32 protein-coding genes, 1 tRNA gene, 2 rRNA genes and 2 pseudogenes (2 of these 37 only partly in view) are annotated in these 45089 nt (G+C 69.5%); 14 read left to right on the forward strand and 23 right to left on the reverse strand.

What is annotated here, in order from left to right; translation table 11 throughout:
• From OG538_RS08805 to OG538_RS08840, 8 genes are all read left to right on the forward strand, one after another.
• Positions 1-516 carry the 3' portion of an amino acid ABC transporter ATP-binding protein gene (locus OG538_RS08805; RefSeq protein WP_359084837.1) on the forward strand. The gene continues 273 nt to the left of window position 1, outside the view, so the window shows 516 of its 789 coding nt (coding positions 274-789); its start codon lies off the left edge, out of view; its stop codon occupies positions 514-516.
• A 69-nt stretch (positions 517-585) separates the two neighbouring features.
• The gene (locus OG538_RS08810; protein ID WP_406091820.1) at positions 586-1428 is read left to right on the forward strand and encodes a glutamate ABC transporter substrate-binding protein; all 843 of its coding nucleotides are present in this window, start codon (positions 586-588) and stop codon (positions 1426-1428) included.
• Between the two features lie 74 nt (positions 1429-1502).
• Positions 1503-2168: an amino acid ABC transporter permease gene (locus OG538_RS08815; protein WP_406091822.1), complete on the forward strand. Its 666-nt coding sequence runs from the start codon at positions 1503-1505 to the stop codon at positions 2166-2168.
• Positions 2165-3055: an amino acid ABC transporter permease gene (locus OG538_RS08820; RefSeq protein ID WP_406091824.1), complete on the forward strand. Its 891-nt coding sequence runs from the start codon at positions 2165-2167 to the stop codon at positions 3053-3055. The genes OG538_RS08815 and OG538_RS08820 overlap by 4 nt, the downstream gene beginning before the upstream one ends.
• A 241-nt stretch (positions 3056-3296) precedes the next feature.
• The gene (locus OG538_RS08825; RefSeq protein WP_406091826.1) at positions 3297-4910 is read left to right on the forward strand and encodes an FAD-dependent monooxygenase; all 1614 of its coding nucleotides are present in this window, start codon (positions 3297-3299) and stop codon (positions 4908-4910) included.
• Between the two features lie 71 nt (positions 4911-4981).
• Positions 4982-5029 (forward strand): hypothetical protein, encoded by a 48-nt coding sequence (locus OG538_RS08830; RefSeq protein WP_311314449.1) that lies wholly within the window; start codon positions 4982-4984, stop codon positions 5027-5029.
• A 94-nt stretch (positions 5030-5123) separates the two neighbouring features.
• Complete coding sequence (locus OG538_RS08835; RefSeq protein ID WP_406091828.1) at positions 5124-5636, forward strand: cysteine dioxygenase; 513 nt, start codon at positions 5124-5126, stop codon at positions 5634-5636.
• Positions 5633-6043 carry a rhodanese-like domain-containing protein gene (locus tag OG538_RS08840; protein ID WP_406091830.1) on the forward strand — a complete coding sequence of 137 codons (411 nt, stop codon included), beginning with the start codon at positions 5633-5635 and terminating at the stop codon, positions 6041-6043. The genes OG538_RS08835 and OG538_RS08840 overlap by 4 nt, the downstream gene beginning before the upstream one ends.
• Before the next feature lie 30 nt (positions 6044-6073).
• On the opposite strand, the gene OG538_RS08845 is transcribed toward OG538_RS08840, so the two are convergent.
• Both OG538_RS08845 and OG538_RS08850 read right to left on the reverse strand, forming a co-directional pair.
• Complete coding sequence (locus OG538_RS08845) at positions 6074-8632, reverse strand: FtsX-like permease family protein (protein ID WP_406091832.1); 2559 nt, start codon at positions 8630-8632, stop codon at positions 6074-6076.
• Positions 8629-9294 (reverse strand): ArsR/SmtB family transcription factor, encoded by a 666-nt coding sequence (locus OG538_RS08850; protein ID WP_406091834.1) that lies wholly within the window; start codon positions 9292-9294, stop codon positions 8629-8631. The genes OG538_RS08845 and OG538_RS08850 overlap by 4 nt, the downstream gene beginning before the upstream one ends.
• Positions 9295-9604: 310 nt before the next feature.
• Here OG538_RS08850 and OG538_RS08855 point away from each other — a divergent pair, with 310 nt between their 5' ends.
• Entirely contained in the window at positions 9605-10345 is a 741-nt protein-coding gene (locus OG538_RS08855) for a hypothetical protein (RefSeq protein ID WP_406091836.1), read from the forward strand.
• A 95-nt stretch (positions 10346-10440) separates the two neighbouring features.
• On the opposite strand, the gene recX is transcribed toward OG538_RS08855, so the two are convergent.
• The 4 genes from recX to OG538_RS08875 form a co-directional block, all read right to left on the reverse strand.
• A complete protein-coding gene (gene recX / locus OG538_RS08860; protein ID WP_406091838.1) occupies positions 10441-11190 on the reverse strand; it encodes a recombination regulator RecX in 750 nt (249 codons plus the stop codon).
• Between the two features lie 3 nt (positions 11191-11193).
• On the reverse strand, positions 11194-12324 hold the full coding sequence (recA, locus tag OG538_RS08865) for a recombinase RecA (RefSeq protein WP_406091840.1): 1131 nt from the start codon (positions 12322-12324) through the stop codon (positions 11194-11196).
• A gap of 457 nt (positions 12325-12781) precedes the next feature.
• Positions 12782-13951 (reverse strand): AI-2E family transporter, encoded by a 1170-nt coding sequence (locus OG538_RS08870; RefSeq protein WP_406100032.1) that lies wholly within the window; start codon positions 13949-13951, stop codon positions 12782-12784.
• Positions 13952-14123: 172 nt separating this feature from the next.
• Complete coding sequence (locus OG538_RS08875) at positions 14124-14318, reverse strand: DUF3046 domain-containing protein (protein WP_406091842.1); 195 nt, start codon at positions 14316-14318, stop codon at positions 14124-14126.
• A 79-nt stretch (positions 14319-14397) separates the two neighbouring features.
• Here OG538_RS08875 and OG538_RS08880 point away from each other — a divergent pair, with 79 nt between their 5' ends.
• A complete protein-coding gene (locus tag OG538_RS08880) occupies positions 14398-15312 on the forward strand; it encodes a hypothetical protein (protein WP_406091844.1) in 915 nt (304 codons plus the stop codon).
• A gap of 32 nt (positions 15313-15344) precedes the next feature.
• Here the strand turns inward: OG538_RS08880 and OG538_RS08885 are convergent.
• The 3 genes and pseudogenes from OG538_RS08885 to OG538_RS08895 all read right to left on the reverse strand — a co-directional run bounded on the left by OG538_RS08885 (position 15345) and on the right by OG538_RS08895 (position 17319).
• Positions 15345-15651, reverse strand: a pseudogene (locus tag OG538_RS08885) (AzlD domain-containing protein).
• Positions 15648-16445 carry an AzlC family ABC transporter permease gene (locus OG538_RS08890; protein ID WP_406091846.1) on the reverse strand — a complete coding sequence of 266 codons (798 nt, stop codon included), beginning with the start codon at positions 16443-16445 and terminating at the stop codon, positions 15648-15650. Before OG538_RS08890 ends, OG538_RS08885 begins: the two are co-directional and overlap by 4 nt.
• A 10-nt stretch (positions 16446-16455) precedes the next feature.
• A complete protein-coding gene (locus tag OG538_RS08895; RefSeq protein WP_406091848.1) occupies positions 16456-17319 on the reverse strand; it encodes an AraC family ligand binding domain-containing protein in 864 nt (287 codons plus the stop codon).
• Between the two features lie 152 nt (positions 17320-17471).
• Between OG538_RS08895 and OG538_RS08900 the strand changes: the two genes are divergently transcribed.
• From OG538_RS08900 to OG538_RS08910, 3 genes are all read left to right on the forward strand, one after another.
• The gene (locus OG538_RS08900) at positions 17472-22136 is read left to right on the forward strand and encodes a DEAD/DEAH box helicase (protein ID WP_406091850.1); all 4665 of its coding nucleotides are present in this window, start codon (positions 17472-17474) and stop codon (positions 22134-22136) included.
• A 144-nt stretch (positions 22137-22280) separates the two neighbouring features.
• Entirely contained in the window at positions 22281-23108 is an 828-nt protein-coding gene (locus OG538_RS08905) for a DNA-formamidopyrimidine glycosylase family protein (protein WP_406091852.1), read from the forward strand.
• Between the two features lie 60 nt (positions 23109-23168).
• The gene (locus OG538_RS08910; RefSeq protein ID WP_406091854.1) at positions 23169-23933 is read left to right on the forward strand and encodes an SDR family NAD(P)-dependent oxidoreductase; all 765 of its coding nucleotides are present in this window, start codon (positions 23169-23171) and stop codon (positions 23931-23933) included.
• A gap of 163 nt (positions 23934-24096) precedes the next feature.
• Here the strand turns inward: OG538_RS08910 and OG538_RS08915 are convergent.
• From OG538_RS08915 to OG538_RS08965, 11 genes and pseudogenes are all read right to left on the reverse strand, one after another.
• A pseudogene (locus OG538_RS08915) lies at positions 24097-24351 on the reverse strand (hypothetical protein); the annotation flags it as partial.
• Between the two features lie 253 nt (positions 24352-24604).
• Positions 24605-24799, reverse strand: a complete 195-nt coding sequence (locus OG538_RS08920; RefSeq protein WP_406091855.1) for a CsbD family protein — start codon at positions 24797-24799, stop codon at positions 24605-24607.
• A 106-nt stretch (positions 24800-24905) separates the two neighbouring features.
• On the reverse strand, positions 24906-25376 hold the full coding sequence (locus OG538_RS08925; protein WP_406091857.1) for a Dps family protein: 471 nt from the start codon (positions 25374-25376) through the stop codon (positions 24906-24908).
• Positions 25377-25660: 284 nt separating this feature from the next.
• On the reverse strand, positions 25661-26044 hold the full coding sequence (locus OG538_RS08930) for a helix-turn-helix domain-containing protein (RefSeq protein WP_148021270.1): 384 nt from the start codon (positions 26042-26044) through the stop codon (positions 25661-25663).
• A gap of 109 nt (positions 26045-26153) precedes the next feature.
• Positions 26154-26663, reverse strand: coding sequence for a CinA family protein (locus OG538_RS08935; protein WP_406091859.1), 510 nt, complete (start codon positions 26661-26663; stop codon positions 26154-26156).
• On the reverse strand, positions 26660-27502 hold the full coding sequence (gene pgsA / locus OG538_RS08940; RefSeq protein WP_406091861.1) for a CDP-diacylglycerol--glycerol-3-phosphate 3-phosphatidyltransferase: 843 nt from the start codon (positions 27500-27502) through the stop codon (positions 26660-26662). The genes OG538_RS08935 and pgsA overlap by 4 nt, the downstream gene beginning before the upstream one ends.
• Complete coding sequence (gene rimO, locus OG538_RS08945) at positions 27499-28977, reverse strand: 30S ribosomal protein S12 methylthiotransferase RimO (protein ID WP_406091863.1); 1479 nt, start codon at positions 28975-28977, stop codon at positions 27499-27501. Before rimO ends, pgsA begins: the two co-directional genes overlap by 4 nt.
• A gap of 134 nt (positions 28978-29111) precedes the next feature.
• Positions 29112-29912 (reverse strand): helix-turn-helix domain-containing protein, encoded by an 801-nt coding sequence (locus tag OG538_RS08950; protein ID WP_406091865.1) that lies wholly within the window; start codon positions 29910-29912, stop codon positions 29112-29114.
• A 204-nt stretch (positions 29913-30116) separates the two neighbouring features.
• Positions 30117-32888, reverse strand: a complete 2772-nt coding sequence (locus OG538_RS08955; protein WP_406091867.1) for a DNA translocase FtsK — start codon at positions 32886-32888, stop codon at positions 30117-30119.
• Between the two features lie 239 nt (positions 32889-33127).
• Positions 33128-33805, reverse strand: coding sequence for a two-component system response regulator (locus tag OG538_RS08960; protein WP_406091869.1), 678 nt, complete (start codon positions 33803-33805; stop codon positions 33128-33130).
• 245 nt (positions 33806-34050) lie between these two features.
• Entirely contained in the window at positions 34051-39534 is a 5484-nt protein-coding gene (locus OG538_RS08965; protein WP_406091871.1) for a HAMP domain-containing protein, read from the reverse strand.
• A 412-nt stretch (positions 39535-39946) separates the two neighbouring features.
• Here OG538_RS08965 and OG538_RS08970 point away from each other — a divergent pair, with 412 nt between their 5' ends.
• The gene (locus OG538_RS08970; protein ID WP_406091873.1) at positions 39947-42565 is read left to right on the forward strand and encodes a SpoIIE family protein phosphatase; all 2619 of its coding nucleotides are present in this window, start codon (positions 39947-39949) and stop codon (positions 42563-42565) included.
• A gap of 88 nt (positions 42566-42653) precedes the next feature.
• Here the strand turns inward: OG538_RS08970 and OG538_RS08975 are convergent.
• The 3 genes from OG538_RS08975 to OG538_RS08985 all read right to left on the reverse strand — a co-directional run.
• Positions 42654-42726: transfer RNA gene (locus OG538_RS08975), tRNA-Thr, on the reverse strand.
• 216 nt (positions 42727-42942) lie between these two features.
• Positions 42943-43059: ribosomal RNA gene (gene rrf / locus OG538_RS08980) — 5S ribosomal RNA — on the reverse strand.
• Between the two features lie 79 nt (positions 43060-43138).
• Positions 43139-45089: ribosomal RNA gene (locus OG538_RS08985) — 23S ribosomal RNA — on the reverse strand (it continues 1174 nt past the right edge of the window).

Here is a 45089-nt window from a genome sequence, read left to right on the forward strand (position 1 = left end):
CTGGCGAGGCTGCGTGCCGATGTCGGCATGGTCTTCCAGTCGTTCAATCTCTTCGCCCACAAGACGGTGCTCGAGAACGTGACGCTCGGCCAGCTCAAGGTCCGCAAGGCGGACAAGAAGGCTGCCGAGGACAAGGCGCGTTCGCTGCTCGACCGGGTGGGCGTCGGGACCCAGGCCGACAAGTACCCCTCCCAGCTCTCCGGCGGCCAGCAGCAACGTGTGGCGATCGCCCGGGCGTTGGCGATGGACCCGAAGGTCATGCTCTTCGACGAGCCGACCTCCGCGCTCGACCCGGAGATGATCAACGAGGTGCTGGAGGTCATGCAGCAGCTCGCCCGCGACGGCATGACCATGGTCGTCGTCACCCACGAGATGGGCTTCGCCCGTTCCGCGGCGAACCGGGTGGTCTTCATGGCGGACGGAAAGATCGTCGAAGAGGCCACGCCCGACCAGTTCTTCAGCAACCCGCGCAGTGACCGGGCCAAGGACTTCCTGTCGAAGATCCTTCACCACTGACGGAGCCCTTCGGCGCCGGTCCCGGACCGGCCGATCACTCACATCGCGTCAACTCTAGGGAATTTCACCATGCAGCTTCGTAAGGTCACCGCCGCCTCGGCCGCCGTGCTCGCCCTCGCCCTGACCGCCACCGCCTGTGGTTCCGACGACAAGGACGACGCGTCCGGGTCGGGCGGCGGCAAGAAGATCACGATCGGCATCAAGATCGACCAGCCGGGTATCGGTCTGAAGACGCCGGACGGCAAGTACACCGGTTTCGACGTCGATGTCGCCACGTACGTCGCCAAGGAACTGGGCTACGACGCCAAGGACATCACGTTCAAGGAGACCAAGAGCGCCGACCGTGAGACGTCGATCGAGCGCGGTGACGTGAAGTTCATCGCCGCCTCCTACTCGATCAACGACGAGCGGCTGCAGAAGGTCGACTTCGCGGGCCCGTACCTCCTCGCCCACCAGGACATCCTGGTTCGCGCGGACGACACCTCCATCAAGTCGCCCGAGGACCTGAACAACAAGAAGCTCTGCTCGGTCGCCGGCTCGACCTCGGCGAAGAACGTCCACGACACGCTGGCCCCGAAGGCCCAGCTCCAGGAGTTCGGCGGCTACTCGGAGTGCCTGACCGGCCTGGAGAACAAGGTCGTCGACGCACTGACCACCGATGACAGCATCCTGGCCGGCTACGCCTCGCAGGATGCCAACAAGGGCAAGTTCAAGCTGGCCGGTTTCAAGATGACCAACGAGAACTACGGCATCGGCCTGAAGAAGGGCGACGCCGACCTCAAGAAGAAGATCAATGACGCGCTGACCAAGATGGTCTCGGACGGTTCGTGGGAGAAGGCCGTGAAGGCCAACTTCGGTCCGGCGGGCTACAAGAACGAAGAAGCCCCGAAGATCGGCAACGTCGTCAAGTGAAGCAGGGCTGACCGGGCGCGCCGCCACTGACGGCGGCGCGCCGTGCCCTCCTACACGCGGAAGCGCGGGAGATCGTGTTCGACTTTCTTGATGGTTACGACCTGCTTGGGGCGTTCTGGGTGACGGTGCAACTCACCGTCTACTCCGCCCTCGGCTCCCTCATATGGGGAACGCTGCTGGCCGGCATGAAGGTCAGCCCGGTCCCCCTGATGCGAGGCTTCGCCACGGGCTACGTGAACGTGGTCCGGAACATTCCGCTGACTGTGATCATTATCTTCGCGTCGCTGGGTCTGTTCCAGACGCTCGACGTCAAGCTCGGTGCCAGTGACTTCACCGACATCAACTTCAGGCTCGCGGTTCTCGGTCTGAGCGCGTACACCGCAGCGTTCGTCTGCGAAGCACTGCGATCCGGGATCAATACGGTGCCGGTCGGCCAGGCCGAAGCGGCGCGCGCTCTCGGCCTCAGTTTCACTCAGGTCCTGCGGCTGATCATCCTCCCGCAGGCCTTCCGTTCGGTCGTCAATCCGCTCTCCAACGTACTGATCGCGCTGACGAAGAACACCACGGTCGCTTCCGCGATCGGTGTGGCGGAGGCCTCGTACCTGATGAAGGGCATGATCGAGGCAGAGGCCCAACTGCTGCTGATCGCGGCCATCTTCGCGTTCGGATTCATCGTTCTGACCCTCCCCACCGGCCTCCTTCTCGGCTGGGTGAGCAAGAAGGTGGCGGTGAAGCGATGAGCTCCGTCCTCTATGACGCCCAGGGACCGCGCGCCAAACGGCGCAACATCCTCTACACGGTCCTGTTCGTTCTCGTCGCCGCGGTCGTGGTGTGGTGGGTGTACGACGGCCTCGCCTCCAAGAACCAGCTCGACTGGATCAAGTGGAAGCCCTTCTTCACCAGCCCCCAGCCGTGGGAGACGTACATCTGGCCGGGGCTCTGGAACACGCTCAAGGCCGCCTTCTTCGCGCTGATCATCGCGCTGCCGTTGGGCGCCCTGTTCGGTATCGGACGGCTTTCGGACCACCGGTGGTTGCGCGTGCCGTCCGGTGTGGTGGTGGAGTTCTTCAGGGCCATTCCGGTGCTGATCCTGATGATCATCGCTAACTCCGTGTACTCCGAGTACACGAACATCAGCACCGACACCCGTCCGCTGTACGCCGTGATCACCGGACTGGTGCTCTACAACGCGTCGGTGCTCGCCGAGATCGTGCGGGCGGGCATCCTGACCCTCCCCTCGGGACAGACGGATGCCGCCAAGGCGATCGGGATGCGCAAGGGCCAGACGATGGTCTTCGTCCTGCTGCCGCAGGCGGTGACCGCCATGCTGCCCGCGATCGTCAGTCAGCTCGTGGTGATCGTGAAGGACACCGCCCTGGGCGGCGCGATGATGACGTTCCCCGAACTATTGGCGTCCGTCCGGCCGATGTCGGCCAACTACGGCGCAAACACCATCGCGTGCTTCACCGTCATCGCCCTGATCTACATCGCGCTGAACTTCTCCCTCACCTCGTTCGCGAGCTGGCTGGAGCGGCGACTGCGGCAGCGGAAGAAGAGCGACGGCAAGAGGGGCGCACCGACAACGGTCGGTGAGCCGGTGCTCGTCATGGACTCAGCTTCCACCTGACGCATCATCGGCAGATCTCCGCGCGAGGGGCGGTGGCACCCATGCCACCGCCCCTCGCCGCGTTCCGGTGTCACTTGACGCACGCACCAGCAGTAGGTTGCATACGTTCTGTGATCGCGCCCCGAGCCTCCGCCGCCGCATCTCCGTCGACGCCGCCCTTCGTCTCAGGGGCCGCCCCGGCCTCCTTGCTCTGCTCGTGCGCCTTCGCGCGTCCGGCCCCAGGTGTTGCGGAGGGCGCGCCGTGGACCCGGTGATCATCGTCGGTGCCGGGCCCGTGGGCCTGGTGCTGTCGCTCGCCCTCGCCGCGCAGGGTGTGCCCTCCGTGCTCCTCGACGAGGACCCGGGCAAGGACGAGACGCGTCCGGCCCGCACGGTCGTGCTGCGCGAGGACACCGCCGACCTGGTGGAACGGCTCGGCTGCAAGACACTCCAGGACGAGGGTCTCCGCTGGGCCGGCTGGCGGTCCATGCGGCGCAGGCAGCTCGTACGCGTACTCCCGCTCGGCGAGGACTCCCCCGCCGGCGAACTGCCCGCGGCCCCCGTCCACGTACCGCAGCATGCGCTGGTGCGGGGGCTGCGGGACGCGGTCGCCGCGCAGGAACTCGTACAGACCGCACGGCTGAGCCGCATCGACACGCTGGAGCAGGACCCCGACGGCGTCACGGTGCACACGCGCGAGCCCGGTTCGACCTGGTGGCGCGGGAGTTACCTGGTCGGCTGCGACGGGGCGAGGTCCACCGTGCGCAAGCTCCTCGACATCCGTTTTCCCGGGCGTACGGCGGTGGAGCGGCATGCCGTCGCCGCGCTGCGCACCGAGCTGCCCTGGCCGGGCGAAGCCGTACTGCACCGGCTGCCGCCCTGGCGCACCGGTGGCGCCGAGGTCACCGCACGGCCGCTGCCGGACGGCGTATGGCGCCTGGACTGGCTGCTGCCGCCGCGCGGTGAGCTCGTCACGCCTGACGTGCTGGTCACACGGGTCCGGGACACCCTGGCGGGCTGGTGCGGCGAGACGCCCCCGTACGAGCTGCTGGACACCGGCGTCTACACGCTCCACCACCGGCTCGCCCGGCGGTGGCGGGTGAAGCGGGCCTTCCTGGCGGGGGACGCCGCCCATCTGCTCGGCGCCCTCGGCACCCAGGGGCTCGACGAGGGGCTGCGGGACGCCGAGAACCTGGCGTGGAAGCTGGCGCTGGCCTGGCATCACGGCGCGTCCGACGTGCTCCTCGACAGCTACCAGGCCGAGCGCCGGGCCGCGGTCGCCTCGCGACTGCGCGCCGCCGACCAGTCGCTGCCGATACTGCGGGGCGGCGGGGGTCTGCGGACCCTGGTCCCGGGGAGCGCACGGGGGCACGATTCGCTGCTGACCGACGGACATCTGGGCTGCGGCCCGCTCGGTGCGCCCCCGTCCTACTCCCATTCGCCCCTTGCGCCCCCACGCGCCGAGGCGCACACCGCGGTGGGTACGCCCCCCGGTGCGCCGGTCGCCGATGTACGGGTCACCGCGCCGGACGGAACGCCCGTACAGCTGCGGGAGCGGCTGGGGCAGGGGCATCTGCTGGTGGTGCTCATCGCGCCCGGGACCGGGGTCTGGGACCGCCGGCACTGGATGCGGGCCGGGCTCATGCCGCGGCTCGTCGAGACCGTCGACGCCCTCCCGGTGAAGGCCGAACTGCTGGTCGCCGAGAGCTATCCGGGTGCTTCCGCGCACACGGTGCTGCTGGTCAGGCCGGACGGTCACCTCGTGGAATCGTTCGGCGGGGTCCGGCCGGCGGAGCTCCGTGCCGCGGCGGACGCGGCGCGCGGCGGCGCGGCACTCGCCTCCGTACGCTCCGACCGGACCGCAGACGTCAATTGACCCCCACGGGCGCACATGGTCTACTCCGGAACATGACCGACACCGATGTGCGCCTGTGGCGGAGGGTCCATATGGACCTGCTCCGCTACGCGGGCTGCGTGTGTCGCCCGTCCTGCTGAATCGCCTTCCCCTGCTCCTCCGTGCGTAGTGACGTGCGGCCGGGGCTCCGAGCGAACTCTCAGGACGGTCCCTGTGTCTGCCTCCTCCCCTGCCGTGCCCGTACGTACATCTTCCGGTCCGACCGCTGCGGAACTGCTCGAATTCGTCCGCCGTACGGCCGCCGACACCGCGCTCATCGCCTCGCTCCCCCTCGACCCCGAGGGCCGCACCTGGATCCGGCTCGACGGCCCCGGCGGCAGTGAGGCCTGGCTGATCGGCTGGCCGCCGGGCACCGGCACCGGCTGGCACGACCACGCCGACTCGATCGGCGCCTTCCTCACGGCGGCCGGCACGCTGAAGGAGCATGCGCTCGCGGCGCGGCTGCCCGGTGACGGCTGGAAGACCCTGGAGCTGGCCGAGGACCTCGACAGGTCAAGGGAGTTGGCAGCGGGCCAGGGCAGGGCGTTCGGTCGCCACCACGTCCACCAGGTGCTGAACGAGTCCGACACGGAGCACGCCGTCTCCGTCCACGCGTACTACCCGCCGCTGCCGCAGATCCGGCGCTACAGCCGCACCGGCGCGGTGCTCCGTCTCGAGCAGACCGAACGTCCGGAGGACTGGCAGTGAGCGACGTACAGCACGACGGTGGCGCGCACCGGGTCGGGATCGACGAGCTCCTGGAGCGGGTCCGGGACGGATACGAGCGGCTGGGCCCCGAGGAAGCGAGGGCGGCGGCCGAGGAGGGCGCCCTGCTCGTGGACATCCGCTATGCGGAACTGCGAGCGAGGGACGGGCTGATCCCGGGTGCTCTGGTCGTCGAGCGCAACGAACTGGAATGGCGGCTGGACCCGCAGGGGAGCCATCGCGCGGCGCAGGCCGTGGGGCACGGTCTGCGGGTGGTGGTGATCTGCAACGAGGGGTACGCGTCGAGCCTCGCCGCCGAATCGCTGCACCGGCTCGGGCTGTACCGGGCGACGGACCTCATCGGCGGCTTCCAGGCATGGCGCGCGGCGGGGCTCCCGGTCGAGGTGTGACCGGCAGACCCGCCGGCTCGGAGCCGTCCATCACTGGCCGGTGACGACCTCCACCGGGCGGGCTCCGAGAGCCAGCCTGGCGGGGAGTTCCGTCGCGATCACGGCGAGCAGGGCCGCGGCGCCCACCACGGTCACGAACACCAGCGGCACCACGGTGGGCGCCGCGCTGCCCGTCATGCCGACGCTGAAGGCGGTCAGCAGGGCGAGCGCGATACCACTGCCGAGGACGGTGGCGACGGCCAGGACCGCCAAGGTCTCGATGCGGAGCATCCTCAGCACCTGGCGGCGCGTCGCCCCGGCCAGCCTCAGGAGCGCGAACTCCTTGCGGCGCTCGGAGACCGACATGGCGAGCGTGTTGACGACGGCGATGGCGGTGAAGGCCAGGACGAGTCCCATGGCGAGCAGGTTGACCTCGGCGTTCTCCTGCTGCCGATCCGCCTGGAGCCGGTCGGCGGTCGCGGGGGCGACGACCGCAACCGCGGGGAACTTCTCCAGGGCGGCGGTCAGTTCGCCGCGGCTCACGTCTCCTGCGACCATGACGGTCGCGGCAAGGGGGTTGTCCATGTGCCGGGCGACCAGATCGTGCGGCAGTGTCAGGTCGCCGAAGCCGAGCCCTCGGCGGTAGACGGCCGCGACGGTGAGGGTGGCGGGGGTGCCGTCGCCCAGGTGCAGCCTCAGTCGACTGCCGGGGCGCAGTCCGAGCCGGTCGGCGGCCAGTTCGCTGACGGCGGCTGAGCGGGAGCCGGCGGCGAACGCGGCGAGCGATCCGCGCGTCACATCGGGGTCCCAGGTTCGGGCGAGACCCGCCGCGGTGACTCCCTGGGCCTGGTACTGGGCGAGACCGACCCGGACGGTGGTGCGGACCACCTCCGTGGCGGCGGTCACCCCGGGCGTCGCCCGCACGGTCGCGGCCGCTTCCGACGGGACACCGGGCCCCTGCGCCCCCAGCACCCAGGTCGCACGGGTGCCCTCACGGGCCTGGGCCAGGGCGGCGTCGCCGAGGGTGGGCTGGACGAAGAGAACCGTGAAGGTCATGCCGATGAGCAGGGTGAGCGGGGTGACGACGGAGGCCATCCGGGTGGAGTTCCCGCGGATGTTCGCCGTGGCCAGGACGCCGACGTGCCCGGCCGTCCGGAGCACGCCTGCCAGCAGGAACGCGGCCGCCCGGACCAGCAGCGGGCCGAGCAGCGACACCGCCGTGGCCAGCACCACCACGGCCAGGAAGGTGACCGGGGTCGAGGCCGCCTCGGTGTGCAGAATGCTCAACACGCCGACGAGGACCACGCCCCCGCCGAGCATGGCCAGGCCGGCGGCGACCCGGCCCAGGCCCGGGCGGCGGCGCTCGACCGCGGACTCGGCCATGGCCTCGGCCGGGCGGAGGCGGGCGATACGACGGCCGGAGATACGGGCGGCGGCCCAGGCGCCGAGGAGGGTGACGGCCACGGCAGCGCAGGCGGGAAGGATTCCGGGCGTGCGCTCCAGCGTCGCCGGAACCACACCCATGTCGATGAATCGACTGTGCAACCAGCCGGCCAGCGGCAGCCCGGCAAGGGCGCCGAGCACTCCGGCAACGGCACCGACCACCAACGCCTCGCGGCCGAGCAGGCGGCGGATCTGCCGTGACGTGGCGGCGATCGTACGCAGCAGCGCCAACTCGCGGTGGCGTTGCTGGACGGAGAGCGCGAAGGTCCCGACGACCACGAGCACGGCGACCAGAAGCGAGGTTCCCCCCATGGCGCCGCCCATGAAGACCAGCTTGACCCTCGCGCCGGCAGCATCCAGGAACTCGACCGGGCCACGCCCGCTCCCGGTCGCGACCTGGGCGGTCGTGCCCTTGAGGGCTTCCGTGACCTGGCGCTTCAGCCGGTCGGTGTCCGTACCCGCCGCGGGCAGCACACCCAGGGCGGAGACCTGGCCGGGGCGGGCCGCGAGGCGCTCGGCCTCCGCCGCGGAGAAGAACAAGGAAGCCTGCTGCCGGAGTTCGCCGTGTCCGGGCGGGGCTGCGACACCGCTGACCCGGTAGGTGCGAGGAGCCTGCGTGGACTGCACGGTGAGCGGGTCCCCGATCGTCAGACCGGTCCGTTCTGCGAGACCCCGGTCGATCACCACATCGCGGGCCGAGGCGGGGGCGCGGCCCTCGGTGAGCGCGAACGGGGTGAGCGGGGCGGACTCCCAGGAGTGCCCGTACGAAGGTGTGTCACCGGCTGCCGCACGGGCCGGCCGGACGGGCAACGGCTCAGCGAGGAAGGTCAGTTCGGGGACGACCGCGCGCACCCCCTCCAGGGAGCGGAGCCGGTCGGCCGTGGTGGCGGGGAGCCAGGCCCGCTCGGCAACCGGCTTTGCCTTGTGCTTGACCTTCGTCTTCCCGTTGCCCTTGTGCTTCACGGTCGTGCGGTGGACGTTCTGGTCGGCGGAGACGATGAGCGGGGTCGCGGCGTAGCGCTCGGTGGCGATCCGGCCGCGCAGGCCGGTCTCCAGAAGAGTGCCGCAGGCGGTGACGAGGGCGGCGGCGCACATGAGGGCCAGCAACGCGCCGAGGAATCCCCCCTTGCGGTCGCGGATCGTACGCAGGGCGTAGCGCAGCATCATGACGCGTCCGTCTCTCTTCCGTTGTCGTCCGTGTCTTCGCCGTGGGCAGCGTGGGCGGTCCCGTCCGGCCCCGGGAAGGCCAGCAGTCGGGTATGGACCGTGCGGGCGCCGGGCGGGGTCTCGCCGTCGGGGCGTTTGTAGCGGTTCATCAGGGCGATGTACTCCTCGAAGAACTCCTGGAGCTCGGGGAGGGTGAGCCGCAGGGAGCCGCGTGAGTACGCGTGCGCGTCGGCCCACCGGTCGCTGCCCCCGTCGGCGCCGGGGCCACCCGCCGCAGCACCGCTCTCGCGCTGGAGCCGCTCGAAGAGTGCGAGATCGGCGGCGTACGCATGGCGGTTCAGCTCGTCCATGACGGCCCGCATCCCGGGTGTCCGGCGGGACGGCGGCGGAAATCGGCGGTCACCGGGAATGGCCCGCCACCATCGCGTCCTGGGCGCGCCCGGCTCCTGCGGCGCGGTGTCGGCGACGAAGCCGTACCGGGCCAGTTCGCGCAGGTGGTAGCTGGTGGCGCCGGTGTTCAGGCTCAGGGCGCGGGCGAGGATCGCCGATGTCGCGGGGCCGTGCAGAGTGAGGTGTTGAAGAATCTGCTGGCGTCGCGGCTGGGCGAGCGCCTTGAGGGCGGCCAGCTCCGTGATCTCGGTACCGCCGGGCTTCTCTGCCATGCGTCACACACTGCTCTGTGCACGGATGCCTGTGCACTGGAGCGTTCCGGCGTCTTCGTCAGGGGGCTGTCCCCCGTGCGGGACCTCGTGCGGGCCTTCGTGCGGGACCCCCGAGCCCGGGCACACGGCGGCTCGGGCCGACGGCTCCCCATCCCCGGAATCCGTAGCGACACACCCGTATGGCCTTGCTCCGGTGGAGCGAACCGCGGACCGGACGGACATTCACCTCAACGGCGCGGACCACCGCGCCCTCGCCATCACACCGCTACGGCATCGCATTGCCACCGCTACGACGGGGAGCCCGCAACCCATGCCGACCACCACCACCGCCCTCACGCCCGACGAGCTGGACGCACAGGCCGCTCGCCTCCACGACACGGAGGCCTGGCAGCAGATCGTCACGGGCTGGGACCTCTCCGCCCCCGAATCCCCGAACAGCTGGGACCTCACCACACCGGCACCCCCGAAGGGCTGGGACCGCACAGCCCCCGAACCCCCGAAGGGCCGGGATCTCACCACACCCGAGCCCCTGAGCCCCTTCTCACCCGGTGTCGCGCAGGACCGCCCGGCCGCGCCGGGCGACTGGCGCGATCTCCTGTCCGTGCCGGTGGATCAGCTCATCGCCGACACGGTGCGCGCGCTGCCCGCGCCCATGCCACGCGCGCGCCCGCTTCCTGGCCGTCTCGGTGCGGTGCTGCCCGACCGGCTCCACGCCTGGCGGCGCATCGGACAGCCGGAGGTGCAGCCCTCCGTCCATCTCGCCCGGGCCCGGCAGATCCTGACCGAATGGGGCTGGCAGAACACTCCGTACCGGCTTCGCAATGCCCGGGGTGCCCGCTGCATCTGTGGCGCCATGCTCACGGCGCACCGGCTGGGCTACGGATCGGTGCACACCGTCGACCGGGCCGGTGCCTGGCTGATCTCCGAGCTCCGATCCCAGGGCTGGACCGGGCTGATCGGGCCGTGGAACCGCTACCCGGGACGCACCGCCACGGACGCCCTTGCCCTGATCGACGCCACCATCAGCCGTGCGGCCCGCGCCGGGCAGTGACGGCCTGACGACTGGACGGCCCGACGACGGCATGCAGGCCCAGGAGGCCCGGGCTAGTGCCGAGCGACGGGTGCCGCTCCCGCACCTTTCCACGCTCAGAAGGGTTCGTCCAGTCCCTCGGTGTCCTCGCCCTCTTCCTCCAGGGCCCTGCGCACCACACGCAGGGCCATCCCCTCCCCGTACCCCTTGCGGGCGAGCATGCCCGCAAGGCGGCGTATCCGCTTGTCGCGTTCCAGGCCGCGGGTGGAGCGGAGCTTGCGTGCGACGAGCTCACGCGCCGTCTCCTCCTCCTGCTCGGAGTCGAGCTGACCGACGGCCTCGTCGATCACGGAGGCGTCCACGCCCTTGGTCCGCAGCTCGCGGGCGAGCGCGCGGCCGGCCAGACCACGGCCGTGATGCCGGGATTCCACCCAGGCACCAGCGAACGCGGCGTCGTCGATCAGCCCGACTTCCTCGAAGCGCGAGAGCACTTCTTCGGCCACCTCATCCGGAATCTCCCGCTTGCGCAGAGCATCTGCGAGCTGCTGCCGGGTGCGTGCGGTACCGGTCAGCAGCCTCAGGCAGATGTTGCGCGCCTGCTCGACCGGGTCTCGCGGCTCCCCCTTCTCGGCCCTCGACGAGGAAGGGGAGCCGCTGCTTCTGGAACGGGAGCGGGAACGGCGCCCGCCCCCCTCGCCGAATCCGCCACCGGAACCCGCGCCTCCGCCGGAGCCGGCCCCCGCTGCCGGCTCCGGGAAGAGGTCGGATTCGCTCTCGGATCCGGCGGTGTGACCAGCGGTGGATCCAGGGCCGGGGCCCGCGCAGGATTCGGCGGCGCTGCCCGGCCACTCCGTACGACGCGTCACGGTCTAGCTCTTGGCCGCCGTCGTCTTGGCCGGCTTGGCCTTGCCGGCCGGAGCGGGCACCGACTTCACCGCACCGTCCGCCGGAGCCGCCGCAGCACCGGCTGCGTCCGCTGCGGGCTCGGCAGGCGCGGTCTCCGGCCGCACACCGACACCCAGCTTCTCCAAGATCTTCTTCTCGATCTCGTCGGCGAGATCGGGGTTGTCCTTGAGGAAGTTGCGGGCGTTCTCCTTGCCCTGACCGAGCTGGTCGCCCTCGTACGTGTACCAGGCGCCGGCCTTGCGGACGAAGCCGTGCTCCACGCCCATGTCGATCAGGCCGCCCTCGCGGCTGATGCCCTGGCCGTAGAGGATGTCGAACTCGGCCTGCTTGAACGGCGGCGCGACCTTGTTCTTGACGACCTTGACGCGGGTGCGGTTGCCGACCGCGTCGGTGCCGTCCTTGAGCGTCTCGATGCGGCGGATGTCGAGACGGACCGAGGCGTAGAACTTGAGCGCGCGGCCACCGGTGGTGGTCTCCGGCGAGCCGAACATCACACCGATCTTCTCGCGGAGCTGGTTGATGAAGATCGCGGTGGTCTTGGACTGGTTGAGCGCGCTGGTGATCTTCCGCAGCGCCTGGCTCATCAGACGGGCCTGGAGGCCGACGTGCGAGTCACCCATCTCGCCCTCGATCTCCGCACGCGGCACGAGCGCAGCGACGGAGTCGATGACGATCAGGTCGAGCGCGCCCGAGCGGACGAGCATGTCCACGATCTCGAGGGCCTGCTCACCGTTGTCCGGCTGGGACAGGATGAGGTTGTCGATGTCGACGCCGAGCTTCTTCGCGTACTCCGGGTCGAGTGCGTGCTCCGCGTCGATGAAGGCCACCGTGCCGCCGAGCTTCTGCGCGTTCGCCACGGCGTGCAGCGTCAGCGTCGTCTTACCGGAGGACTCCGGCCCGTACACCTCCACCACACGGCCTCGCGGCAGGCCGCCGACGCCGAGCGCGACGTCGAGCGCGGTCGAACCGGTGGGGATCACTTCGATGGGCTCGTTCGGCCGCTCACCGAGGCGCATCACCGCGCCCTTGCCGAATTGCCGTTCAATCTGTGCGAGTGCGGCGTCCAGCGCCTTCTCGCGGTCGTTTCCTGCCATGGGTTCCACCCGATTTGCTTGAGTCGATCGCTTCACGTCAAAGACGCTAACCCCTGCCACTGACAATGGGCCTCGACGTCCTCCCGGCCTGTGGACAACTCCACGGTCGAGCCCGGGAAAACCCGGCCGGAATCCCATGAGAATGGATGTTCGATTTTGGTGTCAAGCGCACCACGCCGCACCGACTCGCCCCCAGCGTAGCGCCCCATCGTCAGATATTTGGGGCCAAGGTCACATGCTCGGCCTCGGGGCACAGACCGGCCACCAAGGGCTGTCCCGCAACTCCTGGTGGATCAGCGCGCGACATCGGATGCGGTGCATCGCAAGGCGGAGAGGCACCCGCATCGTGGATGTATTGGGGCGTTTCGACAACGCGGCGAGGTGCCGTAGCCGACGTCGTGCGCCCACCAGGAATTGCGGGACAGCCCTTAACGGGCGTCGGCCGGCAGTCCTCGCCTCAGGAGCGCGACCGCGGGCCCTGGCGCTCCTCGCCCTCCCGCTGCCCGCCTTCGGCCTCGGGGACGCGCCAGAGCCGCCGCAGCCGCACGGACACCGATTCGCCCCGGCGCCACTGGTGGCGTCCGTGCACCCGGGGATCATCCGTGACGTCGTAGCGCTTCACATAGGCGCCGAGGAAGGCCTGAAGGGTGGCCACGGCCGGGATGGCGATCAGGGCGCCGACGGCACCCATCAGTGCCGTACCGGCGATGACCGAGCCGAAGGCGACCGCCGGGTGGATGTCGACGGTCTTCGAGGTCAGCTTGGGCTGCAGGACGTAGTTCTCGAACTGCTGGTACACCACGACGAAGCCGAGGACCCACAACGCGTACCAGGGGTCGACGGTGAACGCGATCAGCATCGGCAGGGCACCGGCCAGATACGTACCGATCGTGGGGATGAACTGCGAGACGAGACCGACCCAGACCGCGAGCGCCGGTGCGTACGGCACGCCGAGGGCCAGCAGCAGGATGTAGTGCGCGATGCCGGAGATGAGCGCCATCAGGCCGCGCGAGTAGAGGTACCCGCCCGTCTTGTCCACCGCGATCTCCCAGGCCCGCAGTACTTCCGCCTGACGAGCCGGAGGGAGGACGGAGCACAGGGCGCGGCGCAGCCGGGGGCCGTCGGCGGCGAAGTAGAACGAGAAGAGGAAGATCGTCAGCAGTCGGAACAGGCCGCCCAGGACCGTGGTGGACACGTCGAGCACGCCGGTCGCACTGTTCTGGACGTACTTCTGCAGCCAGTCGGAGTGCAGCAGGCTGTCCTGCACATCGACGCGGGAGAGCTCCGTGTGAAAGGTCTGGTTGACCCAGTTGATCACCGAGTCGAGGTACTTCGGGAAGTCCTCCACCATGTCGACGATCTGGCCGGCGAGCATCGAGCCGAGCAGCGCGACGAACCCCGCACCGGCGATCAGCACCCCGAGGAAGACCAGGAAGGTGGCGACGCCCCGGCGTATGCCGCGCCCCGACATGCGGCTCACCGCGGGCTCGATCGCGAGCGCCAGGAAGAAGGCGATCAGCACATTGATCAACAGCCCGATGAGCTGGTCGAACGCCCAGCTGCCGAGCCGGAAGCAGGCGTAGAGCGCCAGGGCCAGCACCATGGCACGCGGCAGCCAGCCGGGCATGCGGACGCTCCCGGCGCCTGACGGCGGGGCGGGTGGCGCGGGCGGGGTGAGGGGCGGCTGGGTCTGAGCGGTCTCGTCTGTCGGTGCCACGGAGCAAGTCTCGCCTACTGCCGGGACAACCGGTCGCGCACCCCGGAGGATGCCCTGCCGCCGCACGGCGTCGAACCGCGCGTCAGCGCTTGTCCGCGGGGACGCCGACCGCCGTACAGACCCCGCGCCAGACGTCCTTGGCCTCCCACCCCTCGTCGAGGGCCTGGCACACGGTGCGCCCGCCGAGCTCCGCCATCACATGGTCACGCGCGAAGGAATCGGCGTACCCGGCGCCGAAGTGGTCCGCCATCCGTTCCCAGAAAATCGTCAACCGCATGACACCAGTATCCCGCTCCTGAGAGTGCAGCCCGGCCGCCCGGCCTCGCCGAGAGCGCTTACCGTCCTACGGTCGGTCCATGGCTGGAACCGGAACAAGTCCACTCAAGCGTGCCGAGCAGTTCATCTGGCTCACGGCCCGTGTCCTCGAACAGCGGCGGTTCGCCCATCACTTCCTGAAGGGAAGCGCGGACGCCGTGGAAACGGCGCTCGCCGCCTATCTCAACGAGGACGGCGGGTACGGCCACGCGCTCGAACCCGATGTCCGCGGCCCCGTCAGTCAGCCGCTGCACACGGCACACGCACTGAGCGTCCTCGACTCCATCGACCGCTGCGGCGGGCTCCGGGTGGAGCGCATCTGCCGCTTCCTCACCGACGTGTCCACCAAGGAGGGGGCCTTACCCGCTCTGCTTCCGTCACAGCGCGACTACCCTGCCGCACCGTTCATCCCGATCGTCGACCATCCCCCTGCCGAGCTCCTGGTCACCGGGCCCGTCGTCGGGCTGCTCCACCGCAATTCGGTGTGGCACGCCTGGCTGTTCCGGGCCACGGACTTCTGCTGGGCTGCCGTCGACGCCCTGGAGGTGTCGCATCCCTACGAGATCGAGGCCGCGATCGCCTTCCTCGACGGTGCGCCGGACCGGCCGCGGGCCGAGGCCGCGGCCGACCGGCTCGGACGTCTGGTGCGCGACCAGCGGCTCGCCGTCCTGGAACCGGAACGACGCGCGGAGTATCCGGTGGCGCCCGGATACGCGCCGGGTGAGCAGCACTTCCCGTACGACTACGCCCGGGCGCCCGAGTCGCTCGCCCTGCGCTGGTTCACCGAAGCGGAGATGGATCGCGCCCTGGACCATCTGGCGGCCGGGCAGGAAGCGGACGGAGGCTGGCCGGTGTCCTGGCGGCAGTGGGCGCCGGGGACCGCTCTGGAGGGGCGCCCCCTGGTCACGCTCAGGGCCCTGCAGACCCTGCGGGCGTACGGACGTGGCCTGGACTGACCGCGCCGCGCGCGGCAGTCCGTGCGCTCCGGCTAGCCGAGCGCGCGCACCCCGGCCGTGACGGCCACGGCCACACCCACGACGACGAGGAATGGCGCACGCAGGACGAGGGCGAGGGCCGCGGCGGCGATACCCGCCCCCCCTGGCGTCGAGCACGAGCTGCCGGCCGTCACCGAAGGCCTGCTGCGCGGTCAGTGCGGCCAGCAGCGCCACCGGCACGAGGGCGGCGAGGCGCTGCACGAGGGGGCGTTCCAGGGCGGCGGCGGGCACCAGGAGGCCGAGGAGCTTGGCGAGGTAGCAGCCGACGGCGGTCAGCGCGATGGCGATCCAGACGTTCATCGGCCGTCCTTCGATGTGGTGGTGCGCGGTTCCCGCGTTTCCCCGGGGCTCGGCGCCCTGTTCTTGGCGCGTCCCGTCAGGAAGAGAACGGCGGGCGCCGCGAGCGCGGACAGCAGTACGGGCACCCCCGCGGGCAGCGCGGGCAGCAGTCCGAGGGCGAGAAGAACGGCGAGCGCGGCGGTGACCCGCTCCGTCGTGCCCTTCAGCATCGGTGCGAGCAGGGCGAGGAAGACGGCAGGACCGGCCGCGTCCAGCCCCCAGGCCGCGGTGTCGCCGAGCGCCTCGGCACCCAGGGCGCCGAGCAGCGTGGTGAGGTTCCACAGCACGTAGAGCGTGAGCCCGGTGACGGTGAAACCGATGCGGGCGGCACGCCGCGTGGGCTGGGGCAAGGTCACGGCAGTCGTCTCGTCGATGACCCACTGGGCGGCGACGGGGCGCACGGCACGCGGCAGCGCGAGGAGCTGCGACAGCCGCAGGCCGTAGAAGGAGTTGCGTACGCCGAGGAAGAAGGCGCCGGCCGCCGCGGTGTAGGGGTTGCCACCGGCGGCCAGTGCGCCCACCAGGGCGAACTGGGAGGCGCCGGTGAAGACGAGGAGGCTGAGCGCACAGGTCTGCAGCACGCTCAGTCCGGAACCGGCCGAGGTGACGCCGAAGGCGAAGCCGGACAGGCCGACGGCTATGCCGACGCCGAGCGCGTCACGTACGACGGCCGCGTCCGGCTTGGCCCCGGCGCTGACCTCATTGTCGTCGGGTGGGCCGGCCGCGCTGTCGGGGGGTGCTGTCTGTTCTGCCACGCCCGGCACGCTACCGGGGCAGATCGGGACCGGTCTTGTACGTTCTTGCGCGTTCGCGCTGGTAGGCGCCGGGTGGCACCCCCACGATCCGGGTGAAATGGCGGTTGAGGTGCGGCTGGTCGGTGAAGCCGACTGCGGCGGCCGCCGCGGCGGGAGCCGTGCCCGAGTCGAGCATCCGTCGCGCACGCCTGACCCGGGCGTCGGTGAGCCAGGTGTGCGGCGGCATCCCGTACTGCTTCTTGAAGGCCCGGAGCAGGGCGAACGGGCTCGTGCCGAGTTCGGTGGCCAGTGCCTCCAGGGTGGGCGGTTCCGTCATCCTGCTCTCCAGTACGGCACGGGCACGCACCGCGTCCCGTGTACCTGCCGCCCGGGGCGCCGGGGCCGGCAGGGCGCTGCCGTGCCGGGTGAGCAGGCGCGTGACCAGGACCCGCAGCACGCTGTCCGCCGCCAGTGCGTTGCCCTCCTCCGCTGCCCGGTGCACCTCGCCGATGAGCCGTGCCGCGTACGGGTCCGTCACGGCGGTCTCCGTGAAGCCGACGGTGCCTCGCAGGTTCGTCGTGTCGGCGGCGATGTCGCTGATCGCCCGGGCGGACGGGTAGAGCGTGGCGTACACCCATCCCTCGGGAACACCGGCCCTGGCGGTGTGCGGCACCTCAGGATTGATCATGACGACGGAGCCCGGTCCCGCGTGGACGGTGCCGCCGGGAAGCTCGACGTCTTCCACTCCCTGGGAGACGGCGCCGAACACATAGCCCTCGTGGCTGTGGCGCGGGAAGGTGTGTCGGACGTAGCGGGCCCGCAGCAGGTCGAGGCCGGGCAGCTCGGCGTACTGCCAGTGCCGCGCCCACTCCGCCGGTCCCGTCGCTCCCGCCATGCTCGAATTCTCGCAGCCCGCGAGGTGCGGGTTCTGCGGCGCGGAGACAGCCGGGGGCGCGAACCCGTCATGGCCGGCCGCACGGGGCAGCCCCACGAGGCCGCCCGGCCGCTTCCGGAGCCGTTGTCAGTGGCGGGGTGCACGATGGGGACATGACCGGCTCCGCACTCGAAGCGTTCTCCCCCGCGACCCGCAGTTGGTTCACGGGGGCCTTCAACGCGCCCACGGCCGCACAGGAAGGTGCCTGGCGGGCGATCGGTGAGGGGTCGGACGTCCTGGTCGTCGCACCGACCGGATCGGGCAAGACCCTGGCCGCCTTTCTCGCCGCCCTGGACCAGTTGACCGCGGTCCCGCCGCCCGCCGAGGCGAAGAAGCGCTGCCGTGTGCTCTACGTATCACCGCTCAAGGCGCTCGCCGTCGACGTGGAGCGCAATCTCCGCTCGCCACTGACCGGTATCCGCCAGGAATCGGCGCGCCTGGGTCTGGCCGAGCCCGAGGTGCGTGTGGGGATCCGCTCCGGCGACACCCCGCCCGCCGAGCGCCGCTCGATGGCGACACGGCCACCGGACATCCTGATCACCACACCCGAGTCCCTCTTCCTGATGCTGACGTCCTCGGCGCGCGAAGCCCTGGCCGGAATCGAGACGGTGATTCTCGACGAGGTGCACGCGGTCGCCGGGACCAAGCGAGGCGCCCATCTCGCCGTGTCGCTGGAGCGCCTGGACGAGCTGCTGCCCCGGCCGGCCCGGCGGATCGGCCTGTCGGCCACGGTCCGTCCCGTCGACGAGGTCGCGCGCTTCCTCTCGCCCCGGCGGAGGGTGGAGATCGTCCAGCCGCCGTCCACCAAACAGTTCGATCTGTCGGTGGTCGTGCCCGTGGAGGATCTGGGTGAGCTCGGCGGGTCCCCCGCCACCGAACCGGACTCCGGCCAGGCGGACAAGCCGTCGATCTGGCCCCATGTGGAGGAGCGGATCGCCGATCTCGTCCAGGCCCATCGCTCCACGATCGTCTTCGCCAACTCCCGCCGCCTGGCCGAGCGGCTCTGCAACCGGCTCAACGAGATCGCGTACGAGCGGGCCACCGGCGAGACGATGCCCGAGGCCCACTCCCCCGCCGAGATCATGGCGGAATCCGGCGCGGCCAAGGGCGCGCCCCCGCTCCTCGCCCGCGCCCACCACGGGTCGGTCTCCAAGGAGCAGCGCGCCCAGGTCGAGGAGGATCTCAAGGCGGGCCGGCTGCCCGCGGTGGTCGCCACCTCCAGCCTGGAGCTGGGCATCGACATGGGGGCGGTCGACCTGGTGATCCAGGTGGAGTCACCGCCGTCCGTCGCTTCCGGCCTGCAGCGTGTCGGCCGAGCCGGGCACCAGGTGGGCGCGGTCTCCACCGGGGTCGTCTTCCCGAAGTACCGGGGCGATCTGGTGCAGGCGGCCGTGGTCACCGAGCGGATGCGCACCGGGTCCATCGAGGCGCTCCGGATCCCGTCCAATCCGCTGGACGTGCTGGCTCAGCAGCTGGTCGCGATGGTCGCCCTGGACAGCTGGCAGGTGGACGACCTGCTGGCGGTGACCCGCCGGGCCGCGCCCTTCGCCTCGCTCCCCGAATCGGCCTTCACCGCCGTGCTCGACATGCTTGCCGGCCGCTATCCGTCCGATGCCTTCGCGGAGCTGCGTCCGCGCGTCGTCTGGGACCGGGTCGCGGGGACGGTCACGGGCCGCCCCGGCGCCCAGCGGCTCGCCGTCACCTCCGGCGGCACCATCCCCGACCGCGGGCTCTTCGGGGTCTTCCTGGCGGGCTCCGACCCCAAGAAGGGCGGCGGCCGGGTCGGTGAGCTGGACGAGGAGATGGTGTACGAGTCCCGCGTCGGTGACGTCTTCACGCTGGGCACCACGTCCTGGCGGATCGAGGACATCACCCGCGACCGGGTCCTGGTCTCTCCGGCGCCGGGCGTGCCGGGACGGCTGCCGTTCTGGAAGGGCGACCAGCTGGGACGTCCGCTGGAGCTGGGGCGGGCGCTGGGCGCCTTCCTGCGCGAGCTCGGCGCGCTGTCCCCGCAGGACGCCCGCCGGCGACTGCTGGCCGCGGGCCTGGACACCTGGGCCGTGGACAACGTGCTGTCCTACATCGACGAGCAGCGCCGGGCCTGTGGCCATGTACCGGACGACCGCACCATCCTCGTCGAGCGTTTCCGGGACGAGCTGGGGGACTGGCGCGTCGTCGTGCACTCCCCCTTCGGCGCCCAGGTGCACGCTCCGTGGGCGCTCGCCCTCAGCGCCCGCCTCGCCGAGCGGTACGGCATGGACGCCCAGGTCATGCATGCCGACGACGGGATCGTGCTGCGGCTCCCGGACGCGGACATGATGGGTCTCGACCTCCTCGACTTCGACCCCGCACAGGACGCGGCCCAGGATCCCGGTGCCGCACCGCTCCCGCGGGCCAACGCCGTGCTCGACAGCGACCAGCCCCCGGTCGGCGCCGCCGATGTCGCCTTCGACAAGGGCGAGATCGAGCAGATCGTCACCGATCAGGTCGGTGGCTCCGCCCTGTTCGCCTCCCGGTTCCGTGAGTGCGCGGCCCGGGCGCTCCTGCTGCCGCGGCGCAGCCCGGGCAAGCGCACACCCCTGTGGCAGCAGCGGCAGCGGGCCGCCCAACTGCTCCAGGTCGCGTCCGAGTTCGGCTCGTTCCCCATCGTTCTCGAAGCGGTCCGCGAATGTCTCCAGGACGTCTTCGACGTCCCCGGGCTCACCGAGGTGATGGGTGACCTGGAAGCCCGTCGGATCCGCCTGGTCGAGGTGACCACCCCGGAACCCTCCCCGTTCGCCCGCTCGCTCCTGTTCGGGTACGTCGCACAGTTCCTCTACGAGGGCGACTCGCCGCTCGCCGAGCGAAGGGCCGCCGCCCTCTCGCTCGACTCCCGTCTCCTGGCCGAACTCCTCGGTCGCGCGGAACTGCGCGAGCTGCTCGACGCCGAGGTCCTGACCGAGCTGGAGCAGGAGCTCCAGTGGCTGACCGAGGACCGCCGGATCAAGGACATCGAGGGGGTCGCAGACCTGCTGCGGGTCCTCGGTCCGCTCACCGATCCGGAGCTGGCCCGGCGCGGGGCCGAACCTCAGTGGGCTCAGGAGCTGGCCTCGGCCCGCAGAGCCATCCGGGTCCGGATCAGCGGCGATGATCACTGGGCGGCCATCGAGGACGCGGGCCGGCTGCGCGACGCCCTGGGCACGGCGCTCCCGGTGGGTGTACCCGAGGCGTTCACCGAACCGGTCAAGGACCCGCTGGGCGACCTCCTCGCCCGATACGCCCGTACGCACGGCCCGTTCACCTCCACCATGGCGGCGGCCCGGTTCGGCCTCGGCACCGCCGTCACCGACGGGGCACTGCAGCGGCTCGCGGCCTCCGGGCGGATCGTCCAGGGCGAGTTCCATCCCGCCGGCATCGGCCAGGAGTGGTGCGACGCCACGGTGCTGCGCCGGCTGCGGCGCCGCTCGCTCGCAGCGCTCCGCCATGAGCTGGAGCCGGTTCCTCCAGCCGCGTTGGCGGGGTTCCTCCCCCGGTGGCAGCATCTCGGGGACAACAGCCTGCGCGGAATCGACGGACTGGCCCGCGCCGTCGAGCAGTTGCAGGGAGCACCTGTCCCGGCATCCGCGCTGGAGAAGCTCGTCCTGCCCAGCCGCGTCAGCGGCTACTCCCCCGCGCTCCTGGACGAACTCACCACCACCGGCGAGGTCGTGTGGGCAGGTGCGGGCGCCCTGCCCGGCAAGGACGGCTGGCTGTGTCTGTATCCGGCCGACAGCGCCCCCCTGCTCCTGCCTGCCCCACGTCCGCTCGAACTCAGTGCCCTGCACGAATCCGTGCTGACCGCGCTCAGCGGTGGGTACGGTCTCTTCTTCCGGCAGATCGCCGATCAGGTTCGCGCCACCACTCACCCGGAAGCCGCCGATCCACAGCTCGCGGACGCCCTCTGGGACCTCGCCTGGTCAGGCCGGCTCACCAACGACACCCTCGCCCCGCTGCGCGCGCTCCTCGGCTCGGGACGCACGGCAGGGTCGACCGCACACCGTGCCAAACGCAGTGTTCCGCGGGGCCGTTACGGCACCCTGACGGCCTCGGCGCGCCCCGTCTCGCGCACCGGTCCCCCCACGGTCTCGGGCCGTTGGTCACTGTTGCCGCCCGCAGAGCCCGAACCCACCCACCGGGCCCACGCCCTGGCCCGTACGCTCCTGGACCGGCACGGAGTGGTGACACGCGGCGCGGTCCAGGCAGAGGGGGTCGAGGGCGGTTTCTCCGCCGCGTACCGCGTGCTGTCCGCATTCGAGGACAACGGGCAGGCGCGCCGCGGCTATGTCGTCGAGGGTCTCGGGGCGGCGCAGTTCGCCATGGACGGCGCGGTCGACCGGCTCCGCGCTGCCTCCACCGCCCGCGACCGCACGGAACCGGGGGCCGATCCGCGCGCCCTGGTCCTTGCCGCGGCTGATCCGGCAAACGCCTACGGCGCGGCCCTGCCGTGGCCCGAGCCGCCGGCCGGAGCGGGACACAAACCCGGACGCAAGGCGGGCTCCCTCGTGGTCCTGGTCGACGGTGAGCTGACGCTGTACATGGAGCGCGGCGGCAAGACGCTGCTTGCGTGGCCGACCGACCCGGACGACCCCGCACTCCGGGCGGCCGCGGCGGCTCTGGCCGCTGCGGCCCGGGCCGGAGCCCTCGGCACGGTCACGGTCGAGCGCACCAACGGCGCCTCGTCCCTGACCTCACCCCTGGGCCGCACCCTGGAATCAGCCGGCTTCCTCGCCACCCCGAGAGGACTACGCCTGCGCGCCTGAGCCCGGCGCCACGGCGACCATCCCCGGCGGGACGTGCCGAAGGCTCCGCCATCGCTGCGGACCGCACCCTTCGAGAAGATCCTCTTCGGCGCCTCCACAGACCGCGCCCACCCACCCGCACGCCATCCCGCGCATCATGGACGTATGCCCGAAGGAGACACCGTCCTGCAGACCGCGAAGCGGCTGCACAGCGCGCTGGCCGGTCAGGTCCTCACCCGGTCCGATCTGCGCGTTCCCCGGTTCGCCACCGCCGATCTCACCGACCGGACCGTTCTCGACGTCTCCTCACGCGGTAAACATCTGCTGACCCGCATCGAGGGCGGTCTCACCCTGCACAGCCATCTTCGGATGGACGGCGCCTGGCGCATCTACGCCCCCGACGAACGCTGGCGGGGCGGCCCCGCCCACCAGATCCGCGCCATCCTGGCCAACGCCACGCACACCGCGGTCGGCTACCGACTCCCCGTTCTCGAACTCCTACGCACCGGGGACGAGGAGAAGGTCGTCGGCCACCTCGGCCCGGACCTGCTGGGTCCGGACTGGAACGCCGACACCGCGTTGCGCAATCTCCTGGCCGACCCTGCCCGCCCCCTCGGCGAAGCCCTTCTGGACCAGCGCAACCTGGCCGGCATCGGCAACGTCTACAAGTGCGAGCTCTGCTTCCTGGCCCGAGCCACCCCCTGGCTCCCCATCGGCCGGCTGCCCGAGCACACGGCAGTCCTCATGGTCACCACGGCCAAGCAGCTACTGGAAGCCAACCGCGACCGTCCGGTCCGCACCACCACCGTCGGTGGCCGTCCCCGGACCACCGCCGCTCCGGCGCCCCGCGCCCGCCGCCCGAGCGAGAACCTCTGGGTCTACGGCCGAAACCACCGCCCCTGTCTGCGCTGTGGAACACCCATCCGCGTGGGGGATCAGGACACTCGCCCCACCTACTGGTGCCCCCACTGCCAAACGGGCCCCACTCCCTGAGGGCGCCCGTCCACCACACGGTAGTTGACGACCCGTCAGAACCAGTCGTACCGTCCGGTCATGCCTTTCGCCGCGTACGACCTCACCGGCCGCTCCGCGTTCGTCACCGGCGCCGCCGGCGGCATCGGGCGCGCCTGCGCCATCCTGCTGGCGGAGGCGGGCGCCGCCGTCCACTGCGCCGATCTCGACGAGAAGGGGCTCCTGAAGACCTTCGACCTGATCACCGCCGCTGGTGGTGAAGCCCACACACATCCGCTTGATGTCACCGACCGCAACCAGGTCCGCTCCGCCGTCTCGGCGGCCGGGGACCTGGACATCCTGGCCGCAGTCGCCGGAATCATGCATACGAGCAGCGTTCTGGACACCGCGGACGAGGACCTCGACCGCGTGCTCTCGGTGAATTTCAGGGGGGTTCTGTACGCCTGCCAGGAGGTGGCCCGCACGATGACCGCGCGCCGCGCCCCGGGGTCGCTGATCACGATGGCTTCCGGCGCGGTCGACTCCGCGAGCCCTGGCCTGCTCTGCTACAGCGCGGCGAAGGCCGCCGTCGTCCAGCTGACCAAGACCCTGGCCACCGAGCTGGGGCCGCACGGCATCCGGGTCAACGCGGTCGCTCCCGGCTGGATCCGGACCCCCATGACCGCCCGCCACGACGCGGAGCAGCAGCACCGGGCAGAGGCCACGATGGCACGCATCTCCCCGCTCGGCAGGGTCGGTGATCCCACTGATGTCGCACATTCGGTACTGCATCTGGCGTCGGACGCGTCGGCCTTCACGACCGGCCAGATCCTCCGCCCGAACGGCGGCGTCGCCATGCCCTGGTAGCCCGCCACGCCCTGCCGACGGACCAGGAACGGCCGCACGCTCTCCGGGAGGAGTCCGTCGCCCCCCTCGCACGCCGGAACCGGCCGCTCGCGCGCCCCGAGGGGCCGGATATGGAGCCGCGTATCCACGATCCGGAGACCGGGCCGGGCATCGACGTGCCGGATATCAACGACTGCCAGCTACGGCCCGCTTCGCGCACACCGTCGGCGCACCGCCGCAACAGACCCGCTCCCGCGTCGAACACCCCGGTCGGCCGGACACTCTCCGCGACGTGAACGGGCAGCAGGCTCAGCCCCCACCCGCCCGCAGCCACCGCTCCCTCGACCGGCCCCGCGTGCCCCGGATCCAGCACCAGCCGCAGCACGGCCCACCACCACACACTGCCAAGCACGAGCGCCGGAACCCACCGCCGCACCATGGCTGCCTCCTTCGGCCGGACCCGGAGCCTGTCGTACCAGGCACACCGGGTTCGCGGGGTCCGTCCCGGTCCGGACGGAAGACCCTAGTCCGGCTCGATCACCTGGCGGGAGAGCGCACCGGCGCAGTACTCGGCGCGCGCAACGCGGTCGCGCACCGGCGCGCTCCAGTCCGCCGGGTAACGCACCCCACAGCGGGGCCTGGCCCAGAGGTAAGCCCCCACCGCTTCCGGCAGGGGCTCCTCCGGTTCCTGTTCAGTCCTTGTCGTCGCGGTGCAGGGAGTCCTTGACACCCTCGGCGCGCTGCTGCGCCTCGCCCATGGCGCCCTTGGCCTTGCCCTTCGCCTGGTCCGCCTTGCCCTCGGACTCCATGCGCTTGTTGCCGGTCATCTTGCCCATGGCTTCCTTGGCCTTGCCGGCAACCTTGTCCTTGGCACTCTCGTCAGTCATGACAACTCCTCGCGTCATACGGCCGGACTCTGCCCGATGCCGGGCAGGCCGGTTGGAAATGGGGCCGGCCAGGTGGGACGCCTGCCGGGAGGTTCGGAGAACCCGGTCAGGCGCTCTCCGCCTGGAACATCCATGCGTGCTTCTCGAGGTCGGCGGTCAGCGCGATGAGGATGTCCTGGCTGACCGGGTCGGGGTCGCCGGTCACCTCGATGCGCTCGCGCATCCGGCCGATCACCACGCTCAGGGCGTCGACCAGGGTCCGTACGGCATCGACGTCCTTGACCCAGCCCTCGGGCACGGAATTGATGGCCGTGGTCTTGGCGACCGTCCCCGAACGCCCGTCCGGGTTGACGCCCACCGCCGAGGCCCGCTCGGCCACCGTGTCGGAGTGCTGGCGGGCGGTGTCTACGACCTCGTCGAGCTGGAGGTGCACGGACCTGAAACGAGGTCCCACCACGTTCCAGTGGACCTGCTTGGCCACCAGGGAGAGGTCGACGAGGTCCACCAGGGCGCCTTGGAGCGCGTCACCCACGGACTTGAGGTCGGCCTCGGACAGCGGGCTCTTCACCACAGACATGCACATCTCCGATCTGGTATCCGTTCCGTTCAGCATCAACCACGATGGCACAAACGAAGCAAAACGGTCATCCGGGGAGGTGCTCGAAGAGATCGTTCCCCGGTCTCATCCATGCGCCTGCCCGCAGGAAGGGGGTCAACACCTCCCCTCGGCCGCCTTCATGAACGGCACCGGAATGCGGCATGCCGTACACGCCCTCCCCGACCCCCGGTGGACGCGCAGAAGCCCCGGCCCGCCCCGTGAGGGGAGGACCGGGGCTCCGGCTTCACACCGAACCGAACGGGTCAGGCGGCGACGACATCCACCGCTTCCGCGGGCGCCTTGATGGTCACCCGCCCCGTCGGTACACCCGTCACCGATGAAACGGAGACGGAATTGAGCATGGGGCGCACCGGTACAGGTACCGGATCGCTGGCCGCTGCCGACTCGGCCAGTTCGGCCAGGGACAGCTCATCGCTCACTTCACGCATGAGCTCGGACATCCGTACATCAAGCGCGTCGCAAATGGCGGAGAGCAGTTCGGAGGATGCCTCCTTCTGCCCCCGCTCCACCTCGGAGAGATAGCCGAGCGAAACTCGGGCGGACGAGGAGACTTCGCGCAGAGTACGGCCTTGGCGCTGGCGCTGCCGACGCAGCACGTCACCAAGCAGGCGACGGAGCAGAATCATCGGTGGCTCCCTCCTCGGACCGCGTAGCCGCATCCTTCACGCCCCACCGTACCGCCTAGCGCTGCGGCCGTGCGGGGAGCGATGTCGTGTTCACTCAGGGCTGCAAACATCAATTCCCCCCGTTGTGTTCCGTATCCTGTGCGCTCGCGTACCCGCCGAGTTCGCCGGAGAGCAGTTCCAGCACGCTCCGTACGCTCTCTTTACGGATGTCCGCCCGTCCACCGATCAACCGCAGTGCGGTCACTTTGCCGGCGCCATAGGGCCCGCAGACTGCGACGAAGACCGTTCCGACGGGTTGGCCGTCCTGCGGATCGGGGCCCGCGACGCCGGTCGTCGCCACTCCCCAGTCCGCGCCGAGCGCCCGGCGCACACCTGCCGCCATCTGGTGGGCCACCTCGGCGTCCACGGCCCCGCGCGCTGCCAGAAGCTCCGCTCCCACGCCCAGGAGTTCACTCTTGAGGGGGGTCGCGTAAGCCGTCACCGACCCGCGGAACGCCTGCGAGGCACCGGGTACGGAGGTCAGCTCGGCGGCCACCAGGCCGCCGGTCAGCGACTCGGCGACGGCGAGGGTCTCACCTCTCGCGACGAGGAGCCGCAGCACCCGGGCCGCGACTGTCACCGCTCGGCCTCCGCGGCACCGCGCTTCCCGGAGACCCGCTCCGCGCCCCTGGGGCCCTCGGAGGCCATCCCGGGAGTCTGGGCACGGCGGGGGGCCGCGCCCTCGCCCAGGGCGCTCCCCAGAGCCGCCTCAGCGTTCTCGGCAGTCTCCTGGGCCACAGCCGCCTCCTCCGCCGCGGCCTGGGCCAGGGCCGCCTTGTCCGCGGCGAGCCCCTGGCGTCGCAGGACGACGGCCTGACGGACGTAGTCCAGGCCGGTCACGACCGTCAGTACGACAGCCACCGCCATTACCCAGAAGCGCATCGTGGCCAGCGGACCGGTCAGCGCCAGGACGTACATCCCGGCGGCGGTCCCCTGAGCCAGCGTCTTCATCTTCCCGCCGCGGCTGGCCGGAATCACACCGTGCCGGATCACCCAGAAGCGCATCAGGGTGATGCCGAGCTCCCGGAAGAGGATCACCCCCGTGACCCACCAGGGAAGATCACCGAGGTAGGACAGGCAGATGAGCGCCGCCCCCATGATCGCCTTGTCGGCGATCGGGTCGGCGATCTTCCCGAAGTCGGTGACCAGGTTGTACTTGCGCGCCAGATGCCCGTCGAACACGTCGGTGATCATGGCGACGGCGAAGGCGGCCCAGGCGATGGAACGCCAGGCCGGGTCATATCCGCCGTCGTGGAGCAGCAGCACGACGAAGCCGGGGACCAGCACCAGCCGCGCCATGGTGAGGAGATTGGCGATGTTCCACAGGCTGGCCTGATTGACGGCCGCAGCACCCAGTTTTCCGCCGCGGACCGGCGTCGCGCCGGAACCGCCTGCCGCGGATGCCGGGACTCCGGTCATCTGGCTACCTCCGCAAGTTCACGGCACTCGGCGACCAGGTCCACGCCTTCGGTGCCCACCACCTTTGCCTCGACCATACGGCCCGGGACAAGTCCCTCGCGTGCGGTGAAGAGCACCTGCCCATCCGTTTCGGGCGCCTGGTGGGCCGCTCTGCCCACGGCTCGCGGCTCGTCCTCGGTGGGCTCGACCGTCTCGACGAGCACCTGGAGGGTCTCGCCGACGCGCTCCTCGGCGCGCTGCGAGGTCAGCTCCTCGGCCAGCTGCGAGATGTGCGCCAGTCGCTCGGCGATGGTGTCGGCGTCCAGCTTGTTCTCGTACCCGACCGCCTCGGTGCCGTCCTCGTCGGAGTAGCCGAAGACGCCGATGGCGTCGAGGCGAGCACCGGTGAGGAACCGTTCCAGCTCCGCCAGGTCCGCCTCGGTCTCACCGGGGAAGCCCACGATGAAGTTGGAGCGCGCACCGGCCTGCGGCGCCTTGCTCCGGATGGTGTGCAGGAGCTCCAGGAAGCTGTCGGTGTCACCGAAGCGCCGCATCGCGCGCAGCACACCGGGGGCCGAGTGCTGGAAGGACAGGTCGAAGTAGGGCGCGACCTTCGGCGTCGAGGTCAGTACGTCGATCAGACCGGGCCGCATCTCGGCGGGCTGCAGGTAACTGACCCGGATGCGCTCGATCCCCTCGACGTCCGCGAGCTCCGGAAGGAGTGTTTCCAGGAGACGGATGTCGCCGAGGTCCTTGCCGTACGAGGTGTTGTTCTCGGAGACCAGCATGACCTCCTTCACGCCCTGCTCGGCCAGCCAGCGCGTCTCGCCCAGGACGTCCGAGGGCCGCCGCGAGATGAAGGAGCCGCGGAAGGACGGGATGGCGCAGAACGAGCAGCGGCGGTCGCAGCCCGAGGCCAGCTTCACGGAGGCGACGGGGCTGGTTCCCAGCCGGCGGCGCAGAGGCGCCCGCGGGCCGGAGACCGGCGCGACTCCCTCCGGGAGATCGGCGGGGGCCGGCGTGGCCTCCTGGGCGTGACCGGGCAGGGCCACGGCGGCGTCCTGGCGTTCGGCCGGACTGATCGGCAGCAGCTTGCGGCGGTCGCGCGGGGTGTGGGAGGCGTGGATGCCGCCGTTGAGGATGGTCTGAAGGCGGTCGGAGATGTCTGCGTAGTCGTCGAATCCGAGGACTCCGTCCGCTTCCGGCAGGGCCTCGGCGAGGTCCTTGCCGTAGCGCTCGGCCATGCAGCCGACGGCGACGACGGCCTGGGTGCGGCCGTGGTCCTTCAGATCATTGGCTTCGAGCAGGGCATCGACGGAGTCCTTCTTGGCGGCCTCGACGAATCCACAGGTGTTGACCACGGCGACATCGGCATCGGAGGCATCCTCGACGAGCTCCCAGCCGTCCGCTGCCAAGCGGCCTGCGAGCTCCTCCGAGTCCACCTCGTTACGGGCGCAGCCAAGAGTGACAAGGGCGACGGTACGGCGTTCGGGCATGGGCTCAAGACTACTTTGTCCCGGCACTGGCCCCGCCGTGCAGGGTTCGGCTGTCACAGGGAGTGACAAAGGCGGCGGGCGCCCGGCACGATGGCCGGGCGACCGCCGCCCTGTGAACTGTCCGGGGTCCGAGGTCAGCCGACCTCGGGGTCGCCCTTGGTGTACGAGAGCCGCTCCACCTGTCCGGGCTGGAACTGGTCCTCGACCTTCTTGCCGTTGACGAAGAGCTCGATCGAACCGGCGTCCCCGAGGACGAGGTCGACCCGCTCCTTGTCCTGGAAGGTCTTCGTCTCGCCCTGCTGGAGGGTTCCGTCGAAGAGGGACCGGCCGTTGTGGTCCTTGGCGGAGATCCAGCTCTTGCCCTGGCTCGCGCTGAGCTTGACCGTCACCTTGTCCTGGGGCGCCGCCGCGATGGCGCTGTCCGAGGGGGCCGGCTTGGGATCGACGGGCTTGCTGGATGCCGGCTTGGGAGTGATCTTGTCGGAGGTGGGGCCTTCGGCCACCTGGCCGGCGGTCGAGGGCTCGTCACCGCCCTTGAAGAAGGTGAAGCCGACGAATCCGACGACGGCGACGATGGCCGCGACCATGGCCGCGGTCCAGTTGGGCCGCCGGGGTTCGGAACGGATCCGCTCGGCTTCGAACAGCGGCGCCGCCGGTGTGGGCGCGGGACGACCGCCGTGCTCTGCGTCGTACTGCGAAACCAGCGGTTCCGGATCGGTGCCTACGGCACGTGCGAGCGTTCGGATATGGCCGCGGGCGTACACGTCGCCGCCGCAGCGGGAGAAGTCGTCCTCCTCGATCGCGTGCACGATGGGGATGCGCACCCGGGTGGACGTGCTGACCTCTTCGACCGTGAGACCTGCGTCGATGCGAGCCTGATGAAGCACTCGACCGATCGAAGGCCGGTCGTCTTCGGGGGAGTTGCCGATGGACACGGGGGCGCCTTTCGAGCGTGAGCCACCTGCTGGATGTTCAGTCTAGGGGGGGTACGAAAGGGTGGGGCAACCGGGAGGGAGGACTTTGTACGCCATCAGAATCGAACAAAGTCGGATTCGCGGGACCGCCCCGGGGAGGACCATTCTGCTGTCCCTCCCTTCAACTTGACGTACGGCCCGGCGAAACGGTTGCCCGCAAAACCCTTACGAACCGGTTTCCCCCCGGATCAGAGCCAACACGCCGTCGAGTTCGTCCGGTTTCACCATGACGTCGCGCGCCTTGGAGCCCTCGCTGGGGCCGACGATGTTCCGCGACTCCATCAGGTCCATCAGCCGGCCGGCCTTCGCGAATCCCACCCGCAGCTTGCGCTGGAGCATCGAGGTGGAGCCGAACTGGGTGGAGACGACCAGCTCGGCGGCCTGGCAGAGCAGGTCCAGGTCGTCGCCGATGTCCTCGTCGATCTCCTTCTTCTGCTTCGTCCCGACCACCACGTCGTCGCGGAAGACCGGGGCCATCTGATCCTTGCAGTGCTGGACGACCGCCGCGACCTCGTCCTCGGTGACGAAGGCACCCTGCATACGGGTCGGCTTGTTCGCCCCCATGGGCAGGAACAGCCCGTCACCCTTGCCGATGAGCTTCTCGGCTCCGGGCTGGTCCAGGATGACGCGGCTGTCGGCCAGCGACGAGGTCGCGAAGGCGAGCCGGGAAGGCACGTTCGCCTTGATCAGACCGGTGACGACGTCCACCGACGGACGCTGGGTGGCGAGCACGAGATGGATACCGGCGGCGCGGGCCAGTTGGGTGATGCGGACGATCGAGTCCTCGACGTCCCGGGGGGCCACCATCATGAGGTCGGCCAGCTCGTCGACGATCACCAGCAGGTACGGGTACGGCGAGAGCTCCCGCTCGCTGCCCTCCGGCGTCTTGAGCTTCCCGGTGCGCACGGCGTGGTTGAAGTCGTCGATGTGGCGGTAGCCGAACGCGGCGAGGTCGTCGTAGCGCAGGTCCATCTCGCGAACGACCCACTGGAGAGCCTCGGCGGCCTTCTTGGGGTTGGTGATGATCGGCGTGATCAGGTGCGGGATGCCCTCGTACGCGGTCAGCTCGACGCGCTTGGGGTCGACCAGCACCATGCGGACGTCTTCCGGGGTCGCCCTTATCATCACCGAGGTGATCAGGCAGTTGATGCAGGAGGACTTGCCGGAACCGGTGGCACCGGCCACCAGGACGTGCGGCATCTTCGCGAGGTTGGCCATCTCGTAGCCGCCCTCGACGTTCTTGCCGAGCGCCACCAGCATCGGGTGGTCGTCCTCCGCCGCGTCCGCGAGCCGCAGCACGTCGCCGAGGTTGACCATCTCCCGGTCGGAGTTGGGGATCTCGATACCGACGGCGGACTTCCCCGGGATGGGGGAGATGATCCGGACGTCGGGGCTGGCGACGGCGTACGCGATGTTCTTGGCGAGCGCGGTGATCCGCTCGACCTTCACGGCGGGCCCGAGTTCCACCTCGTACCGCGTCACCGTAGGGCCGCGGGTGAAGCCGGTGACGGCGGCGTCGACCTTGAACTCGGTGAAGACGTTGGTGAGGGAGGCGACGATCGCGTCGTTGGCGGCGCTGCGGGTCTTGCCGGGGCCGCCACGCTCCAGGAGGTCCAGGGAGGGCAGCGAGTAGGTGATGTCGCCCGAAAGCTGGAGTTGCTCGGCCCGGGGCGGCAGCGGCTGCGACTGCGACCTCTCGGGGGCGGGCTTGGTGAGGTCGGGTACGCCCCCTGCGGGAGAGGGCGCCCTCTCCCCCGGCCTCCGGGCGGGCTCGGCCTCCCTGGCGCCGGGCACCGGGGTGCCCGTGCGCTCGCGGTCCACGGACACGCCCTGGGTCAGGTCGGCGACGACCGGCGAGGGCGGCATGCCGTTGAGCACCGCCCCGTCGAGCGCGGCGGCTGCGGCGGCCGCGACGTCCACGGCGTCCATGGGGCGGTTCATCGCCGGCTGCACGGACGGCCTGCGCGGCCTGCGGCGCTTGGAGAGCGCGTCGGTCTCCGCACGCTCGGAGTCGTACTCCTCGGGCGCCTCGGAGCGGCGGACGGAGGAACGGCGCGAACGGGCGGGCATCGACTCACGCCACTGCTCGTCGTACCGCTCGTCGTCGTCCTCGTACGCATCCGGTTCGTGGAGCGGATCGATGATTCCCAGTTTGGAACCCAGCAGCCGCAGCCGCTGCGGAATGGCGTTCACCGGGGTCGCCGTCACGACCAGCAGCCCGAAGACGGTCAGGAGCAGAAGCAGCGGTACGGCGAGCACCTCGCCCATGGTGAAGATCAGCGGCTTGGAGGCGGCCCAGCCGATGAGGCCGCCCGCGTCCTGCATGGCCTCGGTGCCGTCTTCGCGCCCCGGTGATCCGCACGCGATGTGGACCTGCCCGAGCACGCCGAGGACCAGCGCGGAGAGCCCGATGACGATACGCCCGTTGGCCTCGGGCTTCTCCGGATACAGGATCAGCCGCACGGCTACGGCGCCGAGCAGTATCGGCACCAGGAGGTCGAGCCGGCCGAAGGCTCCGGTGACGAGCATCTCGACGAGATCGCCGACCGGGCCGCGCAGGTTCGACCAGGTGCCGGCGGCGACGATCAGCGCGAGGCCGAGCAGCAGCAGCGCGACACCGTCCTTGCGGTGAGCGGGGTCGAGGCCCTTGGCGCCGCGCCCTATGCCGCGGAACATCGCACCGACGGCGTGGGCCGCGCCGAGCCAGACGGCGCGCACCAGGCGGTACACGCCGTTGGTGGGTGAGGGCGCCGGTTTGGGTGCGGCGGCCTTCTTGGGTACCGCCTTCTTCGCCGGTGCCTTCTTGGCGGGCGCTGTCTTCTTCGCCGCGGTCTTCCTGGCGGGCGCGGCTTTCTTCGCCGCACCCGGGCCACCGCCGACGCGCTTCGCGGTGCCCGCCGTGCCCTGGGAACCCTTGCCGGACGTACGTGAGGCCATGGGGCCGAGGTTACCGGTGTCTGCGGCAGTGAACACGTGCGCGTGCCGGTTCACCCGACCGTGTCGCCGTACCGGGGCCGCAAACTGACGCGCCTTCACCGGCCCCGGACGTGAAAAGCCACGCGGCCGGGACGGCCCGCACCGGGGCACAACCGCCGAACGGCCGCGCCCGCCAACCAGTTGACGCCCTGCCGGCCCGAAGAGGCCTGGCGGAGAGGGGCGGTGCGGTCCACACCTCGCTACGAGGAGAGGGTGGCGGGTCCGCCACTGGTGCCGGGCTCCAGGGCGTCGAGCGCCCGACGCAGCCCGGTCAGCTTCCGTTCGAGATGAGCGGCGGTCGCCACGGCCGCGGCGTCCGCCGATTCGTCGTCGAGCTGCTTGGAGAGCGCCTCGGCCTGCTCCTCGACGGCAGCCAGCCGTGCGGAGAGTTCGGCCAGGAGCCCGGCGGGCTCCTTCTCGTGACTCGCGCCACCGTGGCCGCCGCCCTCCAGCTGGAGCCGTAGCAGCGCCGCCTGCTCACGCAACTGGCAGTTCTTCATGTACAGCTCGACGAAGACCGAGACCTTGGCCCGCAGCACCCAGGGGTCGAACGGCTTCGAGATGTAGTCCACCGCGCCGGCCGCATAGCCCCGGAAGGTGTGGTGCGGACCGTGATTGATCGCGGTGAGAAAGATGATCGGGATGTCCCGGGTCCGCTCCCGCCGCTTGATGTGCGCCGCGGTTTCGAAACCGTCCATACCTGGCATCTGGACGTCCAGCAGAATGACCGCGAAGTCGTCCGTCAGTAGCGCTTTGAGCGCTTCCTCCCCTGACGATGCCCGCACCAGTGTCTGATCGAGCGCAGAGAGGATGGCCTCCAGCGCCAGCAGATTCTCCGGCCGGTCATCGACCAGGAGGATCTTGGCCTTCTGCACCATGGCCCGTCCTCCTCGTCCCGGATTTGCACCGGGCGCCGCCCCAGGGGACGGCTCCCTTACGCCGTCCGTCCTTGTGCCGGTCATGGTAGCTGCACCCCGCCCGTCACCACACCCTGTCACCGCGATGTCACTGTGCACACAGGGAAAACGCGGCGCGAGACCAGAAGGTTCCCCGGAATCCGCACTCCCACACTCTCTCCCACGCGGCGAGTCAACAAATCTCGATTGTTTCGCTCAATTGGCGATCACTCTCCGCGCATCCACTGCTCCATAACCGACAGCAGATGATCAGAATCGACCGGCTTGGTGACGTAGTCCGATGCGCCGGACTCGATCGCCTTCTCGCGGTCGCCCTTCATCGCCTTCGCGGTCAGCGCGATGATCGGCAGACCGGCGAACTGCGGCATCCTGCGGATCGCCGAGGTCGTCGCGTAGCCGTCCATCTCCGGCATCATGATGTCCATCAGCACGACCGTCACATCGTCGTGCTGCTCCAGGACTTCGATCCCCTCGCGCCCGTTCTCCGCGTACAGCACCGACAGACCATGCTGCTCCAGCACGCTGGTGAGTGCGAAGACGTTACGGATGTCGTCGTCGACGATCAGCACCTTCTCGCCGCCGAACCGGAACGTCCTGCGGACCTCCGGCTCCTCCTGGCCACCGAGCGTCCACGACTCCTGCTGGGCCGTCGTCCCGTCCGCCTGGGAGGCAGCCCTGGGCGGCAGCGCGGGCTGCTGCTGCGCACCGCCCAGAGCCTTGCGCCGACGCCGCAACAGCCCCGCCGCGCCGCCCTGGTCGTACGAGCTCCCCGAGCCCGAGGCTTCCCCGAAGGTCTGGAAGCCCGGCCCGGAGACCTGCCCCGTCCCCTGGCCTGCTTCGGGGAGCCGGCCGCTCTCGACCGCCGCACCGTGCATCTCGATGGGCCCGGGTCCGATCTGCGGGTAACCCTGGGGCGGGAGTTCGCTCGGGTGCAGCGGCAGGTACAGCGTGAACGTCGAGCCCCGTCCGGGCTCGCTCGCCGCATGGATCTCGCCACCCAGCAGCCGCGCGATCTCCCGGCTGATGGAGAGCCCGAGGCCGGTACCGCCGTACTTGCGGCTGGTCGTCCCGTCCGCCTGCTTGAACGCTTCGAAGATCACCAGCATCTTGCTGGACGCGATCCCGATACCCGTGTCGGTCACCGAGAAGGCGATCAGATCGGCGTCGGCATCCCGCAGCGAACCGGCTTCCAGCAACTGCTCACGGATGGCGTTCGGCACCTCGGCCCCGGCGTGCCGGATCACCAGCTCGACGGCGCCGCTGTCGGTGAACTTCACGGCGTTGGACAGCAGGTTGCGCAGCACCTGGAGCAGCCGCTGTTCGTCTGTGTGCAGCGTGGCCGGGAGTTCCGGCGACACCCGGACGGAGAAATCCAGCCCCTTTTCCGCGGTGAGCGGCCGGAACGTCGCCTCCACGTAATCGACCAGCTGCACCAGCGCGATCCGGGTCGGGCTGACGTCCATCTTGCCCGCCTCGACCTTCGAAAGGTCGAGGATGTCGTTGATCAGCTGAAGCAGATCGGAACCGGCTCCATGGATCGTCTCGGCGAATTCCACCTGCTTCGGGGACAGATTGCCCTCGGCGTTGTCCGCCAGAAGTTTGGCCAGAATGAGCAGCGAGTTGAGCGGCGTCCGCAACTCGTGGGACATGTTCGCCAGGAACTCCGACTTGTAGCGCATGGAGACGGCGAGCTGTTCGGCACGTTCCTCCAGGACCTGGCGCGCCTCCTCGATCTCGGTGTTCTTGACCTCGATGTCGCGGTTCTGCTGGGCCAGCAGCTCGGCCTTCTCCTCCAGTTCGGCATTGGACGCCTGGAGGGCCTTCTGCCGGTTCTCCAACTCCTGCGACCGGTCACGCAATTGCTCGGTGAGCTCCTGCGACTGCTCCAGCAGCTTCTCGGTCGTGGTGTTGACGCTGATCGTGTTGACGCTGGTGGCGATCATCTCGGCGAGCTGGTTCAGGAAGTCCCGCTGGATGTGGGTGAACGGCTGGAACGAAGCCAGTTCGATCACTCCGAGGACCTTCCCCTCGAAGAGCACCGGCAGCACGATCACATGCGCCGGCGGCGCCTCGCCCAGCCCCGAGGAGATCTTCAGGTACCCCGGCGGCACGTTGTCCACCTGGATCGTCCGCTTCTCCTCGGCCGCCGTGCCGATGAGCGTCTCGCCGGGGCGGAACGACGTCGGCATCGAACCCGCGGAGTAGCCGTAGCTGCCCCGCATACGGAGCTCGTACGCCCCCTCCCTGTCGCCCTCCGCGCCCAGCGCGTCGGTGTCCCCCGTCGCCATGGCGAGGAAGAAGGCACCGTGCTGCGCGGAGACGACCGGAGTCAGCTCGCTCATGATCAGTGAGGCCACGTCGTCCAGATCGCGCCGCCCCTGCATCAGACCGGAGATCCGGGCGAGATTGCCCTTGAGCCAGTCCTGCTCCTTGTTGGTGGCGGTGGTGTCGCGCAGGTTCGCGATCATCGTGTTGATGTTGTCCTGCAGGGCCTGGATCTCCCCCGCGGCGTCCACATCGATCTTGAGATTGAGATCGCCGCGGGTCACCGCGGTCGCGACGGCTGCGATGGCACGCACCTGTCGGGTCAGGTTCCCGGCCATCTCGTTCACCGACTCGGTGAGGTCGCGCCAGGTGCCGTCCACGTCCCGGACCCGCGCCTGGCCGCCCAGTTGCCCCTCCGTGCCCACCTCGCGGGCCACCCGGGTCACCTGGTCGGCGAACGACGAGAGCTGGTCGACCATCGTGTTGATGGTGTTCTTCAGCTCCAGGATCTCGCCCCGGGCATCGATGTCGATCTTCTTGGTGAGATCGCCCTTGGCGATGGCGGTGGTGACGGTGGCGATCTGGCGCACCTGACCGGTCAGGTTGGACGCCATCGAGTTCACGGACTCGGTGAGGTCCTTCCACGTACCGGAGACGCCGGGGACGCGCGCCTGGCCGCCCAGCTCGCCCTCCGTGCCCACCTCACGGGCGACTCGGGTCACCTCGTCGGCGAACGACGACAGGGTCGTCACCATCGTGTTGACGGTGTCGGCCAGCTCGGCGACCTCGCCGCGCGCCTCGACGGTGACCTTCTTCGTCAGGTCGCCGTTGGCGACCGCGGAGGAGACCCGGGAGATGTTCCGCACCTGACTGGTCAGGTTGTTGGCCATCAGATTGACGTTCTCGCTGAGGTCCTTCCAGATGCCCGTGGCACCACGCACCCGGGCCTGGCCTCCGAGGATGCCCTCGGTGCCCACCTCGCGGGCCACCCGCGTCACCTCGTCGCCGAAGTTCATCAGCTGGTCGACCATGGTGTTGACGGTCGTCACCAGTTCGAGGATCTCGCCCTTGGCGTCGACGGTGATCTTCTTGGAGAGATCGCCGTTGGCGACCGCGGTGGTGACCTCGGCGATGTTGCGGACCTGAAGGGTCAGGTTGTTCGCCATGCCGTTGACGGACTGGGTGAGGTCCTTCCACGTACCGGACACGCCCTGCACCTCGGCCTGACCGCCGAGGATGCCCTCCGTACCCACCTCGCGGGCGACCCGGGTCACCTGCTCGGCGAAGTTCGACAGCTGGTCGACCATCGTGTTGAGGGTGTTCTTCAGCTCCAGGATCTCGCCACGCGCGTCCACGTCGATCTTCTGCGACAGGTCACCCCGCGCCACCGCCGTGGCGACCTGGGCGATGTTACGGACCTGAGCGGTGAGGTTCCCGGCCATGCCGTTCACCGAATCGGTCAGATCGCGCCACACCCCGGCCACACCGGGCACCTGTGCCTGACCGCCCAGGCGCCCGTCCGTGCCCACCTCGCGGGCGACCCGGGTCACCTGCTCGGCGAAGGCGGAGAGCTGGTCGACCATCGTGTTGATGGTGTTCTTCAGCTCCAGGATCTCGCCACGCGCGTCCACGTCGATCTTCTGCGACAGGTCACCCCGCGCCACCGCCGTGGTCACCTGCGCGATCTGGCGGACCTGGGAGGTCAGGTTCCCCGCCATGAAGTTGACGGAGTCGGTGAGCTCCTTCCACGTACCGGAAACGCCGTCGACCCGCGCCTGACCGCCGAGACGGCCCTCGGTGCCCACGTCACGCGCCATGCGCGTCACCTGGTCGGCGAAGGAGGACAGCTGCGCCACCATCGTGTTGACGGTGTTCTTCAGCTCCAGCATCTCGCCGGCCACGTCGACGGTGACCTTCTGCGACAGATCGCCGTTGGCGACCGCCGTGGTCACCTGGGCGATGTCACGCACCTGGCCCGTCAGGTTCCGGAACGCCGTGTTCACGGAGTCCGTGAGGTCCTTCCACGTACCGGCGGCGCCCGGCACCGCGGCCTGGCCACCCAGCCGGCCCTCGACGCCGACCTCCCTGGCCACCCGGGTCACTTCCGACCCGAAGGACTGGAGCTGGTCGACCATCGTGTTGACGGTGTTCTTCAGCTCCAGCATCTCGCCGGCCACATCTACGGTGACCTTCTGCGACATGTCGCCACTGGCCACCGCCGTGGTCACCTGGGCGATGTCACGCACCTGGGTCGTCAGATTGCGGAAGACGGTGTTCACCGAGTCGGTGAGGTCCTTCCAGGTCCCCGCCGCGCCCGGAACCTGCGCCTGGCCCCCGAGCAGGCCCTCGCCACCGACCTCGCTGGCCACCCGCGTGACCTCGTCCGCGAAGGTGCGCAGCGTCTCGGTCATCTGGTTGATCGTCTCGGCGAGCTGGGCGACCTCTCCGCGCGCGCTCACCCGGACCTTCTGCGACAGGTCACCGTTGGCGACCGCCGTCGTCACCTCCGCGATACCGCGCACCTGGGAGGTGAGGTTCCCTGCCATCGTGTTGACGGAGTCGGTCAGGTCCTTCCAGACCCCGGCCACCCCCGGCACCGTCGCCTGCCCGCCCAGTTCGCCCTCGGTGCCCACTTCACGGGCGACACGGGTCACCTCGGAGGAGAACGAGGACAGCTGGTCGACCATCGTGTTGACGGTGTTCTTCAGCTGAGCCATCTCGCCTGCGACGTGGACCGTGACCTTCCGCGACAGATCGCCCTTGGCGACCGCCGTCGTCACCAGGGCGATGTCGCGCACCTGCGCGGTCAGCCGGTACGCCATGGTGTTCACGGAGTCCGTGAGGTCCTTCCAGGACCCGGACATCCCACGCACCTGGGCCTGACCGCCCAGCTTGCCCTCGGTGCCCACCTCCACCGCGACCCGCGTCACCTGCTCGGTGAACGCCGACAACTGGTCGACGAGGTTGTTGACCGTCCGGGCGACCTTCAGGAACTCGCCGCGCAGCGGCCGGACCGTCTCGTCCGCCGTGTGCGAGCGCAGCTCCATCCGCTGTTCGAGATCGCCGTCGGCCACCGCCGACAACACCCGTCCGACCTCCGAGACCGGACGCGCGAGATCGTCGACCAGTTCGTTGGACGCGTCGATCGCGGCGGCCCAGGAGCCCTCACAGGCCCCCGTCTCCAGCCGCTCGGTGAGCTTGCCCTCGCGGCCGACCACGCGTCGCACGCGCGCGAGCTCACCCGTGAGATGCACGTTGCGGTCCGCGACCTCGTTGAAGACCGCCGCGAGCTCCGCCATGACACCGTCGCCCGACACGGTCACACGCCTGCGGAAGTTCCCGTCACGCATGGCCACCAGACCGGACAGCAGTCTGTTGAGTGCCGCGGCGTCGACTTCTACGGTTCCATTGCGCTGCTTCTTCACGGACTGTCCGCCTTTACTGCGCGTACCTGTTCCCCGCGCCGCCACGTCAGACTCCACCGTGTCCCTCCCGCAGGGGTTGACCGAATCGCCCGGGCCTTGTCCGAGAGCTTGCCCAGATCCTCTGTTGCTCACCGCCACCGCCCACCGTCGACGGTGACCATGCGGACGTCAAATCGTTGAAACGTACCAGGCCGGAACCGGTCGGGGTGAAACCTCACATGGTTGTTCCACATCCCTCCCGGAGGAAGCCCACACTTGTCCGGTCACCGACCTGTTCCTGCTCGTCCTTGCCCGAACCCGGCCCTCGTGTATCCGGCACCTGCACGAAGCGTCTAGCCTGGCAAGGCGAATCGAAGCGGCGAGAATCGGGCACAGGACTCGGGAAAGCGACGAGACACCAATGGGGAGTGCTGTGATCACGGCGCGCGCGGCTGCCACCTTCGAACCGGTCGGGCGCTCCGTCGCGACGGCCCGCGCGTTCGTCCGGGACACGCTCCAGGGGTGGGGTTACACGGACGTCGTCGACGACGCCGTCGTCCTCACCAGCGAGCTCGTCACGAACGCGGTGGTCCATGCGGGCACGGCGGCGGACGTGCTGTGCCTGCGTACCGAGGAGGGTGTCCGGGTCGAGGTCTCCGACCACTACCCGGAGCGGGAGATCCCGCTCCAGTCCACCGGGCTGGACTTCGGCAGCCCCGACCGGGAGGGCGGCCGCGGCCTCCTGCTGTGCGCGGCGCTCGCCTCCCGCTGGGGAGTGGAGTACTCCCCCACGCACAAGCACGTCTGGTTCCAGCTCGATCTCCCCGACCGCCCGGTGGGCCTCCGTTCCGCGGGTCCGCTGCTCCCCGTCGGCCTGCTTCCCGTCACCGACGAACGGGTCAGGGTCGCCGTCGTCCAGATCGACGGCTCAGGCGCCATCGCAGCATGGAACGACGACGCCTCGTACCTGTTCGGGCACACCGGGGAGCAGGTCACCGGCAAACAGTTCACCGACTTCACCGCCTGGCCGCAGACCCCCGGCACCAACACAGGCATCGCCGACGCGCTGCGCCTCTCGCGCTGGGAGGGCAGCTACGGCCTCCGCGCCGCCGACGGCCGCACGATCCCCGTCTACGGCTCCCACCTGCGAGTCCGGGACACGGAGGGCGCACCCTCGACGGTGTGCCTGCTCGTGCGCGACTACGAGCGTGCCGTGCTCCAGTCGCCGGTACGCACTCCGGTCTCCGACGCGAGCACCGAAAGCCGCACGACGGATCCCTTCGAGGTCTTCATCGGCTCCCCCGCCCCCGACGACCTCGACGGGCTGCTCCAGCGCACGGTCGAGCGAGCCCGCGACATGTTGGACGCCGACGCGGCCTTCCTGCTTCTGGCGACGGACGACGAGACCGAACTGGAGGTGCGGGCCACGACCGGCCTGCCCTCGGCCCGGCAGCGCTTCGCCCGCGTCCCGGTCGAAGCCGGCACCGGACGATACGGTTCCGCCCGCATGCCCGCCGTCCACGAGGACCTCGACGCGGTACCCGGTGCCGTTCCCCTGCTCGGCGATACCGGCATGCGCTCGGTGGTCACGGTCCCGCTGAAGGTCGAGGGCCGGCTGACGGGCTCCCTGGGCGTCGCGGCCGAAGCCGCAGGCCGTTACTCGAACGAGGAGGCCCTGCGCCTCCAGTTCGCCGCCGACCGCATTGCGCTGGCCGTCGAGTCCGCCCGCCTGGGAGAGCTGGAACGGCTGCGCCGCGGCTCGCTCTCGTTCCTCGTCGAGGCGTCCGACCTGCTGGCCGGCACGCTCGACCGGGACCAGACACTCGCCCTGATGGCACAGATGACCGTCCCCACCCTGGCCACGTGGTGTGCCGTCTACACGATCGCCGACCAGGCCTCGGACCCGTACCTCTCGTACGTGCTGCACGAGGACGAGGAGCTCATCGACGGCCTCAAGGCCCTGCTCTCCAGGATCTCGCCGCCGGACCCGGTGCCGACTCCCGGCGCACGTGTCTGGTCCGCACCGTCGGAGGCCGCACATGAGGCGGCGCTGCGCACATCGATGCGCAGCATCGGCCTCGGCGACCCAGGCGGCCTCGGCGCGGGCATCCGCTCGACGCTGGCCACCGCGGCCGCGGTGGGCGGGGAGACCGTGGTCCTCCCGCTCGTCGCCCGTAACCGGGTTATCGGCATGCTCACGCTCGGCAAACCGTCCGACGACCACTTCCGCCAGGAGATCCTGGAACTGGCCGAGGACCTCTCCCGCCGAGCCGCCCTGGCTCTCGACAACGCCCGTCTCTATTCGGAGCGCACGGCGATCAGTCAGTCCCTCCAGCGCAGCTTGCTGCCCCCGGGCCTGCCCGACGTCCCCAATGTCGAGATCGAGGTCATCTACCGGGCAGCCGGTGAGGGCAACGAGGTGGGCGGCGATTTCTACGACGTCTTCCCGATCCGCGACGGCGCCTACGGTTTCGCCATCGGCGATGTCTGCGGTACGGGCCCGGAGGCCGCGGCCGTCACCGGCCTGGCACGGCACGCACTGCGGCTGCTCGCCCGCGAGGGCTTCGGCGGCCCCGCCGTCCTGGAGCGGCTGAACGCCGCCATCCTCGACGAGGGCGCCCGCAGCCGCTTCCTGACCCTGCTGTACGGCGAGCTGTGGCCTCAGGAGGACGGCAGCGCCCTTCTGAAGGTCGTCTGCGCCGGCCACCCGTTGCCGTTGCGCCTGCGCCAGGACGGCTCGGTCGAGGCGGCGGCGGAGCCCCAGCCGCTGCTCGGCGTCATCGAAGACCTGGAGCTGTACGAGCAGACGGTGACCCTGAACCCGGGCGACGTCCTGCTGTGTGTGACCGACGGTGTCACCGAACGCCGTGAGGGCACCCGCATGCTCGGCGACGACGGCCTGGCGGACGTACTGGCCAACTGCACGGGCCTGACCGCGGGTGCGGTCGCAGCTCGCATCCTGCGCGCGGTCGAGCGCTTCGCCGCAGAGCCGGCCTCGGACGACATGGCCATCCTCGCGATGCGTGTCCCCGAGCCGCAGATCGCTGGATAACCCCCGCCGACTCCGAAACCGTCCGGAAGGAACGTCCTGGATACACGAAAGGGCCCCCGCCACTTGGCGGGGGCCCTTCGTCTGTCTGAGCCCCAATGCGGAATCGAACCGCAGACCTTCTCCTTACCATGGAGACGCTCTACCGACTGAGCTATTGGGGCCTTGCTGCCCTGCGGCAACGAGCTAAAGCATACCCCGAACTGAGGGGTGTGCAAAACCGCCTGTCGCACCGTCACCACCCGGTCCACCTGCGGCCTTCCGGCCCCGCTCCTCCCCCCGAGGCAAGGTTCGCGCTCTTCCGCCCTGTACGCCGGCAAACGGGTCCGGAACGCAGAAAAGCCCCGTGCCACAAGGGCACGGGGCTTTCTACAATGATTGTTCGGCGGCGTCCTACTCTCCCACAGGGTCCCCCCTGCAGTACCATCGGCGCTGAAAGGCTTAGCTTCCGGGTTCGGAATGTAACCGGGCGTTTCCCTAACGCAATGACCACCGAAACACTATGAAATTAACCAACACCGGAACAAAACACGGCCGTTCGTTATTTCAGAACTAACACAGTGGACGCGAGCAACTGAGGACAAGCCCTCGGCCTATTAGTACCAGTCAGCTCCACCCGTTACCGGGCTTCCACATCTGGCCTATCAACCCAGTCGTCTACTGGGAGCCTTAACCCTTCAAGAGGGTGGGAATACTCATCTCGAAGCAGGCTTCCCGCTTAGATGCTTTCAGCGGTTATCCTTTCCGAACGTAGCCAACCAGCCATGCCCTTGGCAGGACAACTGGCACACCAGAGGTTCGTCCGTCCCGGTCCTCTCGTACTAGGGACAGCCCTTCTCAATATTCCTACGCGCACAGCGGATAGGGACCGAACTGTCTCACGACGTTCTAAACCCAGCTCGCGTACCGCTTTAATGGGCGAACAGCCCAACCCTTGGGACCGACTCCAGCCCCAGGATGCGACGAGCCGACATCGAGGTGCCAAACCATCCCGTCGATATGGACTCTTGGGGAAGATCAGCCTGTTATCCCCGGGGTACCTTTTATCCGTTGAGCGACAGCGCTTCCACAAGCCACTGCCGGATCACTAGTCCCGACTTTCGTCCCTGCTCGACCCGTCGGTCTCACAGTCAAGCTCCCTTGTGCACTTACACTCAACACCTGATTGCCAACCAGGCTGAGGGAACCTTTGGGCGCCTCCGTTACTCTTTAGGAGGCAACCGCCCCAGTTAAACTACCCATCAGACACTGTCCCTGATCCGGATCACGGACCCAGGTTAGACATCCAGCACGACCAGAGTGGTATTTCAACGACGACTCCACAACCACTGGCGTGGCCGCTTCAAAGTCTCCCACCTATCCTACACAAGCCGAACCGAACACCAATATCAAACTATAGTAAAGGTCCCGGGGTCTTTCCGTCCTGCTGCGCGAAACGAGCATCTTTACTCGTAGTGCAATTTCACCGGGCCTATGGTTGAGACAGTCGAGAAGTCGTTACGCCATTCGTGCAGGTCGGAACTTACCCGACAAGGAATTTCGCTACCTTAGGATGGTTATAGTTACCACCGCCGTTTACTGGCGCTTAAGTTCTCAGCTTCGCCGACCCGAAAGTCAGCTAACCGGTCCCCTTAACGTTCCAGCACCGGGCAGGCGTCAGTCCGTATACATCGCCTTACGGCTTCGCACGGACCTGTGTTTTTAGTAAACAGTCGCTTCTCGCTGGTCTCTGCGGCCACCCCCAGCTCAGGAAGCAAGTTCCCTCACCAGTGATGGCCCCCCTTCTCCCGAAGTTACGGGGGCATTTTGCCGAGTTCCTTAACCATAGTTCACCCGAACGCCTCGGTATTCTCTACCTGACCACCTGAGTCGGTTTAGGGTACGGGCCGCCATGAAACTCGCTAGAGGCTTTTCTCGACAGCATAGGATCATCCACTTCACCACAATCGGCTCGGCATCAGGTCTCAGCCTTAATGTGTGACGGATTTACCTACCACACGGCCTACACCCTTACCCCGGGACTACCACCGCCCGGGCTGGACTACCTTCCTGCGTCACCCCATCGCTTACCTAGTACAAGTCTGGTTCGTCGGCTCCACCACTACCCTCAACTCCGAAGAGATCGGGCCGGCTTCACGGACTTAGCATCGCCTGATTCAGTATTGGGCGTTTCAAAGCGGGTACCGGAATATCAACCGGTTGTCCATCGACTACGCCTGTCGGCCTCGCCTTAGGTCCCGACTTACCCTGGGCAGATCAGCTTGACCCAGGAACCCTTAGTCAATCGGCGCACACGTTTCTCACGTGTGTATCGCTACTCATGCCTGCATTCTCACTCGTGAACCGTCCACAACTCGCTTCCGCGGCTGCTTCACCCGGCACACGACGCTCCCCTACCCATCCACACAGGCGTTGGCCCTATATGTGTGAATGACACGACTTCGGCGGTACGCTTGAGCCCCGCTACATTGTCGGCGCGGAATCACTTGACCAGTGAGCTATTACGCACTCTTTCAAGGGTGGCTGC

It is taken from the genome of Streptomyces sp. NBC_01013, assembly GCF_045162765.1.
In the GTDB taxonomy this organism is placed as follows: Bacteria; Actinomycetota; Actinomycetes; order Streptomycetales; family Streptomycetaceae; genus Streptomyces.

Bases quoted from the DNA above. Each gene is read 5' to 3' on its own strand.
- OG538_RS08810 (WP_406091820.1), top strand. From the start codon at position 586: ATGCAGCTTCGTAAGGTCACCGCCGCCTCGGCCGCCGTGCTCGCCCTC.
- OG538_RS08820 (WP_406091824.1), top strand. From the start codon at position 2,165: ATGAGCTCCGTCCTCTATGACGCCCAGGGACCGCGCGCCAAACGGCGC.
- OG538_RS08845 (WP_406091832.1), bottom strand. From the start codon at position 8,632: ATGATGCTGCGCTACGCCCTGCGTACGATCCGCGACCGCAAGGGGGGA.
- OG538_RS08850 (WP_406091834.1), bottom strand. From the start codon at position 9,294: ATGGCAGAGAAGCCCGGCGGTACCGAGATCACGGAGCTGGCCGCCCTC.
- OG538_RS08855 (WP_406091836.1), top strand. From the start codon at position 9,605: ATGCCGACCACCACCACCGCCCTCACGCCCGACGAGCTGGACGCACAG.
- recA (WP_406091840.1), bottom strand. From the start codon at position 12,324: ATGGCAGGAAACGACCGCGAGAAGGCGCTGGACGCCGCACTCGCACAG.
- OG538_RS08870 (WP_406100032.1), bottom strand. From the start codon at position 13,951: ATGCCCGGCTGGCTGCCGCGTGCCATGGTGCTGGCCCTGGCGCTCTAC.
- OG538_RS08875 (WP_406091842.1), bottom strand. From the start codon at position 14,318: ATGCGGTTGACGATTTTCTGGGAACGGATGGCGGACCACTTCGGCGCC.
- OG538_RS08880 (WP_406091844.1), top strand. From the start codon at position 14,398: ATGGCTGGAACCGGAACAAGTCCACTCAAGCGTGCCGAGCAGTTCATC.
- OG538_RS08895 (WP_406091848.1), bottom strand. From the start codon at position 17,319: ATGGCGGGAGCGACGGGACCGGCGGAGTGGGCGCGGCACTGGCAGTAC.
- OG538_RS08900 (WP_406091850.1), top strand. From the start codon at position 17,472: ATGACCGGCTCCGCACTCGAAGCGTTCTCCCCCGCGACCCGCAGTTGG.
- OG538_RS08905 (WP_406091852.1), top strand. From the start codon at position 22,281: ATGCCCGAAGGAGACACCGTCCTGCAGACCGCGAAGCGGCTGCACAGC.
- OG538_RS08910 (WP_406091854.1), top strand. From the start codon at position 23,169: ATGCCTTTCGCCGCGTACGACCTCACCGGCCGCTCCGCGTTCGTCACC.
- OG538_RS08920 (WP_406091855.1), bottom strand. From the start codon at position 24,799: ATGACTGACGAGAGTGCCAAGGACAAGGTTGCCGGCAAGGCCAAGGAA.
- OG538_RS08925 (WP_406091857.1), bottom strand. From the start codon at position 25,376: ATGTCTGTGGTGAAGAGCCCGCTGTCCGAGGCCGACCTCAAGTCCGTG.
- OG538_RS08930 (WP_148021270.1), bottom strand. From the start codon at position 26,044: ATGATTCTGCTCCGTCGCCTGCTTGGTGACGTGCTGCGTCGGCAGCGC.
- pgsA (WP_406091861.1), bottom strand. From the start codon at position 27,502: ATGACCGGAGTCCCGGCATCCGCGGCAGGCGGTTCCGGCGCGACGCCG.
- rimO (WP_406091863.1), bottom strand. From the start codon at position 28,977: ATGCCCGAACGCCGTACCGTCGCCCTTGTCACTCTTGGCTGCGCCCGT.
- OG538_RS08955 (WP_406091867.1), bottom strand. From the start codon at position 32,888: ATGGCCTCACGTACGTCCGGCAAGGGTTCCCAGGGCACGGCGGGCACC.
- OG538_RS08960 (WP_406091869.1), bottom strand. From the start codon at position 33,805: ATGGTGCAGAAGGCCAAGATCCTCCTGGTCGATGACCGGCCGGAGAAT.